Annotated in this window: 47 protein-coding genes and 3 pseudogenes (1 of these 50 running past the window's edge); 32 read left to right on the top strand and 18 right to left on the bottom strand. The window is 71.5% G+C overall.

Annotated features, from left to right (window positions below; genetic code table 11):
- Positions 1 to 174: 174 nt before the first annotated feature.
- From ACQP0U_RS22865 to ACQP0U_RS22850, 4 genes are all read left to right on the top strand, one after another.
- A complete protein-coding gene (locus ACQP0U_RS22865; protein WP_433310520.1) occupies positions 175 to 807 on the top strand; it encodes a LysE family transporter in 633 nt (210 codons plus the stop codon).
- A 134-nt stretch (positions 808 to 941) separates the two neighbouring features.
- Positions 942 to 1,589, top strand: a complete 648-nt coding sequence (locus ACQP0U_RS22860) for an acVLRF1 family peptidyl-tRNA hydrolase (RefSeq protein WP_433310517.1) — start codon at positions 942 to 944, stop codon at positions 1,587 to 1,589.
- Positions 1,590 to 1,680: 91 nt separating this feature from the next.
- Positions 1,681 to 1,980: a muconolactone Delta-isomerase family protein gene (locus ACQP0U_RS22855; RefSeq protein WP_433310515.1), complete on the top strand. Its 300-nt coding sequence runs from the start codon at positions 1,681 to 1,683 to the stop codon at positions 1,978 to 1,980.
- A 78-nt stretch (positions 1,981 to 2,058) separates the two neighbouring features.
- A complete protein-coding gene (locus ACQP0U_RS22850; RefSeq protein ID WP_433310512.1) occupies positions 2,059 to 2,418 on the top strand; it encodes a YybH family protein in 360 nt (119 codons plus the stop codon).
- Between the two features lie 115 nt (positions 2,419 to 2,533).
- Here the strand turns inward: ACQP0U_RS22850 and ypfJ are convergent, their stop codons facing one another.
- Positions 2,534 to 3,457, bottom strand: a complete 924-nt coding sequence (ypfJ, locus tag ACQP0U_RS22845; protein WP_433310509.1) for a KPN_02809 family neutral zinc metallopeptidase — start codon at positions 3,455 to 3,457, stop codon at positions 2,534 to 2,536.
- Between the two features lie 263 nt (positions 3,458 to 3,720).
- On the opposite strand from ypfJ, the gene ACQP0U_RS22840 reads away from it, so the two are divergent.
- Positions 3,721 to 5,325 carry an ABC-F family ATP-binding cassette domain-containing protein gene (locus tag ACQP0U_RS22840; RefSeq protein ID WP_433310507.1) on the top strand — a complete coding sequence of 535 codons (1,605 nt, stop codon included), beginning with the start codon at positions 3,721 to 3,723 and terminating at the stop codon, positions 5,323 to 5,325.
- A 23-nt stretch (positions 5,326 to 5,348) separates the two neighbouring features.
- Here the strand turns inward: ACQP0U_RS22840 and ACQP0U_RS22835 are convergent, their stop codons facing one another.
- Positions 5,349 to 5,948 carry a cadmium resistance transporter gene (locus ACQP0U_RS22835; protein WP_433310504.1) on the bottom strand — a complete coding sequence of 200 codons (600 nt, stop codon included), beginning with the start codon at positions 5,946 to 5,948 and terminating at the stop codon, positions 5,349 to 5,351.
- Between the two features lie 210 nt (positions 5,949 to 6,158).
- Here ACQP0U_RS22835 and ACQP0U_RS22830 point away from each other — a divergent pair, with 210 nt between their 5' ends.
- The 3 genes from ACQP0U_RS22830 (at position 6,159) to ACQP0U_RS22820 (ending at position 9,291) form a co-directional block, all read left to right on the top strand.
- Complete coding sequence (locus tag ACQP0U_RS22830; RefSeq protein ID WP_007462679.1) at positions 6,159 to 6,386, top strand: helix-turn-helix domain-containing protein; 228 nt, start codon at positions 6,159 to 6,161, stop codon at positions 6,384 to 6,386.
- 46 nt (positions 6,387 to 6,432) lie between these two features.
- Positions 6,433 to 7,200, top strand: a complete 768-nt coding sequence (locus ACQP0U_RS22825) for an enoyl-CoA hydratase/isomerase family protein (protein ID WP_433310501.1) — start codon at positions 6,433 to 6,435, stop codon at positions 7,198 to 7,200.
- A gap of 114 nt (positions 7,201 to 7,314) precedes the next feature.
- Positions 7,315 to 9,291: an ABC transporter ATP-binding protein gene (locus ACQP0U_RS22820; RefSeq protein WP_433321056.1), complete on the top strand. Its 1,977-nt coding sequence runs from the start codon at positions 7,315 to 7,317 to the stop codon at positions 9,289 to 9,291.
- A gap of 55 nt (positions 9,292 to 9,346) precedes the next feature.
- On the opposite strand, the gene mug is transcribed toward ACQP0U_RS22820, so the two are convergent.
- The 6 genes and pseudogenes from mug to ACQP0U_RS22790 form a co-directional block, all read right to left on the bottom strand.
- Positions 9,347 to 9,889 (bottom strand): G/U mismatch-specific DNA glycosylase, encoded by a 543-nt coding sequence (gene mug / locus ACQP0U_RS22815; RefSeq protein WP_433321053.1) that lies wholly within the window; start codon positions 9,887 to 9,889, stop codon positions 9,347 to 9,349.
- Positions 9,890 to 10,014: 125 nt separating this feature from the next.
- Positions 10,015 to 10,775 (bottom strand): annotated as a pseudogene (locus ACQP0U_RS22810) (SDR family oxidoreductase).
- Positions 10,760 to 11,303 (bottom strand): annotated as a pseudogene (locus ACQP0U_RS22805) (hypothetical protein). Before ACQP0U_RS22805 ends, ACQP0U_RS22810 begins: the two co-directional pseudogenes overlap by 16 nt.
- Positions 11,300 to 12,118 (bottom strand): DUF692 domain-containing protein, encoded by an 819-nt coding sequence (locus ACQP0U_RS22800; protein ID WP_433310498.1) that lies wholly within the window; start codon positions 12,116 to 12,118, stop codon positions 11,300 to 11,302. Before ACQP0U_RS22800 ends, ACQP0U_RS22805 begins: the two are co-directional and overlap by 4 nt.
- Positions 12,119 to 12,125: 7 nt before the next feature.
- A pseudogene (locus tag ACQP0U_RS22795) lies at positions 12,126 to 13,037 on the bottom strand (TIGR04222 domain-containing membrane protein); the annotation flags it as partial.
- 81 nt (positions 13,038 to 13,118) lie between these two features.
- Entirely contained in the window at positions 13,119 to 13,691 is a 573-nt protein-coding gene (locus tag ACQP0U_RS22790) for a TetR/AcrR family transcriptional regulator (RefSeq protein WP_030337284.1), read from the bottom strand.
- A gap of 77 nt (positions 13,692 to 13,768) precedes the next feature.
- Here ACQP0U_RS22790 and ACQP0U_RS22785 point away from each other — a divergent pair, with 77 nt between their 5' ends.
- The 3 genes from ACQP0U_RS22785 (at position 13,769) to ACQP0U_RS22775 (ending at position 16,518) form a co-directional block, all read left to right on the top strand.
- Positions 13,769 to 14,629 carry a carbon-nitrogen hydrolase family protein gene (locus ACQP0U_RS22785; protein WP_433310494.1) on the top strand — a complete coding sequence of 287 codons (861 nt, stop codon included), beginning with the start codon at positions 13,769 to 13,771 and terminating at the stop codon, positions 14,627 to 14,629.
- A gap of 65 nt (positions 14,630 to 14,694) precedes the next feature.
- Positions 14,695 to 15,339 (top strand): HAD family hydrolase, encoded by a 645-nt coding sequence (locus tag ACQP0U_RS22780; RefSeq protein WP_433310491.1) that lies wholly within the window; start codon positions 14,695 to 14,697, stop codon positions 15,337 to 15,339.
- A gap of 246 nt (positions 15,340 to 15,585) precedes the next feature.
- Positions 15,586 to 16,518 (top strand): serine protein kinase RIO, encoded by a 933-nt coding sequence (locus ACQP0U_RS22775; protein ID WP_433310488.1) that lies wholly within the window; start codon positions 15,586 to 15,588, stop codon positions 16,516 to 16,518.
- A 44-nt stretch (positions 16,519 to 16,562) separates the two neighbouring features.
- Here the strand turns inward: ACQP0U_RS22775 and ACQP0U_RS22770 are convergent, their stop codons facing one another.
- Positions 16,563 to 16,811 carry a DUF2630 family protein gene (locus tag ACQP0U_RS22770; protein ID WP_091403743.1) on the bottom strand — a complete coding sequence of 83 codons (249 nt, stop codon included), beginning with the start codon at positions 16,809 to 16,811 and terminating at the stop codon, positions 16,563 to 16,565.
- 444 nt (positions 16,812 to 17,255) lie between these two features.
- Here ACQP0U_RS22770 and ACQP0U_RS22765 point away from each other — a divergent pair, with 444 nt between their 5' ends.
- The 9 genes from ACQP0U_RS22765 to ACQP0U_RS22725 all read left to right on the top strand — a co-directional run bounded on the left by ACQP0U_RS22765 (position 17,256) and on the right by ACQP0U_RS22725 (position 26,983).
- A complete protein-coding gene (locus ACQP0U_RS22765; RefSeq protein ID WP_433321050.1) occupies positions 17,256 to 18,593 on the top strand; it encodes a cytochrome P450 in 1,338 nt (445 codons plus the stop codon).
- Positions 18,590 to 19,501, top strand: coding sequence for a terpene synthase family protein (locus ACQP0U_RS22760; protein ID WP_433310485.1), 912 nt, complete (start codon positions 18,590 to 18,592; stop codon positions 19,499 to 19,501). Before ACQP0U_RS22765 ends, ACQP0U_RS22760 begins: the two co-directional genes overlap by 4 nt.
- Entirely contained in the window at positions 19,498 to 21,117 is a 1,620-nt protein-coding gene (locus ACQP0U_RS22755) for a prenyltransferase (RefSeq protein ID WP_433310483.1), read from the top strand. Before ACQP0U_RS22760 ends, ACQP0U_RS22755 begins: the two co-directional genes overlap by 4 nt.
- Positions 21,118 to 21,241: 124 nt before the next feature.
- A complete protein-coding gene (locus ACQP0U_RS22750) occupies positions 21,242 to 23,800 on the top strand; it encodes a nitrate- and nitrite sensing domain-containing protein (RefSeq protein ID WP_433310480.1) in 2,559 nt (852 codons plus the stop codon).
- A 90-nt stretch (positions 23,801 to 23,890) separates the two neighbouring features.
- Positions 23,891 to 24,313: a roadblock/LC7 domain-containing protein gene (locus ACQP0U_RS22745; protein WP_091403761.1), complete on the top strand. Its 423-nt coding sequence runs from the start codon at positions 23,891 to 23,893 to the stop codon at positions 24,311 to 24,313.
- 5 nt (positions 24,314 to 24,318) lie between these two features.
- Positions 24,319 to 24,705, top strand: a complete 387-nt coding sequence (locus ACQP0U_RS22740; RefSeq protein WP_030337267.1) for a DUF742 domain-containing protein — start codon at positions 24,319 to 24,321, stop codon at positions 24,703 to 24,705.
- Positions 24,686 to 25,297 (top strand): GTP-binding protein, encoded by a 612-nt coding sequence (locus ACQP0U_RS22735; RefSeq protein WP_238671540.1) that lies wholly within the window; start codon positions 24,686 to 24,688, stop codon positions 25,295 to 25,297. Before ACQP0U_RS22740 ends, ACQP0U_RS22735 begins: the two co-directional genes overlap by 20 nt.
- 85 nt (positions 25,298 to 25,382) lie before the next feature.
- On the top strand, positions 25,383 to 25,718 hold the full coding sequence (locus ACQP0U_RS22730) for a YciI family protein (RefSeq protein ID WP_433310477.1): 336 nt from the start codon (positions 25,383 to 25,385) through the stop codon (positions 25,716 to 25,718).
- Positions 25,719 to 25,747: 29 nt separating this feature from the next.
- Positions 25,748 to 26,983 (top strand): RNA polymerase sigma factor, encoded by a 1,236-nt coding sequence (locus ACQP0U_RS22725; RefSeq protein ID WP_433310475.1) that lies wholly within the window; start codon positions 25,748 to 25,750, stop codon positions 26,981 to 26,983.
- 324 nt (positions 26,984 to 27,307) lie between these two features.
- Here ACQP0U_RS22725 and ACQP0U_RS22720 read toward each other — a convergent pair whose 3' ends face one another.
- Positions 27,308 to 30,160 (bottom strand): aconitate hydratase, encoded by a 2,853-nt coding sequence (locus ACQP0U_RS22720; RefSeq protein WP_433310472.1) that lies wholly within the window; start codon positions 30,158 to 30,160, stop codon positions 27,308 to 27,310.
- A gap of 213 nt (positions 30,161 to 30,373) precedes the next feature.
- Between ACQP0U_RS22720 and ACQP0U_RS22715 the strand changes: the two genes are divergently transcribed.
- A complete protein-coding gene (locus tag ACQP0U_RS22715; protein WP_433310470.1) occupies positions 30,374 to 31,075 on the top strand; it encodes a DedA family protein in 702 nt (233 codons plus the stop codon).
- 69 nt (positions 31,076 to 31,144) lie between these two features.
- Here ACQP0U_RS22715 and ACQP0U_RS22710 read toward each other — a convergent pair whose 3' ends face one another.
- Entirely contained in the window at positions 31,145 to 31,804 is a 660-nt protein-coding gene (locus tag ACQP0U_RS22710) for a C39 family peptidase (protein WP_433310467.1), read from the bottom strand.
- Between the two features lie 872 nt (positions 31,805 to 32,676).
- Between ACQP0U_RS22710 and ACQP0U_RS22705 the strand changes: the two genes are divergently transcribed.
- The 3 genes from ACQP0U_RS22705 to ACQP0U_RS22695 are packed head-to-tail and all read left to right on the top strand — an operon-like array spanning position 32,677 to position 35,327.
- Entirely contained in the window at positions 32,677 to 33,897 is a 1,221-nt protein-coding gene (locus tag ACQP0U_RS22705) for a macrolide family glycosyltransferase (protein WP_433310464.1), read from the top strand.
- Between the two features lie 3 nt (positions 33,898 to 33,900).
- The gene (locus ACQP0U_RS22700; protein WP_433310461.1) at positions 33,901 to 34,386 is read left to right on the top strand and encodes a hypothetical protein; all 486 of its coding nucleotides are present in this window, start codon (positions 33,901 to 33,903) and stop codon (positions 34,384 to 34,386) included.
- Entirely contained in the window at positions 34,383 to 35,327 is a 945-nt protein-coding gene (locus tag ACQP0U_RS22695) for a hypothetical protein (protein ID WP_433310458.1), read from the top strand. The genes ACQP0U_RS22700 and ACQP0U_RS22695 overlap by 4 nt, the downstream gene beginning before the upstream one ends.
- Positions 35,328 to 35,331: 4 nt before the next feature.
- On the opposite strand, the gene ACQP0U_RS22690 is transcribed toward ACQP0U_RS22695, so the two are convergent.
- From ACQP0U_RS22690 to ACQP0U_RS22680, 3 genes are all read right to left on the bottom strand, one after another.
- On the bottom strand, positions 35,332 to 36,447 hold the full coding sequence (locus tag ACQP0U_RS22690; RefSeq protein ID WP_433310455.1) for an FUSC family protein: 1,116 nt from the start codon (positions 36,445 to 36,447) through the stop codon (positions 35,332 to 35,334).
- Between the two features lie 143 nt (positions 36,448 to 36,590).
- Positions 36,591 to 37,313 carry a hypothetical protein gene (locus ACQP0U_RS22685; RefSeq protein WP_433310452.1) on the bottom strand — a complete coding sequence of 241 codons (723 nt, stop codon included), beginning with the start codon at positions 37,311 to 37,313 and terminating at the stop codon, positions 36,591 to 36,593.
- A 44-nt stretch (positions 37,314 to 37,357) separates the two neighbouring features.
- Positions 37,358 to 37,546, bottom strand: coding sequence for a hypothetical protein (locus ACQP0U_RS22680; RefSeq protein WP_433321358.1), 189 nt, complete (start codon positions 37,544 to 37,546; stop codon positions 37,358 to 37,360).
- 19 nt (positions 37,547 to 37,565) lie between these two features.
- On the opposite strand from ACQP0U_RS22680, the gene ACQP0U_RS22675 reads away from it, so the two are divergent.
- The 5 genes from ACQP0U_RS22675 (at position 37,566) to pulA (ending at position 45,844) form a co-directional block, all read left to right on the top strand.
- Positions 37,566 to 38,255: a hypothetical protein gene (locus ACQP0U_RS22675; protein ID WP_433310451.1), complete on the top strand. Its 690-nt coding sequence runs from the start codon at positions 37,566 to 37,568 to the stop codon at positions 38,253 to 38,255.
- 37 nt (positions 38,256 to 38,292) lie between these two features.
- A complete protein-coding gene (locus tag ACQP0U_RS22670; protein WP_433310448.1) occupies positions 38,293 to 38,682 on the top strand; it encodes a hypothetical protein in 390 nt (129 codons plus the stop codon).
- Positions 38,683 to 38,780: 98 nt separating this feature from the next.
- Positions 38,781 to 39,461: a hypothetical protein gene (locus tag ACQP0U_RS22665; RefSeq protein WP_433310445.1), complete on the top strand. Its 681-nt coding sequence runs from the start codon at positions 38,781 to 38,783 to the stop codon at positions 39,459 to 39,461.
- 90 nt (positions 39,462 to 39,551) lie between these two features.
- Positions 39,552 to 40,238: a cellulose binding domain-containing protein gene (locus ACQP0U_RS22660; protein ID WP_433310443.1), complete on the top strand. Its 687-nt coding sequence runs from the start codon at positions 39,552 to 39,554 to the stop codon at positions 40,236 to 40,238.
- A gap of 110 nt (positions 40,239 to 40,348) precedes the next feature.
- Positions 40,349 to 45,844, top strand: a complete 5,496-nt coding sequence (gene pulA / locus ACQP0U_RS22655; protein WP_433310440.1) for a pullulanase-type alpha-1,6-glucosidase — start codon at positions 40,349 to 40,351, stop codon at positions 45,842 to 45,844.
- Between the two features lie 82 nt (positions 45,845 to 45,926).
- On the opposite strand, the gene ACQP0U_RS22650 is transcribed toward pulA, so the two are convergent.
- From ACQP0U_RS22650 to ACQP0U_RS22640, 3 genes are all read right to left on the bottom strand, one after another.
- Entirely contained in the window at positions 45,927 to 47,591 is a 1,665-nt protein-coding gene (locus ACQP0U_RS22650; protein WP_433310437.1) for a hypothetical protein, read from the bottom strand.
- Between the two features lie 293 nt (positions 47,592 to 47,884).
- Entirely contained in the window at positions 47,885 to 49,726 is a 1,842-nt protein-coding gene (locus ACQP0U_RS22645; RefSeq protein ID WP_433310434.1) for a hypothetical protein, read from the bottom strand.
- A 741-nt stretch (positions 49,727 to 50,467) separates the two neighbouring features.
- Entirely contained in the window at positions 50,468 to 51,949 is a 1,482-nt protein-coding gene (locus ACQP0U_RS22640) for an aminopeptidase P family protein (RefSeq protein ID WP_433310431.1), read from the bottom strand.
- Between the two features lie 132 nt (positions 51,950 to 52,081).
- Here ACQP0U_RS22640 and asnB point away from each other — a divergent pair, with 132 nt between their 5' ends.
- The gene (gene asnB / locus ACQP0U_RS22635; protein ID WP_091405235.1) at positions 52,082 to 54,043 is read left to right on the top strand and encodes an asparagine synthase (glutamine-hydrolyzing); all 1,962 of its coding nucleotides are present in this window, start codon (positions 52,082 to 52,084) and stop codon (positions 54,041 to 54,043) included.
- An 85-nt stretch (positions 54,044 to 54,128) separates the two neighbouring features.
- On the opposite strand, the gene ACQP0U_RS22630 is transcribed toward asnB, so the two are convergent.
- Positions 54,129 to 55,229: a lytic polysaccharide monooxygenase auxiliary activity family 9 protein gene (locus tag ACQP0U_RS22630; RefSeq protein ID WP_433310428.1), complete on the bottom strand. Its 1,101-nt coding sequence runs from the start codon at positions 55,227 to 55,229 to the stop codon at positions 54,129 to 54,131.
- A 353-nt stretch (positions 55,230 to 55,582) separates the two neighbouring features.
- On the opposite strand from ACQP0U_RS22630, the gene ACQP0U_RS22625 reads away from it, so the two are divergent.
- Positions 55,583 to 56,851: an XdhC family protein gene (locus ACQP0U_RS22625; protein ID WP_433310425.1), complete on the top strand. Its 1,269-nt coding sequence runs from the start codon at positions 55,583 to 55,585 to the stop codon at positions 56,849 to 56,851.
- 104 nt (positions 56,852 to 56,955) lie between these two features.
- A protein-coding gene (locus ACQP0U_RS22620; RefSeq protein ID WP_433310422.1) for a PfkB family carbohydrate kinase crosses the window boundary here: on the top strand, positions 56,956 to 57,671 show its 5' portion. It continues 220 nt past the right edge of the window; the window shows 716 of its 936 coding nt (coding positions 1-716); its start codon is at positions 56,956 to 56,958; its stop codon lies beyond the right edge, outside the window.

Below are 57,671 nucleotides of genomic sequence, written 5' to 3'. Positions count from 1 at the left end.
GCGCGGGGCGCGGGGCGCGGGGCGCGGGGAAAATCGGTGGCGGGGGCTCGGGTGCGGCGCGGAGGATGCGCGTGTGATTGAGGCGTACCCGATGCAGGTCCCTGTCCGTGCGGCGACTGCCGTGCGTCGACAGCGGCCGTTCCGGGGACGAGCCTCGACCCGCCACCGACGTCCGTGACCGGGGCGTTCCTCGCCGGTCTGGTGGCCGGCTACGGCGTCGCCATCCCCGTCGGCGCGATCGCGATTCTCGTTCTGGGGCTCAGTGCCCGAACCTCGTTCCGGGTTGGTGCGGCCGCGGCGCTCGCCGTGGCGACGGCGGACGGGCTCTACGCGGCGGTGGCCGTGCTCGGCGGCGCCGGCCTGGCCGGCATCATCGCACCGGTCGCCGGACCACTGCGGGTGGTTGCCGCAGTGGTCCTGTTGGGGCTCGCCGGGCACGGCCTCTGGCGGACCTGGTCCGCGCACCGTGCGCCGCGACCACCGTCGGCACCTGCTGGTCGGGGGATGAGCACTCCGGGGCGGGCCTACGCGGCGCTGCTCGGGTTGACCCTGCTGAACCCGATGACGGTGCTCTACTTCACCGCTCTGGTGCTCGGCCGCCGGGACACGGCCGAGGCGGGCATGGTCCCACTGGCGCTCTTCGTGGCCGGGGTGTTCCTGGCGTCGGCGAGCTGGCAGCTGGTCATCGCCGGCGGTGGCACTGTGGTCGGCCGGGCGCTGACCGGGCCGCGTGGCCGGCTGGTCACCGGCCTGGTGTCCAGCGCGCTCATCGCCGCGCTGGCGGTGGCCGCGCTACTGCCGGGCTAGCGGTCACCACCCGAACGCGCCGGCCACGCCCGACCGCACCAGGCCCGCCGGGCCCGCGCCGGGCGGCCGGACCGCGTCGCGCCGCCGAGCCGCCCGGGGGTCCGGTCGGGTTCGTTGTGCCGTACGGTCGGGCGATGACCAGTCGACCCGCAGCCGGCGGAGGCCGGTGGGTCGAGGTCGACCCGGCCCGCGTCGGCCGCTGGGTGGAGGGCTTCGCCGACCGGCACGGCCCGCCCACCTCCAGCACGCGGGAGTACGGCCTGCTGCTCGCCGCCCCGGACGGGGCAACCGCCGAGCTGTACGCCCCACCGGGCGCGCCGGCCGGCGTGGATGTGGCCGGGTTCGTGGCCTCCGCCGTCATGCCCCGCCGGATCGGCCTGCTGCTGGCCCGCAAGGGCGCGGTGGCGCTCGGGGTGGCCGAGGGCGCCGACCTCGTGGTCTCCAAGGTGGACACCCGGTACGTGCAGGGGCGTACCGCTGCGGGGGGTTGGTCGCAGCACCGGTTCGCCCGCCGGCGCGACAACCAGGCGAAGGCGGCGTTGGGCGACGCGGCCGACCTGGCCGTACGGCTGCTGTTGCCGGAGGCGGCGACGCTCGCCGCGCTGGTCTGTGGCGGTGACCGGCGGGCGGTGGACGGGGTGTTGGCCGACCGGCGGTTGGCCCCGCTCGTGCCGTTGCGGGCGGAGCGGTTGCTCGACGTGCCGGAGCCCCGGCACGCGGTGCTGGTCGCGGCGGTGGGCGCGGCCCGTGCGGTACGGATCCTGGTGCGCGACCCCGACTGACCTCGGGGACCCCGGTGTCAGAGGGGAGACGACCGCCACCCGAAACGGGGTTCCCGGCGTGCCGCCCGGCTGGTGGCCGGAGGATGGGCGCGTGGAGTTTCTGGTTGACATGGTGACGACGGTGCCGGGGGGAACGTCGGACGACGGGGTCGCCGACATGCGCGCGCGAGAGGCGGCGCGCTCGGCCGAGCTGACCGCCCAGGGCAGCCTCCTGCGGTTGTGGCGGCCGCCGCTGGCGCCGGGGGAGTGGCGTACCTGGGGGCTGTTCCAGGCCGACGACGCCGACGAGCTGGAAGCCGTGCTCGCGTCGATGCCGCTGCGCGCCTGGCGGCGCGAGACCGTGACGCCGTTGGCGCCGCACCCGAACGACCCGGGTCAGCCGTCCCGCTGAGCCTGGACGGGCTCGCCCTTCCGTGAGGCAGCTCGACACTGACGCAACGGGGCACGTCCGTCAGCAGGGGGGATCATCATGTCCGAGGCTCAAATTCTGCGTACCGTCCTGGACCGGTGGAAGTCGGCGGTCGACGCCCACGAGCCCGATCGGGTCGCGGCGTGCTTCACCGACGACGCCATTTTCCAGGGGTTGCACCCCTACAGCGTCGGTCGTGCCGGCATCGCTGAGTACTACGCCAGCCAGCCGCTCGGCCTGACCGCCGCGTACGACATCCGGGAGATCCGTCGTCTCGCCGACGACGTCGTGCTCGGCTACCTGGAGGTGGAGTTCGGCTTCACCGACCGGCCGGCCCTGACCGTCAACCTCGGCGTGCTCCTGCGGCGGGTCGACGAGGACTGGCTCATCGGCCACTACCAGGTTTCGCGGCTCGCCTGAGAAGGGACCGCCGGAGGCCATCCCGTTCCGCTCGCACGGCGAGAACCGCCAGAACTGCGAAAACGGCGATCGTGGCAGGCCCGCCGAGGGGGCCTGCCACGATCTCGCGACGAGGTCAGAGCTGGTCGGTGCCGAAGGTGTCGCAGGTCTTCGGGTCACCGCGGTCGTAGCCCTGGGTGAACCAGCGCTTGCGCTGCTCGGAGGTGCCGTGGGTGAACTGGTCGGGGTTGACCCGCCCGCCGGAGCGTTCCTGGATGCTGTCGTCGCCGATCGCCTCGGCGGCCTGCACTGCCTCGCTGATGTCGGCCTGGGTGATGGACGTGAACAGCGGTTCCTGGCCGGTCTTGTCCTTGCTCTCGGTGGCGTGCTTGGCCCAGGCACCGGCGTAGCAGTCGGCCTGCAACTCCAGCCGTACCGAGGCGGAGCGGGGGCCGCTCTGGTCGCCCTGGCCGGCCTTCGCGTTGGTGCCGAGCAGGTTCTGGATGTGGTGTCCGTACTCGTGCGCGAGTACGTAGGGCTGGGCGAACTCGCCCTTGGCGCCGAACCGGGAGGCCAGCTCGTCGTAGAAGCTCAGGTCGATGTACACCTGCTTGTCGGCGGGGCAGTAGAACGGGCCGACGCCCGAGTCGGCCTGGCCGCAGCCGGTGTTCACGGCGGCCTGGAAGAAGTTGGTGTCGGTCGGTTCGTACTGTCCCTTGCCCAGCTCCGGGTAGGCCTTCTGCCAGTACCCCTGGATGCTGTTGACGTAGAGCGCGTTGCGGCAGCGCTGGTCTTCGAGCCGCTGGGGGTTGTCGCGTGAGCAGAGCTGCTCCAGGTCGGTGCCGCCGGCCTGACCGCCCTCGTCGCCGTTGGTCATGGCGTTGAGGCCGAAACCGCCGCCGAGCAGCGCGATGAGCACTGCCACCACGATGCCGATGATGCCGCCGCGACCGCCGCCGCCGGGGATCGGGATGCCGAGGCCGCCGCCGCCGGATCCACCGCCACGGCCCACGTCATTGACCTGGGAGGTGTCGATTTCGGCCCGCTCGTTGAGTTCCATGGTGACCCCGATCGCCGTATGCCGGTGAGTGTCTTTTGTGTGTCGTTTCGTCCATCGAGTGCCGGACGGGGTCCGGACAGGCGTTCCCGTACCCGATGATCTTGATCGGTAATCCGGGCGGGGCGTCCGGCGACGCCCGGTACACTTGTCAGGTGCTGCGCTGCGAAGGCTGAACCGCCCCGCGCCGTCGGGCCCCTTGAGCCCGCCGGCCGTTTCGCGTGCCCCGAGTCAGCCTTCCGAACCCCGAGAGCGAGCCCGCAAACATGATCACTGCCACCGGCCTGGAACTGCGTGCCGGTTCCCGGATCCTGCTGTCCGACACCACCCTGCGCGTGCAGCCCGGTGATCGGATCGGCCTGGTCGGTCGCAACGGCGCCGGCAAGACCACCACGCTGAAGGTGCTCGCCGGCGAGGGGCAGCCGTACGGCGGCCAGATCGACCAGCGCAGCGCCATCGGTTACCTCCCGCAGGACCCGCGCACGGGTGACCTGGAGGTCACCGGTCGCGACCGGGTGCTCTCGGCCCGCGGGCTGGATGTGCTGATGTCCCAGATGCAGGAGGTCGAGGCCCGCCTCGCCGAGGACGCCAACGACAAGCTGGTCCGTCGGTACGGCGCGCTGGAGGACCAGTTCGCCGCCCTCGGCGGGTACGCGGCCGAGGCTGAGGCCGCGCGGATCTGCGCCAACCTCGGCCTACCGGACCGGGCGCTCGCGCAGACCATCGGCACCCTCTCCGGTGGTCAGCGCCGGCGCATCGAGCTGGCCCGGATCCTGTTCCGCGACGCGGGTGAGAACGGCGGCGGCATCCTGCTGCTCGACGAGCCCACCAACCACCTCGACGCCGACTCGATCACCTGGTTGCGGGGCTTCCTCGCCAACCACAAGGGCGGCCTCATCGTGATCTCCCACGATGGCGCGCTGCTGGAGTCGGTGGTCAACAAGGTCTGGTTCCTCGACGCCACCCGGTCGGTCGTCGACGTGTACAACCTGGGCTGGAAGGCGTACCTGGAGGCACGCGAGACCGACGAGCGACGCCGCCGTCGGGAGCGGGCCAACGCGGAGAAGAAGGCCGGCGCGCTGATGGCGCAGGCCGACAAGATGCGGGCCAAGGCAACCAAGACCGTGGCTGCGCAGAACATGGCCCGGCGCGCCGAGAAGCTGATCTCCGGCCTGGAGGAGGTGCGGGTCGCCGACCGGGTTGCCAAGGTGCGGTTCCCCAGCCCCGCCCCGTGCGGCAAGACCCCACTCACGGCGACCGGCCTCTCCAAGTCGTACGGCTCGCTGGAGATCTTCACCGACGTCAACGTGGCGGTGGACCGGGGCTCCCGGGTGGCCATCCTCGGGCTCAACGGCGCCGGCAAGACGACTCTGCTGCGGATGCTCGGCGGGTTGCTCAGCCCGGACACCGGCGAGGTGCACGCCGGCCACGGCCTGCGGCTGGGCTACTACGCCCAGGAGCACGAGACGCTGGACGTGGAGCGGACGGTGCTGGAGAACATGCGCGCCGCCGCCGTCGAGCAGTCCGACACCGACCTGCGCAAGATCCTTGGCGCGTTCCTCTTCTCCGGCGACGACGTGAACAAGCCGGCCGGCGTGCTCTCCGGCGGCGAGAAGACCAGGCTCGCCCTGTCCACCCTGGTCTGTTCCGGCGCCAACGTGCTGTTGCTCGACGAGCCGACGAACAACCTCGACCCGGTCAGCCGGGAGCAGGTGCTCGACGCCATCGCCAACTATCCCGGTGCGATCGTCCTGGTCACCCACGACCCGGGTGCGGTGCTGGCGCTCAAGCCGGACCGGGCCATCCTGCTGCCCGACGGCGACGAGGACGCCTGGAGCGACGACCTGCTCGAACTGGTCGAGCTGGCCTGACCGGGAACACTGTCGGCCGGCTCTCAGCCGAGCAGGTCGACAAGTCGGCCGAGCACGCCGGAGCTGACCAGGATCACCAGCCCGATGGCGATGAAGATCGTCGGCACCAGCCAGGCGCCGGCCCGCTCGACCAGCCGGACCACCCTCCGGTGCCCGCCCAGCCAGGCCCCGGCCACGCACCACAGCGCGATCAGCAGCACGAAGACCAGCAGGAACACCGCGCTGTCGGCCACACCGAAGGCCCGGAAGACGGGTACGTAGACCGCGACGTTGTCGGCGCCGTTCGCGATCGTCACCCCGGCCACGCCGAGCGCTCCGGTGACGACCGCCGGCGCCTCGTCGTCGTCCGAGCCGCGCAGCGCGCGTACGCCGAGCGCGATCGGCAGCAGGCCGAGCAGCCCGGTCCACGGGTCGGGCACCACCAGAAGTCCACCCGCGATCACCGCGCTGGCAAGCGCGAGCGCGCCGATGCCGAGGTATTGGCCGGCGACAATCTCCCACGTGCGGGGTTGGCCGGTGGTGCGGGCCGCGACGAAGAACAGCGTCAGGATGACGATGTCGTCGATGTCGGTGGCGGCGAAGACCACGGCTGCCGCGCCTGCGGTGCTCAACAGGTCGATCACGACCGAAGGCTACGGGCCGCCGCCAAGTCCCCAGCGGTGGTACGCCCGGACGCCGCGGCGGGCCTGATCGCCAGGATCACTCTATCGGGAAGCTGACATTGCATAGCGTGTCGGTTGGCGAAGAGTTGATATCTGGCGCATGATCGTTCGAGGCGGTCTAATAGGTGGGACCGTATCCGAACCGCACAGTCTGGGACGTGAGGACACAGTATGGCAGCCACTGGCACAGCCACCAGCACTGAGAAGGGTCGCCGGATCGTCGGAGCCGAGCGTCAGACGCTCGCCAAGGACCTGGTAAAGCGGTACACCTCGGGGGAGAGCATCCGCGCGTTGGCGGCCTCGACCGGCCGTTCCTACGGGTTCATCCACCGAGTGCTCACCGAGTCCGGGGTGCAGCTGCGTCAGCGCGGTGGTGCCCGGCGCCGCAAGAAGGCGTGACCCGCCCCTCAGCGTCGTTCACCAGCGCCGCGCCCCGGGACGTCCGGTGACCGCCGAGGCGACCGGGGTTCGGCTGACTTGCGACGGGCCGGTCGCCACGGTGACGTTGTGCCGGCCCGACGTGCTCAACGCCCAGACGCCCGCGATGTGGCGAGCGATGAGCGACTTCTCCCGCGACCTGCCCGGCGACGTGCGGGTGGTGGTGGTCCGTGGTGAGGGTCGCGCGTTCTCGGCCGGCCTCGACCTCGCGGTGGCGGGTGCCTCCGGGCCGGGGTCGTTCGCCGAGCTGGCCACGCTGCCCGAGCAGGAGTGCGCCGAGCGCATCGCGGAGTTCCAGGCCGGGTTCACCTGGCTGCACCGGCCGGATGTCGTCTCCGTCGCGGCCGTGCAGGGCCACGCGATCGGTGCCGGTTTCCAGCTCGCGCTCGCCTGTGACCTGCGAGTGCTGTCCGCGGACGCGAAGCTGTCGATGGCCGAGGTGACCCTCGGTCTGGTGCCTGACCTGGCCGGCACGAAACGCCTCGTCGAGTTGGTCGGCTACGCGCGGGCGTTGGAGATCTGTGCGACCGGCCGCCGGTTGGACGCCGCCGAGGCGGACCGGATCGGGCTGGCCACCCTTGTCGTTCCCCCGGCCGAACTGGACGACGCGGTGCGGGACCTGACCGCCGGCCTGCTCTCCGGTGCCCGCGACGCGGTGGTGGAGATCAAGGCGTTGCTCGCCGGTGCCGCCGGGCGTTCGCACGCCGACCAGCAGCGCGCCGAGCGGGAGGCGCAGACCCGTCGACTGCGTGACCTTGCCGGCACTGGAGAATAGGTAAGGACCGCTCGGGAAGATCCGGGTTACGACCGAGGTTGTCACACTCGTCGGGAGAATTGACCTGACGGTGCGGTCTGCCCGGCAACCCGGAGGTGAGCGATGTCCAACCCGATGTCCGGCGGTGGCATGGCCGGGTGGAGCATGCTCCGGTCGATGCGCAACCGCGACGAGGTCTCCACCCACCGGCTGAAGCGCGGGGTGGCCCGCCGCATCGTCGCCTTCGCCCACCCCTACCGGCGCGACATCGTCGTCTTCCTGGCCACCGTGGTGTTGGCCGCCATCATCGGCGTGGCGACTCCGGTGCTCGCCGGTGACGTGATCAACGCGATCAACCGGGGCGGCACCGAGGCCGGCCGGCTGGTGGTGCGGCTGGCCCTGTTCATCGCCGCGCTGGCGGTCGCCGACGCGCTGCTGTCGCTGGCCCAACGATGGTATTCCGCCCGCATCGGCGAGGGCATCATCTTCAACCTGCGCACCCGGGTCTACGACCACGTGCAGCGGATGCCGTTGCAGTTCTTCACCCGTACCCAGACCGGCGCACTGGTCAGCAGGCTCAACAACGACGTGCTCGGCGCCCAGCGGGCGTTCACCTCCACCCTGTCCGGTGTGGTCAGCAACGTCATCCAGTTGGTGCTCACCGCGGCGGTGATGTTCACCCTCTCCTGGCAGATCACCGCGCTCTCCCTGGTGCTGCTGCCGATCTTCATCATCCCGGCCCGCCGGGTCGGTCGACGGCTGGCGGACATCACCCGCGAGGCGTACAACCTCGACGCCAAGATGAACGCGACGATGACCGAGCGGTTCGGGGTGGCCGGCGCGCTGCTGGTGAAGCTCTTCGGCCAGCCCGAGATCGAGGCCCGCCGGTTCGGCGACCGGGCCGAGCGGGTCCGCGACATCGGCATCCAGTCCGCGATGTACTCCCGCACGTTCTTCGTGGCGATGCTGCTCGTCGCCTCACTGGCGCAGGCGTTGACCTACGGTCTCGGTGGCTGGCTCGCGGTCACCGGCGGCGTCAGCGCCGGCACCGTGGTGACGCTCGCGCTGCTGCTCACCCGCCTCTACGGGCCGCTCACCGCGCTCTCCAACGTCCGGGTGGACGTGATGAGCGCGCTGGTCTCCTTCGACCGGGTCTTCGAGGTGCTCGACCTCAAGCCGGGCATCGTGGAGAAGCCCGACGCGGTGCCGGTGCCCCGGGGCGCCGGCCGGGTCGACTTCCGGGACGTGCGTTTCCGCTACCCGAGCGCCGCCGAGATCTCCCTCGCCTCCCTGGAGGAGGTCGCCACGCTCGACCGGACCATCAACGAACCGGTCCTCAAGGGGGTCTCGTTCAGCGTCGAGCCGGGGCAGATGGTCGCGCTGGTGGGCCCGTCCGGGGCGGGCAAGTCGACGCTGTCGATGCTCATCTCCCGGATCTACGACGTCAGCGACGGTGAGGTGCTCGTCGGCGGGGTGGACGTGCGCGACGCGACGCTCGCCTCTCTGCGGGACGAGATCGGTGTGGTCACGCAGGATTCGCACCTGTTCCACGAGACGATCGCCGAGAATCTCCGCTACGCCAAGCCGGACGCCACCGACGACGAGATCTGGGCCGCGCTGGCCGGGGCGCAGGTGGCCGATCTGGTTCGGGCGCTGCCCGACGGTCTGGACACCACAGTGGGGGAGCGCGGCTACCGGTTCTCCGGTGGCGAGAAGCAGCGCATCGCGATCGCGCGACTGCTGCTCAAGGCCCCGTCGATCGTGATCCTCGACGAGGCGACCGCACACCTGGATTCGGAGAGCGAGGCGGCGGTGCAGCGGGCGCTGTCGGTGGCGCTGGCCGGGCGTACCGCGCTGGTGATCGCGCACCGGCTCTCCACCGTGCGCGACGCCGACCAGATCCTGGTCCTGGACGGTGGACGGATCGTCGAGCGGGGGCGGCACGACGAGCTGGTGGCGGTCGGTGGGCTCTACGCCGAGCTGTACCGCACCCAGTTCGCGGTCGCCGACTCGCCCACCCCGTTCGTCGACGCGACCGGCCCCGAGCCGGTGGTCATGCCGCTGGGCACGTACCGCGCCGACGAGGTGCTGCCGCCCGCCGCCGCCAACTGACCTCTGCGCCGAGGGTGGCGTCCGGCGCGGTCACTCCGACGAGCGCCGCGCGTTGTCAACCGGTGGCGCGGCGGTCCGGCAGATCGGTCGCCGCCCGCAGTTCGGCGAAGGCCAGGCCCAGGGTGACCGGGGTGAAGTGCGCGTTCAGGCCGCTCGGGTTGGGCAGCACCCAGAGCCGGGCGTCGGCCAGCGCCTCCGGTTGCGGCCCGAAGGTGGCCTTCGGCCGCTGAAAACCGATCCGGTACGCGGTCACCCCCACCACTGCCACCCAGCGCGGCCGGTACCGGGCCACCTTGTCGGTCAGGATCGCCGCGCCGTCGAGGAGTTCCCCGGCGCTCAGCTCGTCCGCGCGGGCGCTGGCCCGGGCGGCCATGTTGGTGATGCCGAGCCCGAGCGCGGGCAGCTCGTCCTGCTCGCCGGGGTGCAGCAGCCGGGGTGTGAACCCGCCCCGGTGCAGGGCGGGCCAGAACCGGTTGCCGGGCCGGGCGAAGTGCCATCCGGTCGCGGCCGACCACAGGCCCGGGTTGATGCCGACGAAGAGCACCGCCAGCCCCGGCGCGAGGACGTCGGGGATGGTCCGGTCCGCGGCCGCCGCCAGATCCGCGCGGGTCGGCCGGACCCGGCCCGCCGTCGCCGCGCGGGTCGTCTCGGGCGTGACCGCGCCCGCGTCCCGGGCAGCTCCGTCCGCCGTTGCCGCGCGGGTGGCTCGGGCCCGGCCGGGTGTCACAGCCCGCGCAGCGCGCCGCCGTCGACCGGCAGGGTGATCCCGGTGAGGTAGCTCGCGGCGGGGAGAGCACGAACGCGGCCACCCGGCCGAACTCGGCGGGGTCGCCGAGGCGGCGCAGCGGGATGGTGGCCTCCGCGTCGGCGCGGGCGCGCTCCGGGTCGCCGGTCGCGGCGAAGAGTTCCCGGTTGCGGTCGGTCATGATCCGGCCGGGCAGCAGCCCGACCACCCGGACGCCACGCGGGCCGTAGTCGTCGGAGATGTCCTTGGCCGCGCCGACCAGGCCGGGTCGTAGACCGTTGGAGATGCCGAGGCCGGGCACCGGGCCGCGGGCCGAGGTGGAGAGCACCAGCCCGATGGCGCCGCCCTCGGGCAGTGCGGCGGCGATCGTACGGACCGCGCGGATGGTGCCCAGGAAGACCGTTTCGAAGGAGAGTCGCCACTGCTCGTCGGTGATCGCCGCCGCGTTGCCCGCCGGTGGGCCGCCGACCGAGATCAGCGCGCCGTCGAGCCGGCCGAAGTGCTCGTGGGCGGCGGCGACGAGCTGCTCCGGGGTCTCCGGGTCGGTCAGGTCCGCGGTCAGCCCGACGGCGTGCTCCGGGCCACCCAGCTGTTGTGCGGCGGCGGCCACCGCGTCCGCGTCCCGGGCCGAGAGCACCACCCGCGCGCCGTCGGCGACCAGGCTCTGCGCGGTCGCGTAACCGAGGCCCCGGGAGGCGCCGGTGAGGACGTACACGCGGTCGGTCAGTCCGAGATCCATAACTCCGATCCTGCCGCATCCGGTACGCCGTCGCCAGCGCGGGTGGCGGCCCGTGGGGCGGGGCGCAGCAGGCGTACCCGGCCGGCGATCTGCACCGCGACGGCGCCGCCGGCGCGGCCCACCGCCGGCATTCGGCGCGGACGCGGCGCCCGGAGCCCGTCGTAGCGCAGGCGTGCCTCCCGGACGGCCAACTCCTCGGCGGCTGCCGGGGAGCGCGTGCCGGTCGTGCAGCGCCCGGGCCAGGTCCCAACCGTCGCGCAGTGATCCGGCGGTGGGTCGTCGGGCCGCCCAGTCGGCGAAGATGGTCGACCACCCGGCACCGAGGCCGGCGGCGAGCAGTGGCCAGTGCCGGGCCACCTCGCCAGCGCGCTTGCGCAGCAGGGCCGTGCGGGTGGCGGCCAGCGGGCCCGGCGCGAACCCCGCCGGTGGGGCGCCACCGGCGACCAGCGCCGCGACCAGCTCGGCCTGCCGTTCGGCGAGCCCTGCGCGGGGCGTGGGCGCGGAGTCGCCGTCGGGTGCGCCCGTCATGTCACGGCCGGGAAGCCCGCGGCGGCGGCCAGGGCGTCCAGTTCGGCGCGGAGTTCGGCGGCCGGCGGGTAGTGGCCGTCGCGCTCCAGCAGCAGCGCCGGTGGTCGCCGCCGGGCGCAGAGCGCGCTGACCAGTTCCAGCACCGCTGCCGGCACCGGGTCGGTGTGGGTGTCGTGGTAGAAACCGCCGTGCTCCGCGCCGCCGGCCACGTGGGCGTACGCGATGCGCTCCAGCGGCAGGCGGCCCAGCAACGCGAGCGGGTCGGTGCCCCGGTTGCGGGCGTTGGCGTGCACGTTGGCCACGTCCAGCAGCAGCAGGGCCCCGGTCCGGTCGAGGATCTCGGTGAGGAAGTCCGCCTCGTCCAGTTCGTCGTCGGGCCAGTCGACCAACGCGGCGATCGGTTCCAACGCGATCGGCACCGGAAGCTCGGCCTGTGCCCGCGCCACGTTGGCGCAGACCGCGTCGACGGCTTCGCGGCTGCGCGGCAGCGGCAGCAGGTGGCCGGCCTCCAGTCCGCCGGCCCTGACGAACGCGATGTGCTCGCTGACCAGTGGGGCGTCCAGGCGCTGTGCCACCGCGGCCAGGTGGGCGACCCGGGCCGGGTCGACCGGCTCGGCGCCGCCGAGGGAGAGCCGCACCCCATGGGGTACGACGGTCACCGCGCGTTCCCGTAGCTGGGTCAGCCCGGGCGGGAGCGGCCCGGTGGCGGGCACCCCCTCGGCCACCACCTCGACGAAGCGCAGGCCGGGCAGCTCGGCCACGAAGCCGGCGATCTCCGGGCGCCAGCCGATGCCGACGCCGGATGGGCCGGTCATCCGCCGCACCCCCGCCTCCGCCGCACCCGCCTCCGCCGCCGCAGGAGCTGCCGCCGTCTCCACCGGAGCTGTCGCCGCCGCCCGAGGACCCGTCGGACCCTCCGGCCCAGCCGCTGCCGGAGGCGGCCTGGCGCTGGATCTCGGCCTGCTCGGCGAAGCCCGGGTCGAGTACCCAGAGCGAGGCGGTGCCGTACAGGGCCACGCTCATCGCCGCGCCGGCCGCTCCGTAGGTGGCGTAGGCCGGCGCGGAGGCGGGGGCGAGGTGGGTGTGCTGGCGGCGGACGGAGCGGAGGGCGGCTCGTCCGGCCCGGGTGAGCGTGGGAGCCCGGCGCAGCACCAGCGTGACGATCAGGAGCGTGGCCAGCGTCAGCAGCAGGTAGCCGACCGGGCGACCGCCGAACAGGCCGGAGACCAGCCGGAGCACACCGAGACCCAGCAGGGCGATCAGGAGGGTGGTCCAGAAGCGGGCACGGGCGCGCTGCGCGTCGGTCGTCAGCAGCCCGCGCTGCTCCAGGCCGTTGCGGATCTGGTGCAGCGCGACGCGTACCCGCTCGTCCTGTGGCAGGTCCCGGACCCGCGCGTGCTGGTGGGCGGCCCAGTGGATGGCCTGGTCCAGTGGGGTGAGCCCGGTCGGGGCGGCGCCGACGGTGGTCAGTCGACGGTCCGGTCGTACGCCGACCGCGCCGCTGCCGCGCAGCCCGCCCAGCGCGGCGTGCACCGCGAGTTGGGGGCCACCGTTGAGGTAGGCGACCTGCTGTGGTCCGAGTGGGTCGGGTGTGGCGTGCGCCGGGACGGTCAGCAGGCGGATCCGGTGGTACGCCGCGACCGCCGCCACGATGATGGCCGCCGCGATGTAGTACCGGAGGAAGGTCGGGCCGGAGATGCCCCAGGTGTCGCCGGACGCGGCGTGGACGATCATCGACTGCTCCTGTCACCGGAGGGATCGGCGGCCCCATTGTGGAGCAGCCCCGCCACGGTCGACAGGCCGGTGTCCGCGTGGTCAGTGGCGGCGGACCGCCTCCTCGACGAGGTCGAGCACCGGGCCCAGGTCGCCCGCCGGTCGGCCCATGGCCAGGTGCAGCACCAGGCCGTCGTAGGCCAGCTCCAGGAACTGGGCCAGCACGTCGATCGGGACGTCCTCGCGCAGCACCCCGGCGTCGCGCTGGCGGGCCAGCCGGTCCCGGGTCGCCTCCGCGATTGCGGCGGACCGCTCGGCCCACCGCTTGGCGAACGCCGGGTCGGTGCGCAGCCGCCGGGAGACCTCCAGTTGGCTGCCCAGCCAGCCGGTGGTGTCCGGGGAGACGGCGCGGGCGAGCAGGTCGCGCATGACCTGGACCAGGCCGTTGCGGGCGACCGTCTCGACCATGGCAGCGGCGTCGTCCTCGGCGACGGCCAGGAACAGCGAGTCCTTGTCGCGGAAGTGGTGGAAGATCGCGCCACGGGACAGGCCGGTGGCCTCCTCGAGGCGGCGTACTGTCGCTCCCTCGTAGCCGAGCCGGGCGAAACACGCCCGGGCTGCGGCGAGGATCTCCTGCCGGCGCGCGTCGAGCTGGTCCTGGCTTACTCTGGGCACACGTCGATCGTTGCAGGTCACCCCGGGGCATGCAAACCGTACGTACGGCTTGGGACGTCTCCGATTACCATCGCCCGGTGACCCAGCCCCGCACGCTGCCCGCCTCCCCGCTGACGGTGGCCGCCGTCCAGGCCACCCCCACGCCCGGCGACGTCGCCGGCAACGCGGTCGTCGCCGCCGACCTGGTCCGCCAAGCCGGCGAGTGGGGCGCTCGCGTGGCGGTCCTGCCGGAGCTGTTCCTCTGCGCGTACCACCCGCCGGCCCTCGCCGCCGACCCGGCCGGCACTGACGTCGCGGCCGACCCGGCCGGGGTGGTCGCGGATCCCCGGCTCGACCCGCTGCGGGTCGCGGCGCGCGAGGCCGGTGTCACCGCGCTTGTCGGCGCGGCCGTCCGGCACCCGGACGGCCGGCGGACCATCGCGGCGCTGGTGGTCGACCGGGCCGGCCAGGTGCGGGTCGGGTACGACAAGCAGCAGTTGTGGGGCGACGAACGAGAGTTGTTCAGCCCCGGCGACCGGGGTGCCACGCTGCTCGTCGACGACTGGCGGCTCGGGCTGGGCATCTGCTACGACGGCTGTTTCCCCGAGCACGGCCGCGCCGCCGCCCTCGACGGCGCGCACGCCTACCTGTGCCCCAGCGGATACCTGGCTGGCTCCGAGCACCGCCGGGATCTCTACTACGCCGCGCGTGCCCTGGACAACACCATGTTCGTGGTCTTCGCCAACGCGGTCGGCGGCGTCGAGCCGTGGCGGTTCAACGGCGGCGCGGCCGTGTACGACCCCGAGGGGCGGGTGCTGGCGCGCGGGGCCGACGACGGCACGGCGGTGCTCGTGGCGACGCTGGATCCCGCCGTGCTCGCGGCCACCCGGGCGGCCCACTCGATGCTCGTCGATCGGCTGTCGGACCAGGGCGGCCCGCGGGTGTCGATGCCTGGCTGAGCACTTCGTCAGGCCGATACCCGCCGCATCTGTTGGCGGACACGTCGGTCCCGTAGGGTGCCCGAGTGCCACTGCTCCTGCTGGACCTGGACAACACCCTGCTGGATCGGGCCGGGCCGTTCCGCCGCTGGGGTGAGCGCTTCCTGGACAGCATCGGCGCGCCCCACACCGACATCGACTGGCTGGTCTCGATCGACGCCGACGGTCTGACCGACCGCTGGGACCTCGCCGACGCCATCCGGGACCGCTACGAGCTGCGCATTCCCTCGATCGACCTGGTCGAGGAGCTGCACGACGGGGTGGTGGCGCAGACCCGGCTCGACCCGCTGACCGCCTGCGCGCTGCGGATCGCCGACGACGCTGGCTGGGTGCCGGTGGTGGTCTGCAACGGCACCGTACGCGTCGAGGACGCCAAGATTCGCCGCACCGGGCTGGACCAGTACGTCGCGGACTGGGTGATCTCCGAGGAGGCTGGCGTCAGCAAGCCCAACCCAAGGATCTTCGCGCTCGCCGCCCAGCGGGTCCGGATGCCGCTGCGGGGGGCGTGGGTGATCGGCGACAGCCCGGAGGCGGACATCGGCGGCGCCGCCGCCGTCGGGCTGCCGAGTGTCTGGCTGCACCGGGGGCGCACCTGGTCGGATGCCCGGTTCGCGCCGAGCCGCACGGTGGACGGGTTGATCGCCGCGGTCGCCACCGTCCTCGCCCGCTGAGTGGCGCCCGCGCTGCCGGTCGCCCCGTGACACGGCGACCATCGCGCCGGCGATCGTGCGCCGGGGCCGCCGTTCGGGTGGTGGCTCGGTAATTCGGTTGACCGCCCGCCGTGGTGGTACGAGCATTGTCCGCGCATCGTGCAACCCGGGCGTGTGCCCGGTTGAGGAGAGGGGGTCGGTCATGGCCGTCTTCGCAGGTCGCTTTCAGCTGCCTATCTCAGCCTCGACCAAGGGAACCTCACCACAGTGCGCGATCATGACCTTCCGGCGCTCGAGCGCCGCAGCCGCGGCAAGAGCCGCTTCGACGACGACGAACCGCAGTTTCTGAAGCGCGGGCGGCCCACCGAGCCGCTCGCGGACCCGGACAGCGAGCCCGACCCGGACACCGGCCAGCGCTGGTCGTCCTGGGACGACGCCGTGCACGGGCCACAACCGCACCCGGTCTGGCTGGTCACCGAGTTGGCCGCCAAGGACACCGAGCTGGGTGTGTTGAAGACCGGCAAGGAGGCGGACGTCCACCTGGTCCGTCGGGCGGTGCCCGACACCGACCGGTCCTGCCTGCTCGCGGTGAAACGCTACCGGGATCCCGAGCATCGGCTGTTCCACCGCGATGCCGGCTACCTGGAGGGCCGTCGGGTGCGCCGGTCCCGGGAGAACCGGGCGATGGCCGGTCGGACGGCGTTCGGCCGGCAGATGATCGCCGGGCAGTGGGCCGCGGCCGAGTTCGCCGCGCTGAGTCGGCTCTGGGAGATCGGCGCCGGGCACGACCGGATCGCCGTGCCGTACCCGGTGCAGCTACGGGGCACCGAGCTGATGCTGGAGTTCGTCGGTGACGCCGAGTCGGGGGAGGCGGCACCCCGACTGGCTCAGCTGCGACCCGGCCCGGCCGAGCTGCGTGACCTGTGGGCCCAACTGGTGGAGGCGCTGCGGGTGCTGGCCCGGGCCGGCTACGCGCACGGCGACCTGTCGCCGTACAACCTGCTCGTGCACCAGGGTCGGCTGGTCGTGATCGACCTGCCGCAGGTGGTCGACGTGGTGGCGAACCCGCAGGGGCCGGAGTTCCTGGCCCGCGATGTGCGGGTGGTGGGCACCTGGTTCGCGGCCCGTGGTCTCCCCACCGAGCAGGTCGATCCCGGCACGTTGACAGCAGAGTTGCTGCGCGAGGCGGGCCTCCGCTGACCGGGGCGGGTCGGGCGGCCACACCGCTCGACCCGCCCCGCCGGCTATTGCAGGTAGCGCTCCACCTCGGGCTTGGGGCGTTCGCCCTGGGCGTCCGGGTCGCCGTGGGTCTCCCGGGCGGCCCGTCGGCGGCGCAGCAGGTCCCAGCACTGGTCGAGGGACTCCTCCAGGGCGCGCAGTCGCTCGCTGGCCTCGCCCTCGGTGCCCGACTCGTGGGCCTGGGCGTCGGCACGCAGCTTGTGTTCCTCGTCGACCAGCTCGGATATCCGGTTCAGGATGGTCTTGTCGTCCATGCCACAGAGCCTGGCACAGGGTGCCGTGCGTCGCCCGGATTCGGGGGTACCGGTGCGTCAGGGGTCACCGACCCGCACCGGCTGGCCCGAGGTTGCCCGGCCGGTGCGGATGCCGCGGTCGCGTTGGCGGCAGGTGGCCGTTGCGCCCGTCGCGCTCGTTTGTCAGCCTGCCCGGCGCGGTGTCGCGCCTGACTATCCATTCAGGATTCGCTCGACACGGGACATCGATGTGCGTGCGTACGCTTAGATGGAAATTGCGCCGTCCGCAAGTCTGGAGGTGCCCCTCGTTTGGTGAGATGCTTCCGTCGGCCCAGAAGGTGAAAGTTTCATCAACCTGCCCGACCGAAGTGGACCGCTGCGGTCGCCGGGACGACGAGGAGACGTGGTTCGATGTCGCAGGTGTCCGAGGCGCGCCCCGCCACCGTCAGCACCGAACCCCGGACAATCCCGTTACGGCGCGTACTGCCCGCACTGGTCCGCGACCCGCTGGGCGCGCTCGTCGACTTCGCGCAGGCCGCCGACGGCGAGGTCATTCGGCTCAACCTCGGCTCGTTCCGCCCCTATCTGGTCAGCCATCCTGAGCACCTGCAACGCGTCCTGCGCGACAACGTTGCCAACTACACCCGGGACGGCGACGGGTTGCTCTGGCGACCCGTGCGTCGAATCGTCGGTGACGCCATCCTGGTCGCCGAGGGTGAGATCTGGGAGTCCAGCCGAGGCGCGCTGCAACCGTTGTTCACCGCCAAGCGCGCCGAGACGCTCGTCGACAGGATGGCCGAGGCGATCAACGAGGCGGTCGACGAGTGGCTCGAACCGGCCCTCGCCGGTCGCCCGATCGACGGTGGCGCCGAGCTGACCCGGATCGTCCTGCGCACCACCATGCGGGTGCTCTTCGCCGACCGGATCTCGGTCCCCGATGCCCTGCGGATCAGCGCCGCGCTGGACACCGTCACCACCGCGATGCTGCCCCGACTGCTGATGCCCGCCGTGCCGTACGCGGTGCCGATGCCCGGCGACCGGCCTTTCCGCGAGGCGGTGCGCACCATCGACGAGGTGGTGCTGCCGATCATCCGGGAGGCCCGGGCCCACCCCACCGACGGCGACGACATCATCTCCACGCTCTGCCGGCCGCGCGCCGATGGCAGCGAACCCGACGAGTACGCGATCCGCGGCGACGTGGTCGCGATGTTCTCCACCGCCACCGAGACCACCATCGCCCTGCTCTCCTGGCTCTGGCCGGTCCTGGCGTCCCGACCCGACGTGGCCGAGCGGATGACCGACGAGATCGAACGGGTGGTCGGCGCCGAACGGGTCGGCCGCGAGCACCTGCCCCAACTGCGGTACGGCCGGATGGTGCTCGACGAGATGCTGCGGCTCTACCCGGCGGGCTGGATGATCCCGCGCACCGCGGTCGGCGACGACGTGCTGGGCGGGGTGCGGATCAAGGCCGGCGGCACCGTGCTGGTCAGCCCGTACGTCACCCAGCGGATGTCGACGTTCTGGACCGACCCGGCGCTCTTCGACCCGGAGCGGTTCGCGCCGGAGCTGCCCCGGCGGCGCTACCGCTACTCCTACTTCCCATTCGGCGGAGGCCCCCACCAGTGCCTCGGGCAGTACCTGTTCCTGCTGGAGGCCCAGCTCATCGTCAGCACCGTGCTGAGCCGCTACCGCTTCCGGCTACGCGAACCGGTCGACCTCACCCCTCGGATGGGCGCCTCGCTGCAACCCAAGCAGCGGGCCGAGGTCATCCTCACCCCGGTCGAGCGTCCGGTCGCATCGTGACGGAGACCCCGCGACCGGCGCGGGCCGGTCAGGACGCGGTCGCCGAGCAGGGCCGGGTGTGCGCGCTCGCCGTACGCGGCGTACGCGACCTCCAGGATGTCACCGCCGCTCACCCGGAGCTGTTCGACGCCGCGCCGTTCGACCCGGCACTGCTCAGCTCGGTGGCCACCGCCATCGCATTCACCGCGCCGTGGCACACAGCCGCGGAACTGCGGATCACCACCCGTACCCTGCTCTGGGTCTTCGCCGCCGACTGGCAGGTCGACTACCTCGCGCGGTCCGTCGACGACGTCCGGGAGGTGGTGACCGACTGCCTCGCGGTGGCCGACGGCGCGGCGCCGCCACCGGGGCGACACCTGGCCCGACTGCTGGCCGACCTGCGCGACGAGCTGAGCGCGGTGCCGGCGTTCGTCCGGCTGCGGCCGATCTGGCGCGACGAACTGGCCCGGATGTTGGCCGCCGTGGCGCGGGAGTGGGACTGGAAGCACCTGCCGACCGACCCGACCACCGGGCGGCGCCTGCCGGACCTGGACCGCTACCTGGACAACGCGGACAACCTCGCCTGCTCCTTCGTCAACGTCACCCACTGGATCGCGACCGGCGACGAGAGGACCCTCGCCCAGCTGACCGACCTGCTGGACGCCGGTCGTGGTGTGCAGCGCGTACTGCGGCTGGTCAACGACCTGGCCACCCACGGTCGGGACGCCGAATGGGGTGACCTGAACGCCCTTTCGCTTGTCGACGACCCGGCGCAGGTGCACGACCGGCTGGCCGAGCTGACCGCCCGGTCCCGGGGGGACCTGGCCGCCCTCGCCGAGCGGTGCCCCCGCCAGGCGGACTACCTCAACCGGCAGATCTCCTTCACCGGGGGCTTCTACCAACTGTCGGACTTCTGGGGCGCGCGGTGAGTAACTGCGCCACCACCCGGGTGTACGCCGACGCGGTCACCGCCGCCGACCCGGTCGCCGCCACCGCCCACGAGTTGGTCGCCGGCCTCGGTCTGCGGCCGTGGGGGCAGGTCGCCGCGTCGGTGTACGAGACCGGGCGGCTGGTCGCCGTCGCACCCTGGCTGACCGGTCACCACCGGCGGATCGCGTTCCTGCTGCGCAGTCAGCGCCCGGACGGGGCGTGGGGCCCACCCGAGGGGTACGCCCTGGTGCCGACGCTGAGCGCAACCGACGCGTTGCTCGCGGCACTCGCCGACGGCAGGGCCGGGACGAAACTGCTCGCCCCGGTGGCCCGGGGGCTCGGGGCGCTCGTCGGCACGCTGCTCCCCACCGACGCGCGGACCCTGCCGGACACCCCCGCGCTGGACCTCATCGTTCCGGCGCTGGTCGACACCATCAACGACCGGCTCGCCCGGCTGGAGCCCGCCACCGCCGCCCGACTGCCCCGCCCGCCGTTGCCGCTGCCCGGCGGGCTGAACCGGGACCGGCTGCGCGCGGTGCGGTCCGCGGTGGCCGCGGGAGCGACGCTGCCACCGAAGCTGGCCCACTTCTACGAGATCCTGGACGCGGTACCCGCCGACGCCGGCCCCACGCTCACCGCGGTCGGCGCCTCACCCGCCGCGACCGCGGCCTGGCTGACCGTGGCCGGCCCGGCCGCCGGCCCCTCCGCACACGCCTTCCTGCGGGTGCTGATCCGCGACGGAGGCGGCCCGGTGCCCTGCCCGGCACCGATCACCGTCTTCGAGCGGGCCTGGGTGCTGAGCGGCCTGTCCCGCGCCGGGTTCACGATCGACCCGCCGGCCGCCGTGCTGGAGAGCCTGACGGCTGCCACCGCCGGCCAGGGCATCGCCACCGGCGACGGCCTCCCGACCGACGCCGACACCACATCGGTGTCCCTCGGCGCGTTGGCCCGGCTCGGCCGTCCGGCGGACCCGGCCAGCCTGTGGGCGTACGAGACGGCTGACGGTTTCTGCACCTGGCCGGGGGAGGACGGCTTCTCGGTCACCACAAATGCCCACGTGCTGGACGCCTTCGGTCAGCACCTGAGCCGGCACCCGGACGCGGATGCCCGCTATCACCGGGCCGTCGACCGGCTGAGCACGGTGCTCACCGGGCGTCAGCGCGCGGACGGCGCGTGGCAGGACCGGTGGCACGCCTCGCCGTACTACGCGACCGCCTGCTGCGTGCTGGCGCTTGCCGAGTTCGGGAGGGGCGCGGCGGCTGCCGAGGCGGTGGATCGGGCGGCCGGCTGGGTGCTGAACAGCCAGCGCGCGGACGGCTCGTGGGGGCGGTGGAACGGCACCGCCGAGGAGACCGCGTACGCCCTCCAGGTGCTGTTGACGGTGCCGACGACGGTGCCGCGGGTCGACGACGCCGTGGCCCGCGGGCACGCCTACCTGCACGAATCCGCCGCCCGGGAGCACCCTCCACTGTGGTACGGCAAGGAGCTGTACTGTCCGACAGTCATCGTTCGCGCCTCGGTGCTCGCCGCCTGCCGGCTGGCCGGCATACGTGCCTCGAGCGTGGACCGATCGGTGGTGGATTGCGGTTACCAGTCAACAAAAACAGCGACTTGAGGGGTTGTGTGGACACTGCTAGCGTACGCAGAGCCTCAGCCCCGGATGCCCCGCTGTGGTGGGACGTCGCCCCCTCTGATCATTCGTTGATGAGCTGAGTCAACGCCCAGCCTGGGACGGTTCAATGCGTTCTCGCGGTACGAGTATCCGCACCAAGGTTGTCGCCCTGCTGCTCTCCCTGGTCGCGCTCTGGATGTTCGCGGCGTGGGTGACCCTGCGTGACGGCTTCAACCTGCTCGGTGTCCAGCTGCTCAACAGCAAGGTCTACGCGCCGAGCGAGCCACTGTTGCAGGAGCTCCAGGTGGAGCGGCGGTTGACCCAGGCGTACCTGAGCAACCCCGAGGCCGCGCAGCGGACGGCGCTCGAGGCCGAGCAGCGCAAGACCAAGGAGTTGGCCGCCGCCTTCGCCGACTCGGTGGGCAACTGGCAGGTCGACATCGCCGGCAGCTCCGCGCTCGACACCCAGCTCGGTCAGACGATCGCCCAGGTCAACACGTTGGAGCAGACCCGCGCGGAGGTGCTGGACCGCAAGATCGACCGGATTGCCGCCGCCGAGGCGTACACCGACGCGATCGAGTCGATCTTCCAGATCTACGACGTGACGGGCAGCCTGGACGACAAGCAGATCGCCGGCGAGGCGGCAGCCCTGATCCAGCTCAACCGGATGAAGGAGCTGATCTCCCAGGAGGACGCGCTGCTCAGCGGCCTCTTCGGCAACGGTCGGATGAGCGGCGCCGAGTACGCCCGCTACGTCGCGCTGGTCGGCTCGGAGCGGTTCGTCGGTGAGGAGACCCGGGTTCGGCTCGCCGACGCCGACCAGCGCCGTTACCAGCAGCTCGTCGAGGGTGAGGCGTTCACCCGGCTGCGCGCCGTGCAGGACAGCATCATCCGCGAGGGCCGGCCGTCGACTCAGCTACCGGTCGGCGCCGAGCAGTGGCGCGGCACCGTGGAACCCGCGCTGGCCGCAGTCAACGACGTCGTGCTCTCCGGTGGTGAGGGCATCGTCGACCGGGCCACCGGCGTCGCCGTGATGGTTGTCGTCCGGCTGGTGCTCGCCACCGGTCTGGGCCTGCTCGCCGTCATCGCCTCCGTCGTCGTCTCCATCACCACCGCACGGAACCTGCTGCGCCAGCTGGAGCGTCTGCGTGAGGCCGCCTGGCAGCTCGCCGACGAGCGGCTGCCCCGGGTGGTGGAGCGGCTCGGGCGCGGCGAGGAGGTCGACGTGGCCACCGAGGCGCCCCCGCTGGAGTTCGGCACCGACGAGATCGGCCAGGTCGGCAAGGCGTTCAACGCCGTTCAGGAGACCGCCCTACGGACCGCCGTCGAGCAGGCCGACCTGCGCCGCAACGTTCGCGAGGTCTTCCTGAGCCTGGCCCGACGCACGCAGGCGCTCGTTCACCGTCAGCTCACCCTGCTCGACGCGATGGAGCGCCGCGAACACGACGCGGAGGAGCTGGAGGACCTGTTCCGGGTCGACCACCTGGCCACCCGGATGCGGCGCAACGCGGAGAACCTGATCGTGCTCTCCGGTTCCACCCCCGGTCGGGCCTGGCGGCGCAACGTCCCGATGGTCGACGTGGTGCGCGGCGCCGTGGCCGAGGTGGAGGACTACACCCGGGTCAACGTGCTGCCGCTCGGGCCGGTCTCGCTCGGCGGCCGCGCGGTCGGCGACATCATCCACCTGCTCGCCGAGCTGATCGAGAACGGCCTGTCGTTCTCGCCGCCACACACGACTGTCGAGGTCCGCGGCCAGTTGGTCTCGAACGGGTTCGCCATCGAGATCGAGGACCGGGGCCTCGGCATGAGCGAGGAGGACCTGGCCGCCGCGAACCACCGGATCGTCGACCAGTCCGAGCTGAACCTCGCCAACGCGGCCCGCCTCGGGCTCTACGTGGTGAGCCGGCTGACCGAACGGCACGGCGTGCGGGTACGGCTCAAGGAGTCCGCGTACGGCGGCACCACGGCTGTCGTGCTGATCCCGCTGGAGCTGGTCACCGAGGCCGACGCCTCCCCGGAGGACTCGGGCTCGTTCCGGGCCGGTACGGCGATCCCGCTGCCGTCGGCGCCCGCCACCGACGCCGGCCGTCAGGCGTCCCTCGCACCTGTCGCGCTCGCCGCACCGACGACCACCACGCCGGACGTGGCGGTGACGTCGGCGGTGCCGATGTCGGCCGACACCAGCACCCCGACGACTGGCGAGGAGGCCGAGTCGGACACCGTTCTCCCCACCCGACAGCGGACCACCCCGGCAACCGGCACACCCGACCTGCCCACCCGCGCCCGGCGCGGCCAGGGCCAGCCGGCCCTGGAAGCCCCGACCGTGCCCACCGGCCTGCCCGCCGTCGACCGCACCCGCCCGGACGGTCCCGACGGAGAGCCGGTCGCGGCCAGCGACGGAGGTCCGATGCCCGCCCGCGCCGAGGCGGAGCGGACCGACTCCGGCCTGCCCGTCCGGGTCCGACAGGCGAACATCGTTCCCGAGTTGCGAGACGACCCGGCGGTGTCCGAGACCGACGACGAGGATGTGGTGCGCCCACCGGAGCAGGTGCGCCGGATGATGAGCTCCTATCAGACCGGCACTCGGCGTGGTCGCACCGACGCGGCTCGGCTGCTCGGCGGCGCCTCCGGCGCCCCGGCGGCGACGCCGTCCGAGCCGACCGACGAGGATCCACAAGCGACCTGACCGAGCACCGATGACGCGGGTTCCCACGCGGTGTGACGGTCAAGCCCCAGACGAACACGGCGCACAGCCGGGCGAGAAGAGGACGACGAAGTGACCCAGAAGACGGCTTCGAGCGCCGACCTGACGTGGTTGCTGGATGACCTGGTGGGCCGGGTGAAGCAGGCCGAACACGCGGTCGCGCTCTCCACCGACGGCCTCTTGATGGCCTCCTCCCAGGGGTTGAGCCGGGACGACGGCGAGCACCTCGCGGCGATGGCGGCCGGCATCCAGAGCCTCGCGCGAGGCGCCGGCAAGCGTTTCGGTGGTGGGCAGGTGCAGCAGACCATCATCGAGATGCAGTCGTCGTTCCTGTTCGTCACGGCGGCCGGCCGCAACGCCTGCCTGGCGGTGCTGGCCAGCGAGGACGCCGACGTCGGCCTGATCGCCTACGAGATGGCGATGCTGGTCACCCGCGTCGGCAAGTACGTCGCATCGCCGTCGCGCGGCACTGATCAGCAGGTCGGCGAGAGGTAGCGGCGATGACGGTCCAGGGGGAGTCCGCAGACCATCAGTGGGTGGACGACCATGCGGGTCCGGTGGTGCGCCCGTACGCGGTGACGCGCGGTCGGGCCCGCCCGGTCACCGGCACATTCGATCTGATCTCCCTGGTCACGGCGACCCGAGCCGAGGTCACGCCCGAGGTCGGTCTCGGTCCCGAGCATTTGGCGATCGTCGGGCTGTGCCAGCGCATACAGTCCGTCGCCGAGATCGCCGCCCATCTCGACCTGCCGGTGGGCACCATCCGGGTGCTTCTCGGTGATCTGGCAGCCCGCAGCCTGGTGCAGGTCCGCGAGCCGCAGACCACGGCCGGTCTTCCCGACAACAGCATCTTCGAGGCGGTAATCAATGGACTACGGGCACTCTGACCGGCCGGCGGGAGCGACGCCACTGCCCACCGCGATCAAGATCCTGGTCGCGGGCGGCTTCGGCGTGGGCAAGACGACCATGGTTGGCGCGGTCAGCGAAACCCGGCCGTTGCGCACCGAGGAGGTCCTGACGGAGTCGGGGGTCGGCATCGACGACCTGTCCGGGGTGGAGGGCAAGACCACCACCACCGTGGCCATGGACTTCGGCCGGATCACCATCAGCGACGACCTGGTGCTGTACCTGTTCGGTACGCCGGGGCAGGACCGGTTCTGGTTCGTCTGGGACGAGCTGGCGTTGGGCGCGATCGGCGCGGTGGTGCTGGCCGACACCCGCCGGCTCGCCGACTGTTTCCCCTCGATCGACTACTTCGAGGGTCGGGGCACGCCCTTCGTGGTGGCGGTGAACTGCTTCCAGGGCGCTCGGTCGTACCGGCTCGACGAGGTGCAGGCCGCACTGAACCTGGACCCGGGTGTGCCGGTGCTGCTCTGCGACGCCCGGCAGCGGGAGTCCAGCAAGGAGGTGCTCGTGACGCTCATGGAGCACGCCATGAAGACCCGCGAGGCCCGCCGCCGCGCCGCCAGCGGAGACTGACAGAAGTTTCTCGGGGGAGGGTGTCCGGAACGCCCCCGGCTGATCGTCATGCTGGTGAAACCCCGAGAAACCAGGGAGCGATCAGATGAAGTACATGATGTTCGTGTGCAGCGACACCGAGCCGGACACCGACCCCACCGAGCTTCCCGACATCCACAAGTGGGTGGCGGAAAACGACTCTCGTGGCCGCCGACTGACCGGCAACGTGTTCGCGTCGACAAGCGCAGCCACCACCGTCCGTGTTCGTGACGGTGAGCTGCTCGTCTCCGAGGGGCCGTTCGCGGAGACCGCCGAGGTGATCGTGGGCTTCGACCTGCTCGACTGCGCCGACCTCGACGAGGCGATCGAGGTGGCCCGTACCCACCCGATGGCCCGGGAAGGGCGACTGGAGTTGCGCCCGTTCGCTGACCTGCCGGACTGACGGACTTGGCCACATCGCAGCGCCGGCCGATGCCCACCCAGGCACCGGCCGGCGCGGTGGCGGCGGAGGCTGTCGCGGCCGCCAGCGTCGAGGCGTACCCCCGGATCGTCGCGACCCTGATCCGGGTGACCGGGGACTGGGCGTTGGCCGAGGACTGCGCCCAGGAGTCGTTGACCGTCGCCCTGGAGCGCTGGCCCGCCGACGGTGTGCCGGCAAACCCCGGCGGCTGGCTGATGACGGTGGCCCGCAACCGGGCGATCGACGTGCTGCGCCGGGCCACGGTCGAGCGGCGCAAGTTGCACGACCTGGCGTTGCTCACGCCGGACGAGGCACAGCCGGAGCCCGAGGTGGGGCAGGACATGGTGGACGACAGGCTGCGACTCATCTTCACCTGCTGCCACCCGGCGCTCGCGATCGAGGCCCGGGTGGCGCTGACGCTGCGCACGGTCTGCGGCGTGCCGACCGCCGACATCGCCCGCCTTCTGCTGGTCAGCGAGTCGACGATGACCCGCCGGCTGACCCGGGCCCGCACCCGCATCGCGCAGGCCGGTATCCCGTACCGGGTGCCGAGCGGGCCGGCGCTGACCGAGCGGCTGCCCGGCGTCCTCGCCGTGCTGTACCTGCTGTTCACCAGGGGCTACGTCGTCGACGGCGAGCCGGCCTTCGCCGACGAGGCGGTTCGGCTGGCCCGGCTGCTCGACCGGCTGATGCCCGAGCAGTCCGAGGTCGCGGCGCTGCTGGCGTTGTTTCTGTTCCAGCACTCCCGTCGGGACGCCCGCCGCGACGCGGCCGGCACCCTGCTCACCCTGGAGCGGCAGGACCGCGCACGGTGGGACAGTGTCGCCATCGCCGAGGGCCTGGCCGCCCTCGATCGGGTACGCCACGACGGGCCGTACGCGTGGCAGGCCCGGATCGCCGCCTGCCACGCCACCGCCGCCTCGGCCCACGACACCGACTGGCCGGCGATCGCGCGGGCCTACGACGCGCTGGCCGACATCCGCCCGTCGCCGGTGATCGCGCTCAACCGGGCGGTCGCGCACGGCTACGCGTACGGGCCGGCCGCCGGGTTGGTCCTGCTCGCCGAGGCGCGTGCCGGAGGCGGTCTGGACGGCTACCCGCTCACCGTCGCGGTGGAGGCAGACATGGTGGCCCGGCAGGGGGAGCGACGTCGGGCCGCCGGACTGTTCCGGGAGGCGGCGGCGATGGTGGGCTCAACCGTGGAGCGCCGCGCGCTGCTCGACCGGGCCGACGAACTCGCCCCGTAGGGGCTCGCGTCGGCTCTGTGCGTCTGGTGGTCCGACCGTGCCGAAGACGCCGGTGGGGATCGGAGAGGGTCAACGAAGTGAATCTTGGACACTTTCCGTCTTCAGCTAACGGAAACTGTCCAAGATCTCAGCTTCGGAAGGTGGCCGCACCGGGAACCTCTCAAGGTTCAGCCGCGCTTGGCCGAGGCCAGGAATCGGGACCAGGCCGCTCTGTTCAATGATGCGCGACAGGCCAAGACGTTAGCCCCGCACGAGGAGCGACCCGGGGAACGACGCAGGCTCCTTCCCGCCGAGGGCGGGAAGGAGCCTGGTGACGTCGGTACGTCAGTTGGCGATCATGCGGCGCAGCACGTACTGCAGGATGCCGCCGTGCCGGTAGTAGTCCGCCTCACCGGGGGTGTCGATCCGCACCACGGCGTCGAACTCGACGCCGGTGTCGGTGCTGACCAGCACGGTCTGCGGGGTCTCACCGTCGTTGAGGGCGGTCACCCCGGTGATGGTGAACGTCTCGGTGCCGGTCAGGCCGAGCGACTCGGCGGTGACGTCCACCGGGAACTGCAGCGGCAGCACGCCCATGCCGATGAGGTTGGAGCGGTGGATCCGCTCGTACGACTCGGCGATGACCGCCCGGACGCCCAGCAGCATGGTGCCCTTGGCCGCCCAGTCCCGCGACGAGCCCGAGCCGTACTCCTTGCCGGCCAGCACGACCAGCGGGATGCCGGCCTCCTGGTAGGCGACGGAGGCGTCGTAGATCGAGGTCTGCTCGCCGGTGAGGTGGTTGACGGTGAAGCCGCCCTCCACCCCGGGCACCAGCTGGTTGCGCAGCCGGATGTTGGCGAAGGTGCCCCGGATCATCACCTCGTGGTTACCCCGGCGGGAACCGTACGAGTTGAACTCGTGGCGCGGCACGCCGTGCTCGGCGAGGTACGTGCCGGCGGGGGAGTCCGCCTTGATCGCGCCGGCCGGCGAGATGTGGTCGGTGGTCACCGAGTCACCGAGCTTGGCCAGCACCCGGGCCGCGGAGATGTCGACGACCGGGCTCGGCTCCTGCTGCATGCCCTCGAAGTACGGGGGCTTGCGCACGTAGGTGGAGTCGCTCTCCCAGGCGAAGGTGTCGCCGGTCGGGGTCGGCAGCGACTGCCACCGCTCGTCGCCGGCGAAGACATCGGCGTACGCGGCGCTGAAGCCGGTGGCGCCGATCGCCTGGGCGATGACGTCCTGGATCTCGGCGCTGTTCGGCCAGATCTCCCGCAGGTAGACCGGGTTGCCCTCGGAGTCCTCACCGATCGGCTCGTTGGCCAGGTCGATGTCCATCGTGCCGGCCAGGGCGTAGGCGACCACCAGCGGCGGCGACGCCAGGTAGTTCATCTTGACGTCCGGGTTGATCCGGCCCTCGAAGTTCCGGTTGCCGGAGAGCACCGAGACCACCGACAGGTCGTGCTCGTTGACCGCGGCGGACACCTCCTCGGGCAGCGGGCCCGAGTTGCCGATGCACGTGGTGCAGCCGTAGCCGACCAGGTTGAAACCGAGCTTGTCCAGGTACGGCGTGAGGCCGGCCCGCTCGTAGTAGTCCATGACGACCTTCGAGCCCGGCGCCAGGGTGGTCTTCACCCACGGCTTGCGGGTCAGGCCCTTCTCCACGGCGTTGCGGGCCAGCAGCGCGGCACCGATCATCACCTGCGGGTTGGACGTGTTGGTGCAGGAGGTGATCGCGGCGATCACCACGGCACCGTGGTCCAGCTCGTACTCGACGCCGTCGGCTCCGGTGACCCGGACCGGGTGGCTGGCCCGGCCACCCGCGCCGACCGCCGCGGTCTCCAGGTCACGCGGCTCGTCGGCCGGGTCGCTGAACTCGTTGGCCGGCGGGTCGCTGGCCGGGAAGGACTCGGCGCTGGCCTCGTCGGCCGGGCCGTTGGCGCCGCGCGGCAGCTCCTCGCGGGGCACGCCCGGCTTGAGGTCACGCTCACCGACGGAGTCGTCGGCCACGTAGTCGGTCAACGCGGAGCGGAACAGCGTCTTCGCAGCACCCAGCGGCACCCGGTCCTGCGGGCGCTTCGGGCCGGCGAGCGACGGCTCGATGGTGCCGAGGTCCAGCTCCAGGCGCTCGGAGTACTCCGGCTCGGCCGCCGGGTCGTGCCAGAGGCCCTGCTCCTTGGCGTACGCCTCGACGAGCGCGACCTGGGCGGCGTCGCGGCCGGTCAGCTCCAGGTAGCGGATCGTCTCCGCGTCGATCGGGAAGATCGCCACGGTGGAGCCGTACTCGGGGGACATGTTGCCGATGGTGGCCCGGTTGGCCAGCGGCACGGCGCTCACGCCGGGGCCGTAGAACTCGACGAACTTGCCGACCACGCCGTGCTTGCGCAGCATCTCGGTGATGGTCAGCACCAGGTCGGTGGCGGTGGTGCCGGCCGGCATCTCGCCGGAGAGCTTGAAGCCCACCACCCGGGGGATCAGCATGCTGACCGGCTGGCCGAGCATCGCGGCCTCGGCCTCGATGCCGCCGACGCCCCAGCCCAGCACGCCCAGGCCGTTGACCATGGTGGTGTGCGAGTCGGTGCCGACCACCGTGTCCGGGTACGCCTGGCCGTTGCGCTCCATGATGGTGCGGGCCAGGTACTCGATGTTGACCTGGTGCACGATGCCGGTGCCCGGCGGGACGACCTTGAACTCGTTGAACGCGGTCTGACCCCAGCGCAGGAACTGGTAGCGCTCCTTGTTGCGCTCGTACTCCAGCTCGACGTTGCGAGCGAACGCGTCCTCGCGGCCGAACAGGTCGGCGATGACCGAGTGGTCGATGACCAGCTCGGCCGGGGCGAGGGGGTTGACCTTGCTGGCGTCGCCGCCCAGGTCGCGTACGGCCTCGCGCATGGTCGCCAGGTCGACCACGCAGGGCACGCCGGTGAAGTCCTGCATCAGGACCCGCGCCGGGGTGAACTGGATCTCCACGCTCGGGGCGGCGGTGGAGTCCCACCCGCCGAGCTGGCGGATGTGGTCGGCGGTGATGTTCGCGCCGTCCTCGGTCCGCAGCAGGTTCTCCAGCAGGATCTTCAGGCTGTACGGCAACCGGGCGTGGCCGTCCACCTTGTCGATCTTGAAAATCTCGTAGCTCGCGTCTCCGACGCGTAGCTGGGTCTTCGCACCGAAGGTGTCGAGGCTCGCCACGTCGTACTCCTTCACACCAGCGACCGTGAGTAGTCCTGAGCAGTCTGTCGCACCGGCCGGGGTGCCGCCGAGGTTAGGTGACACTTACCGTCCGATTCCGCTTCCAACAAAACCGTACGTCCGTCTTGCTATCTGCGCAACCTGGTGTCACTGGTTGGGCCGGCCCGCGACCGCGCCGCGTCGTCAGGTAGCGGGGTAGGGTCGGGGCCGATTCGGAAGGGGTGCCGGGTGATCGACGTTCAGCACTGGCTCTCGGCGCTGCCTCCGGGCGTGGTCTACCTGATCGTCGCCGGGGTGATCGGCGTGGAGAGCATGGGCGTCCCGCTGCCCGGCGAGATCGTCCTGGTCAGCTCCGCCCTGCTCGCCGCCACCGGCGTGGTGGAGCCGGAGTGGGTGGCCAGCGCGGCGGCGTTCGGCGCCATCGTCGGCGACTCCGTCGGGTACGCCATCGGCCGACGCGGCGGTCGTCCGCTGCTCGCCCGGCTGGGCAGGCGGTTCCCCAAACACCTGGGCCCGGCGCAACTCGCCCGTGCCGAACAGAGCTTCGCGCGGCACGGCGTCTGGGCGGTCTTCTTCGGGCGGTTCGTGGCACTGCTGCGCATCCTGGCCGGGCCGCTCGCCGGGGCTCTGCACGTGCCGTACCGCCGCTTCCTGCTGGCCAACGCGGCCGGCGGGTTGGTCTGGGCCTTCGGCACGACGTACCTGCTCTACTCGGTTGGCCGAGCGGCCGAACACTGGCTGAAGGACATCTCCTGGGCCGGGTTGGTCCTCGCGGTGCTCGCCGGGCTCGGCAGCACCTGGTGGCTGCGCCGACGCGCGCACCGCATCGAGTCGGCCGAGGTCACCCCTGACGTGGAGGCGGCCTCCAGCGGTCAGTCGGCTGCGGTGACCCCCGACGTCGACCCGGTCCGCGCGGGCAACGAGCACTGACCTCTGGGCATGCCGAAGGGCCGGGCCCCGTGGTGGGGTCCGGCCCTTCGGTGTGTGCTTGCGTGTGGCTTAGCTGGTGGCGTAGCCGCGGGTGGCGATCCAGTCGGCGAGGTGCTCGACGGTGATCCAGTAGGAGGCGGTGTTGGGGTCGGCGGAGTCGGCGATCTTGACGGTGTTGCCGTTGTCGCGGTAGCCGACGACGCTGATGTAGTGCCCGCCCTCGTAGGAGTGGCTCGCACCGTCGGTGTCGGTGCTGGTGCCGGCGATGTTGGCGACGACGGCCCGGCCGTCGTCGACGGTCGTGACGACGTCGGCGCGTAGCGTGTCGGTCTGCTTGGTGTCGGCGTCGGGGGTGCTGATTTCCACGGACCGGTAGGCGTTCTTGCCGGTTTCCTTGTTGAGGACGGGGGTGATGTCGTTGATGGAGTTGGTGCCGGCCTCGGTGGTGCCCATCTCCTTGGCCATGTCGTCGACGTTGATGTTCTTGCCCTGCACGCTCAGGGCGTTTCGGGTCGCGGCGGGCCCGCAGTAGTAGAAGTTCGGCTGGGCTTCGTAGCGCACGCCGAGTTCGCGCTCATCGTGGCCGCCCTTGCGGTCGGTCTGGGTTTGCGTGGCCGGCTTGGCGTCGGACGCCGCGTAGGCGGTGGTGACGGGGCCGGCGATGGCGCCGCCGGTGAAGGCGAGGCCGGCAGCGGTCAGGGCGGTCTTACGGATCAGATCGGTACGCATGATGGCGTGCTCCTCTGCATCGGGGGTGCCCACACCACACCCGGGTGGTGTGGTCGTGCGGGGTGGTGTGGTCGTGCGGGGAAAGCTCGAGGGGGGTCTGCCCGGCGACCCGCGAGTGGGGGTCGGCGTCGGGACAGGGTGTAACGGATGCCGGTGGCGAATCATTCCGCCTACCCGGAGGCCGGTGGTACTCGGCCGTGCGGGGGATGTAACCGGGGCGGCCTACCGGATGTTCCCGGCGGCTGCCGCGCCCCACGACTCTGACAGTCGCGGTGGTCTGCCAGGTATAACGACCCGGCCCGGCCCCCGATTCCAGGCTAAGGGTGGCCCCGACCACCCGACACCCGAGGTCAAACCCGACAATCCACCTGCCTGACGGGGCTGGCGAAACAGACACGGCGGCCACGGCGGCGTGATCCACTCGGGTTTCTGAACGTCGCGGTGTCCGGGCGCCGGGGATACCCCGATTTCATGAAAGCCGAGTGGATCACGCCGGTCTGCGCCGTTCGGCGCGGCTGGACCCGCGGTTGACCCGGGACAGGACCAGCGTGCGGGCTGGCCCCGCCGAGAACTTCACGGCACGGGTCAACGTTCCCACCGGCGCCCACCTACGCCGAACCCGGCCCAGGGCGGCACGCCGTGTGAACCCGGCCCAAGATCGTGCTCGATCCAGGAAACAGGCCCCTCCCCACGCCACGAGGCCACTACATCCTGGATCGAGCACGATCATGCGGAGGTGGGCCGCTGACGGGTCGAGTACCTGGTCCGCGACGCGCCGCCACCAGGCAACATCTAGGCTCTGACCGAGAGGGGTGGATCATGGACGCTGCAATGTTCGGGGCGCTGGCTCCTTTCCCGCCCGGGGTCGGCCGATGAGCGCTGTGGCATTCCTGAACATCGCCATGCACGGGCACATCAACCCGACATTGCCCGTCGTGGGGGAGCTTGTTCGTCGTGGCCACTCCGTCACGTACCACACGACGCCGGCCTACGCCGAGCAGATCGCGGCCACCGGGGCACGGGTGTTCCTCTACCCAGGGGACGACCCACCACTGTCCGGCCCGCCGACGCCCGTCACGGTCATGGAGCAGCTTGCGCGTTCCGCCGTACGCGTGCTGCCCGCCGTCCTCACCGACCTGCGGGGCACCCGGCCCGATCTGATCGTGCACGACTCGCTCTGCCCGTGGGGGCCGGTGGTGGCCCGGGAACTCGGCGTGCCGCCGGCATCGTCGTTCACCACGTTCGCCTTCAACCGGCACGTGCCCAGCCCGACCCGCGGCTCCTGGAAGCTGTTCAGCGCTGCGGCGGCCCTTCCCCGCTCCACCGTCGGGTACCTGAGATCCCGCTGGGAGCTGCGCCGCCGGTACGACACAGGCGCCCTGCCCCTGATCGACCTGGCCAACATCCGTCAGCCGCTCAACCTGGTCTACACCTCGCGGGCGTTCCACCCCGAGGCGGACAGTTTCGACACGTCCTACCAGTTCGTCGGACCGAGCATCGGCGCCCGCCGACCAGACTCGTCGTTCCCGGTCGACCGACTGCGGGACCCGGTGATCTACGCCTCGATGGGCACGGTGTTCGACGCCCCGCAGTTGCTGCGCACCTTCGCCGACGCGCTGGCCCCGCTGGGTGGCACCGTGATCATCTCCACCGGGCACACCGATCCCGCCGTGCTCGGCCCACTGCCGGGCAACGTGCTCGCCCACCGTTCCGTACCGCAGTTGGAGGTGCTGCCCCGCGCGGCGCTGTTCATCACCCACGGCGGGGTGAACAGCGTCAACGAGGCCCTGTACGCCGGCACCCCGATGCTTGTGGTTCCGCAGGGCGCCGACCAACTGCTGGTGGCCTCCCGCATCGTCGAGCTCGGTGCCGGCCTGTCGATCAGCACGGGGGACGTCACGGCGCAGGTCGTGCGGGCTCTCGCGCGGCGCCTGCTCGACGAGCCTGGGTTCCGGGCCGCCGCGAGCACGCTGCGGGTGGCCCAGCGTGAGGCGGGCGGTTACGCGCGTGCCGCCGACGTGCTTGAGCACTTCGTGCAGCAGACCGGCTCGGTCACCCAGCCGCGCTCTGCCGATCTGCCACCACAGGGCTGACCGATGTCGACAGTTGTCGCCATCCTGCTGCTGGTCGCCGGGCTGTCCGAGGCCGCCGGGCGCCTCCTGCCGGTGGTGGCACGCCTGTCCGGCGTGTCGCCCGCGAGGGTGGTCGGGTTGTTGCTGGCGGGCGCGATCGTCGACGGCGCGGTGTTCGCGCTCTGGCCGCTGTCCGCGTGGGCCGTCGCCGGCCTGGTGCTGCCCACCGCACCGTCCGACGCACTGGTCTGGACGCCAGGCCTGGCCGTTCCGCTGGTGCTCGCGGGAGTCCTCGCGTTCCCGCTGCTCGGGCCGCTGCTGCACCTGCTGCTCATGGTGGGGGTGGGGGCCGGTCTCGCCGGTGCTCTCGCCACGCTGGCCGGAGTCGGCTGGTGGGAGGCCGCCGGCTGTGTGGCGATCGCGGGAGTCGGGCTCGGCGTCTCCGTCGAGGGTGTCCGCCGCCTTGTCGTGAAGCTCAACAGCACCCGAGCAGTGGAGCCCGTCGCGTGATCGAACTGGCGCTCCTGCTGCTGCTCGTCGGGCTCGGACTGGTGCTGATCGCCGAGGCCCTGCTCGCCCGCTACGAGGTGCTGGTCTACGCCGCCGGCTGGCGCACACCCACCATCTCCCGCCCTGAGGGCATGTCCTACGCCCGAGGGGCGGATCCGGACCGCCCTCCGGACGCCTACCTGGTCTATCTGGACGGCATCGGGAAACGCCGTTTCCACGACACCCGCGACGGTGGCCGACTGGTCAAGGCCCTGATCAACCGCGCGCCGGAGCTCCGGGTGCTGGGCCAGGTGCAGCCCTACTCCCCGCTCGCCGTGCCGCTCTCCGACCGGCCGGTCTGGACCTGGGTGCGCCGCCGCATCGGGCTGCTGCTGTTCCTGCACAACGTGATGCAGATCTTCGTCGCCGCCGACCGCCGCTACCGTCCCCTGTACAACCGCGCCGTCGGTGCGCAGATCGCCACCGAACTCCAGGTCGCCGGTTACCGGCCGGACAGCGGCATACCCGTGGTCCTGCTCAGCTACAGCGGCGGCGCCCAGGTCGCCAGCGGCGCGGTGAACGAACTGTGGTCCCAACTGCGCACCCCGCTCTGGCTGATCACTCTCGGCGGGTTCCACAACGGCGCCAACGACATCACCCATGCCCAGCACCTCTACCAGCTCACCAGCGCCGGTGACTGGATCGAGCGGGTCGGTACCTGGATCTTCCCGCAGCGGTGGCGGCTGTTCCGCTGGAGCGGATGGAACCGGGCCGACCGCGACGGCAAGATCACCGTGCACCGGCTCGACCCCGCCACGCACATCGGCCCGCGCAGCTACATCGCCCCGGAGGCCCGCTTACCGGACGGCCGCAGCCACCTCGACCGGACCACCGACACAGTGCTCGCGCTGATCCGGGACCGCCTCAGCGTGACAGCGGAGACCGACGGCCCGCTGCCCTGACCGCTCACACCTCGGCGTGCAGACCGGCCTGCTGATTCGCCTCCGTCTCAGGGAGCCCGGAGATCTGGAGCAGTTGACTGACGACAGCCCGCAGTTGCGAGACGACGACAGCCCCGGAGGACCCGACACCCTCAGCGCACGCCTCGTCGATGTCACTGATCACCTGTAGCGCTCGCTCCCGCGCGCGGTCCGGCTCCCGTCCGGCCAGGAAGTCACGGTGCAGGAGCCTGAACGCCTGGCCGAAGTGCTCGATCGCTGTGGAGAGGCCGGCCGGCGGCGTTTCCCGGGCGTGTAGTGCCGACACCGCCCACTGCACCATCTCGCGGCTGCTGGTGTAGGCGAGTTCAAGGTGCTCGGCAGCCCGCGCGTACCGACGCATGATGCCCAGCCGTCTTCTCCGCCACGGTGAGAGAATCGCGACTTCGCATGCCGCGGCGACCACGTCGGCCGTGTTCCGTCGTTGCGCCTCTGCCGCACGCAGCCGCTGCAGGGCATCCTCGGCCTGCCGCACGTCGCGGTGGGTCAGCGCACTGGCGATGGCTGTCATCTCCCGGGCGATGGCATCGACTGTCGGACCAGCGGCGCGGTGCACGATCCGCACCGGGTTGAGTGGCAGGATCAGCAGGGCCACCACGATGGCCACCACCACACCGACAAGCGCGTTCGCCGTCCGCGGGACGGCCAGGTCCGGCCGGTCCGGAGACACTGTGCCGAGCAGGACGGCGGTGCTTCCCGCCTGCACCATGACCGCTCCGGTGCCTCGGAAGACGGCTGCCGCCGAAATGGCGAGCGCCACGACAACACCTGTCTGTATCGGTCCCGCCCCGATGAACCGTACGATCCCGTTTCCGACAAGCACCCCCAGGAACACCCCGGCGAGAAGCTCCAGAGTTCGACGGGCCCGGTTACCGACAGCCGCCGCGATGGTGCCGACCGCGGCGGCGGGTGCGAACAGCGGCTGCGGATTGTGCAGCACGTCGCTGGCAACGAACCAGGCCAACCCGGCGGCCACACCCGCCTGCACCGCGAGGATGAGGTAGGTGCGCAGCCGTTCGTAGGCCTCCCGGCCCTCGCGCAGCGCACTCTGCGCCGGTCGGGCACCCCGGCGTCTGCCGCGCACCTCATCACCCCCCCACCACCGATCGGCTCTCTGACGATCGTCGTACGACGGCGAACGTCGGGTGCGAGAGATCGCCAATCTGGTGCGCCGCCGACGGAAGCCTGCGCACCGGTGTGCCGGGGGTATTAGGCCGGCGGGGTGGGTCAGCCGGCGGCGAGCAGCTCCAAAACCGCGTCGCGGGCGGCCAGAACGGCCGTCTCCGACTGCGGGCCGTGGTTGAGGATCTCGAAGGAGTGCTGCCCGTCCGGCACCTCGATCACCCGCATCGGCCACCCCTGGGCGGTCGCCGCGGGCAGGAACGCGTCGATGCCGGCCAGCACCGGTGGGATGTCCTGACCGGCGCGGGTCAGAACCAGCGGCACGCCCGTGCCGGCGCTGAGGGCTTCGACGGGCAGGAACCGGGCGTCGACCTCCCAGCCGGGGAACGGGACGAGCAGCGGGTACGTCAGCGCGATCCCGCGTAGCCACGGCGGCGGGACGCGGAGCCAGTCGGCCGCGAAGAGACCGCCGCCGGAGAAGAACCACAGCACCACCCGCTCGGAGTCGACCCGCGGATCGGCGCGGACCTGCTCGACCATCGCGGCGATGTCGTCGGCTGCCGCGGGCAGCGCCGCCAGGTCGGACACCTGGTAGCTGACCAGCGCGGTGACCACGCCGCTCGCGGCGAGCAGCGCCCCGTAGCCGCGGTAGAGCAGCCAGTCGCGGGGATCGGGCGCGTCGGGTGGCAGAGGAGCGCCGTGCACCACCACGACGGCGGGAGCGGGACCGGTGTGGGTGGGCAGGTGCAGGTCGACGTCGCCGTGTCGTTCGACAGGGGCGGCCGGGGTGGACAGGACGAAGGGCCGTTGCGCGACGGGCGTCGTCATGGCCCCATCGTATCGATCATCGACGCTCTACAGGGGACGGTTGGTCAGGCCGGGTCGACGGGTTTCGCAGCGTCGCCGGCCTGGGCGTGCCGCTCCAGCAACCGCTGCCGGATCTCCTCCGGGGTGTACGCGCGCCGACGCCGTTCGGCCCGGGCGATCACCACGCCGGAGGCCGCAACGCCGGCGAGCCCGGCCAGCCCGAGAACCTTCCACCACCGCATTCGTTGCCGCATCGGCCTAGGCTAGACCCTCATGAGCATCAGCCTGGATGAGGCCGTCGAGTTGACCCGCACCGGTGACGTGTGGGTGTTCCGGGGTCGCAGCGTGCCGGACCGGGCGATCCAGTTCACCACCAACAGCCCGGTGAACCACGTCGGGATGGCGGTCGTGCTTGACGACATGCCGCCGCTGATGTGGCACGCGGAGTTGGGCAGGTCGTTGCCGGACCTGTGGTCGGGCACCCACCAGCGTGGCGTCCAGCTGCACGACCTGCGGGACGCGGTCTGTGTCTGGGCCAACAGGTACGGCCAACGGGCCTGGCTGCGTCAGCTCGACCCGCCTGCCGACGGGGAGATGGAGCGGGCGGTGTTGCGGACGATCGCGCGGTTGGACGGCACGCCGTTCCCGTCGACCGCACAGTTGGCGTGGCGTTGGGTGCGCGGTCGGGTGCCGGCGCTGCCGCGCCCCGGCCGACCGGCACCTCGGCCCACCCGGGCCATCTCCGCGGGCCCGGCCGGGTCGGCGGGCGAACGGGACCGGGCGCTGGAGACGGCGTACTGCGCCGAGGTGGTGGCAGTTACCTACGAGGCCATGGGGTTGCTGCCGGCGGGCCGGCGTCCGAACTGGTATGACCCGGGGCGGTTCTGGAGTGGGGACGACCTCGGTCTGGCCGCCGACGCCCGGTTGGGTTCGGAGATCGAGGTGCTGGTGCCGCCGCGCTGAGGTTTGACCTGGGCGGTGACCGGCAATTGCTGTGACCGTGAACGCCTCGACGGATCTTGACACGTTGGCCGACTTCTTCGACAGGTACGGCGTGGCGTTGACCTCCGGTGACCTGCCGGCCATCGCCGGCTGTTACGCCCTGCCGGGGTTGGTGGTGGCGGACACCTACAGCTTCTCGTTCACGTCCGCGGCGGCGGTGGCGCTGTCCTTCGTGGGCGCGGCACCCGACTACCAGGACCGGGAGTTGGTCGCAGCGCATGCCCGGATCGAGGACGTGCAGCCGGTGTCCGCGTTGTTGACGATGGTGGCGGTGGAGTGGGAGTTCCTGGACAGTCGGGGGCAGGCGGTGCCGGGGGAGCGGTACCGCTACCTGTTGCGTACCTCGGATGATGGTCCACTCATCTGCACTGTCGTCCGGACGGGCTGACCGACCGGGGCCGACCGGCCCGAACCGTACCCGCCCGGTTTCCGGCCCGCGCGGCGCTGGCTACGCTGTCGCGTCGGTGGGGGACGAGGGGAGACCTGATGGCGGTGCGGCCGGACGGTGCGGCAGATTCGCGGTCGGCGCGGGTGTTGGCGTCGGTGCCGTGGATCGTGGTGCTGGTCGGTGTGTGCGCGCTGGTGGTGCTCCTGGTGGTCGCGCTGTTGTCGTTCCGGACCAGAGAACGGGAGGCCCCGCCGCAGGCCGCGCCTCCGGCGTTCCTGCCGACCGTGCCGGCCGCCGCGTCGGCCACCGGCGGGCCGACCCCGGCGGGTGTGGAACGGCGCTCGGTGTCGCCGCGCCCGTCGCGCAGCAGTCGGACGCCGTCGCCGCGGGCCACCGTGACCGGCTCACCGAGTCCGGGGCGGACGAACGCCCTGGCGGCGCCGACGACACCGGCTGATGACACGACCAGCGCCCGGTACCAGGTCGGTACGAACGGCTGGGACGGGGACGCGGCGGTGCTGTCGATCGACAACAAGTCGAGTCGGTCGGTGGACTGGCAGGTCGAGCTGACGTTTGACGACGACACGTGGGCTCTGCGAGTTGGTGATGACTCGGGCATCTCGGTGCGAGGGCGCGGGCACGGGGAGTTCGTGTTGCGCGGCACCCGTTCGCTGAAGCCGGGTGACTCTCGGACGCTGCGACTGCGCGTCGGCTGGGGCGAGTCGGCGCAGCGACCGCTCAAGTGCACGATCAACGGGGTCGACTGCCGGATCGGCTGAGCCGAAGCTCGGGCGGTGGCCACGCGGTGAGGCTTTCCGGCCCGGCCCGCCGATCGCTACGCTGCGCGGACAGTCCACTGAAGGAGGTACATGTCCGGCATGCGCCGTGTTCCGCGCTCGCCGCACGGTCCGGTCGCGATCGCGACGTCGCCCTGGATCGTGGTGGGCGCCGGTGTCGTCGTGATGGTGGTCCTGCTCATCGTGGCCCTGGGCGCGTACCGGGGACGTAGCCCCGCACCGGACGGCGCGCAGCCGCCGGCGCTGCCGGTGCCGTCCGCGGTGGTGGCGCCGAGCCTGCCCACGTCGGTGCCGTCTCCGGTGCCGGCGTTGCCGGGGATATCCGGACGGGCGAGCGGGCTGCCGCCGAGCGCCGCGACCGGGTCACCGTCCGCCCACCCGACTGTCGGTCCGACCGGGAGGCCCACGGCGACGCGGTCGCCGAGCCGGGCGGCGTCGGGGCAGCCGGCGATGACCGGGCGGTACCGGGTGGCGCAGAGCTTCGACGGGGGTTTCATCGGCGAGGTGTCGATGGTCAACACGTCCGCCCGGAGCCGCGGTTGGACGGTGCGGTTGGAGTTCTCCGGTGGACGGCTGGTGACCGCCTGGGTGGAAGGCGTCCCACAGGGGACGATCCGGCAGAGCGACGACGGCTTCACCTACGTCAGCGGGGTCGATGTGTCGCCCGGAGGTTCGGTGTCGTTGCGGTTCCACATGGAGCGGGCGTCGCACACACCACGGGAGTGCACTGTGGACGGGCTGCGCTGCGACGGGCTCTGAGCGGCGCTTGTGCAAGCTTGCTGCTTTGTTGCGACCATGTTTGCAAGGTATTGCAGAATGTTTCGGCAAGGGTTAGCGTGCGGCCAATCAGCGACCAGAGGAAGGCGTCGATGAAACCCCCGCCGATACCGCGCACCGCCCTGCTGGCCCTTGCCTCCCTGCTCACCGTCACGCTCGTCGGCGCTCCGGTCGCCGTGCACCCTGCCGCCGCGAGCCCCCGGCCGTCCGACCGCGCCCCACTCGCGACCGGTGGCGCGACCCAGTGGCGTGACGAACCCACCGCCGACGCGTTGCTCAAGGCCGGGGCCAACTCCGCCCGAGCCGAACAGTTCTACTTCGTCCTGCCGGACCGGTTCGCCAACGGAGACCCCCGCAACGACCGGGGCGGCCTCACCGGCGACCGGCTGCGGACCGGCCTCGACCCGACCGACAAGGGCTTCTACCACGGCGGCGACCTCAAGGGCGTCATCGACAGGTTGGACTACATCCAGGGGATGGGCACCACTGCCATCTGGCTCGCCCCGATCTTCAAGAACCGGCCGGTGCAGGGTGCCGGCACCGACATCTCGGCCGGCTACCACGGCTACTGGATCACCGACTTCACCCAGGTGGACCCGCACTTCGGCACCATGGAGGAGATGAAGCGCCTGGTCAAGCTCGCCCACCAGCGCGGCATGAAGATCTACCTCGATGTGATCGTCAACCACACCGCCGACGTCATCAAGTACGCCGAAGGCACGTACGCGTACGTGGACAAGGCGACCTCGCCGTACACCGACGCGCAGGGCCGGGCCTTCGAGGACCGCAACTACGCCGACGGTAGCCGCGCGTTCCCGCCTGTCGACAAGGAGTCCTTCCCGTACACGCCGACGTTCATCGAGCCGAAGGACGCGAGCGTCAAGGTCCCGGCCTGGCTGAACGACGTCACCATGTACCACAACCGGGGTGACTCCACCTTCGCCGGAGAGAACAGCGAGTACGGCGACTTCTTCGGTCTCGACGACCTGTGGACCGAGCGTCCCGAGGTGGTCCGGGGCATGACCAAGGCGTACGGGGACTGGATCGGCGCGACAGGCGTCGACGGTTTCCGGCTGGACACCGTGAAGCACGTGAACATGGACTTCTGGCCGCAGTTCAGCCAGGGCATCGAGCGGGCCGCCGAGAAGGCCGGCAAGAAGGACTTCTTCATGTTCGGCGAGGTGTACAGCGCCGACCCGGAGATCAGCTCCAGCTACGTCCGGCAGGGTGGCCTGCCGGCCACCCTCGACTTCGCCTTCCAGGAGGCCGCGCGCGGCTTCACCGCCGGCGCCGGCTCCGCGAAGGCACTCGCCGACGTGTACGCCCGCGACGACCTCTACGCGGCCCGCGACACCGACGCGGGCCGGTTGCCCACCTTCCTCGGCAACCACGACATGGGCCGGATCGGTTCGTTCATCGCCGGTGGCGGCAGCGACCCGGCCAGCCACCTGCGCCGCGACCAGCTCGCGCACCAGTTGATGTTCCTGACCCGCGGCCAGCCGGTGGTCTACTCCGGCGACGAACAGGGCTTCACCGGCCCGGGCGGGGACAAGGACGCCCGCCAGGACATGTTCGCGTCGAAGGTCCCCGACTACCTCGACGACGACCTGCTCGGCACCGACCGCACCCACGCCAGCGACCAGTTCGACAGAGCCCACCCGCTGTACCGGACCATCGCCGACCTGGGCCGGCTGCGCCAGGCGCACCCGGCGCTGCGCGACGGTGTGCAGGTCACCCGGTACGCGGCCGACGGGCCTGGGGTCTTCGCCGCCTCCCGGATCGCCCCCGCCGACCGCACCGAGTACGTGGTGGCAGTGAACAACGCCGACACCGCGCAGACTGTCACCGTGGACACCTGGTCGGCCGGCGCCACCTTCACCGGCATCTACGGCGGCTCGGGAGATGTCCGGGCCGGCGCCGAGGGCGAACTGACTCTCACCGTGCCGCCGCTGTCGGCGGTCGTGTACCGGGCCGGCACCCCCATCGCACCGGCGGCCGACAAGCCGACCATCACCATCACCGGCCCGGCTCCGGACGCGCCGGTCGCCACCCGGGCGGCGGTCACCGCCCGGGTGACCGGCGACCCCCTGGCCACCGTCACCGTCGCGGCCCGGGTGGCCGGCGGTCGGTGGACACTGCTGGGCAGCGCCGACCACGCCCCGTACACCGTGCAGCACGACCTGACCGGCCTGGCCGGCGGCACCCGTGTCGAGTACAAGGCCGTGGTCCGCGACGGCCGGGGCCGTACCGCCACCGCCAGGTCCACCGCCGTCGTGGGGACCCCGCCGCAGGGCAGCTCCCGGGAGTGGGCGGTCGTGCACTACCAGCGCCCCGCCGGCGGGTACGACGACTGGGGGCTGTACGCCTGGGGGGACATCGACCCGGCGTACGTCACCGAGTGGCCCAAGGGGCAGCCGTTCACCGGGGAGGATTCCTACGGCCGGTTCGCCTGGGTGAAACTCAAGCCCGGCGCGACGTCGGTGAGCTTCCTGGTTGTCGACAAGGCCGGTACGAAGGACGTCGCCCAGGACCGCAGCATCGACGTCACGCGGACCGGCGAGGTCTGGCTCAAGCAGGGCGACCCGGCGATCTACCCGACCCGGCAGGCGGCCACCGGTGAGCCGGCCCCGCCGGTCGAGGAGGGCACCGCCGTGCTGCACTACCGACGGGCCGACGGCAACTACGACGGGTGGGGCCTGCACCTGTGGGACGGCGCGGCCAACCCGACCGAGTGGTCCGCCCCGCTGCGGCCGACCTCCGTCGACGCGTTCGGGGCGGTGTTCCGGGTGCCGCTGGCGGCCGGTGCCACCGGCCTGAACTACATCATCCATAAGGGCGACACCAAGGACCTGCCCGACGACCAGCGGCTCGACTTCGCCAGCGCTGGCCGGGAGGTGTGGCTGCTCGCCGCCACACCGGGCCGCCTGCTGCCGTCGACGGCCACCACCGCCAGCGGGGACACCGACATCAGCAGGCAGAAGGCGCACTGGATCGACAGATCCACCGTGGCGTGGCAGACACCGCCGACCGACGGCAGGACGTACGCGCTTGTCGCCGCGCCCACCGGCGGGGTCAGCGTGGTCGACGGCGAGCTGACCGGCACGTACACCACGTTGCCGCTGCGGGCGCAGCGCAACGGGCTCACCGAGGCCCAACGCGACAGGTTCCCGCACCTGTGGTCGTACCGTAGCTTCGCCCTGGACCGGGCGGACCTGGCCAAGGTCCCGGCGGCGCTGCGGGGGCAGCTGCTGGTCACCGAGCGCGACGCCGAGGGTGCGCTGCTCGCCGCGACCGGCGTGCAGATCCCCGGTGTGCTCGACGACGTGTACTCCCGGGCGACCGACGCGACCCTCGGGCCCACGTTCGCGGGCCGGACGCCGAGCCTCGCGCTGTGGGCGCCGACCGCCCGGAGCGTGGCGCTGCACCTGTTCGACTCGCCCACCGCCGAGCCGAAGACGGTGCCGATGCGCCGCGACGACCGCACCGGCGTCTGGTCGGTGCGCGGCGACCACACCTGGACCGGCAGGTACTACCGGTATGAGGTGCGGGCGTGGCAGCCGGCGGCACAGCGGATGGTCACCGCGTCGGTCACCGACCCGTACTCGGTGGCCCTCGCCGCGGACTCCACACACAGCCTGCTCGTCGACCTGAACGACGCGGCGCTGGCCCCTCCCGGGTGGCGCACGCTGCGCAAACCGGCGCCGGTGCCGCCCGCGAAGGCGCAGATCACCGAGCTGTCCGTGCGGGACTTCTCCATCGCCGACGAGACCGTGCCGGCCGAGCGGCGGGGGACGTTCCTCGCCCTCACCGACCCGAAGACCGCCGGCATGACCCACCTGCGGGCGCTCGGCGACGCCGGGGTCACCCACCTGCACCTGCTGCCGGCGTTCGACTTCGCGACGATCCCCGAGAGGCGGGCCGACCAGCGCCAACCGGCCTGCGACCTGGCGGCGCTCCCGCCAGACTCGGCCGAGCAGCAGAAATGCGTGGCGGCGGTCGCCGAAACCGACGGTTACAACTGGGGGTACGACCCGCTGCACTACACAGTGCCGGAGGGCGGTTACGCCGTCGACCCGGTCGGCGCGGCGCGCACCACCGAGTTCCGGCGGATGGTCGCCGGGGCGAACGACGCCGGGCTACGGGTGGTCATGGACGTGGTCTACAACCACACGTCCGCAGCCGGCACCGACCCGAAGTCGGTGCTCGACCAGATCGTGCCCGGCTACTACCACCGGCTGCTGGAGGACGGCACGGTGGCCAACTCCACCTGCTGCGCCAACACCGCACCCGAGCACGCCATGATGGGCAAGCTGGTGGTCGATTCGCTGGTCACCTGGGCCAGGCAGTACAAGGTCGACGGCTTCCGCTTCGACCTGATGGGTCACCACCCGAAGGCGAACATCCTGGCCGTCCGTACGGCCCTGGACCGGTTGACCGTCGCCCGGGACGGCGTGGACGGTCGGTCCATCCTGCTCTACGGCGAGGGCTGGAACTTCGGCGAGGTCGCCAACGACGCCCGTTTCGTGCAGGCCACCCAGGCCAACATGGCCGGCACCGGCATCGGCACCTTCAACGACCGGCTGCGCGACGCGGTGCGCGGCGGCGGACCGTTCGACGCCAACCCACGGGTGCAGGGATTCGCCTCCGGGCTCTACACCGACCCGAACGGGGACGCGGTCAACGGGTCACCGGCCGAGCAGAAGGCCCGGCTGCTGCACGCCCACGACCTGATCAAGGTGGGGCTCGCCGGCAACCTGCGCGGCTACCGGTTCACCGACACCGCCGGGCGTCAGGTCACCGGGGCGCAGGTGGACTACAACGGCTCCCCGGCCGGCTACACCGCCGCGCCGGGGGAGGCCGTCACCTACGCCGACGCGCACGACAACGAGATCCTGTACGACGCGTTGGCGTACAAGCTGCCGCAGGCCACCACGGCGGCGGACCGCTCCCGGATGCAGGTGCTGGCGCTGGGCACCGTGGTGCTGGGGCAGGGCACCGGGTTCGTCACCGCCGGCACCGAACGGCTGCGGTCGAAGTCGTTGGACCGCAACTCGTACAACTCCGGTGACTGGTTCAACCAGATCCGCTGGGGCTGCGCACGGGGCAACGGGTTCGGCGCCGGTCTGCCGCCCGCGCCCGACAACGAGGACAAGTGGTCGTACGCGAAGCCGCTGCTGGCCGACCCGGCGCTGGTGCCGGACTGCGCGGCGATCAACACCACCGACGCCCGGTACGCCGAGTTGCTGCGCATCCGGGCGTCGTCGCCGGTGTTCGGGCTGGCCACCGCCGAGCAGGTGCAGCAGCGGGTCGCGTTCCCGCTGTCCGGCGCGCAGGAGACGCCGGGTGTGCTGACCATGACGCTGGATGCCCGTGGGCTGGGCGGGCCGTGGAAGTCGCTGACCGTCGTCTTCAACGGCACCCCGTCGGCGGCCACCCAGACGGTGACCGGACTGCGCGGAGCGGACGTGGCACTGCACCCGGTGCTTGTCGACTCGGCCGACCCGGTGCTGCGCACCGCCTCGTTCGACCGGGCGGCTGGCACGTTCACCGTACCGGCGCGCAGCGTGGCGGTCTTCGTTCAGAAGTGACGTGAACCGGCCCCCTTCCGCGTCTCGCGGAAGGGGGCCGGCTCGTTGTGTTGGTGCTACGCCGTCCTCACCCGAGGGGTGATCAGGCGAAGCAGTTCTCGATGGTGCCGCCCGGGATGGCCAGGCAGTTGGTCGGACGGTTCGCGGTGATGGCGGACTTGTCGTCCACGTTCACGTCTCCGAAGAAGCTGAAGACACCGCCCGGCTCGAAGGTGGAGAAGTTGTGGGCGACCTTCGTCTTCTGCAGGTTGACCTCGCCGAAGATGTTGAAGATGCCGCCGCCGACCCCGATCGGGCCGATGGCCCGGTTGCCGACGACCTCGCTGTCGCGCAGCGTGGTGACGCTGTCGGCGTTGAAGAGCCCGCCGCCGAAGAAGCCAGCGGTGTTGTCCTTGATGCTGCTCTTCTCGAACGTGGCCACGCTGTCGAAGGCGATGGCCGCACCGCCACCGACACCGGCGGTGCTGTTCTTCTCGACCGTGACGTTGTGCAGGTTGAGCTGGCTGTCTGCCGCAGCCAGACCACCACCGGCGAGGACTGCGGTGTTCGAGACGAACTTGGTCTCGTACGCCGTGGTGTTGCCCTCGATGTCGAGGTAGCCACCGCCGAAGCCGAGCGTCTCGTTGTCGGTGATCTCGGCCTTCTTGAGCTCGACAGTCCCGCCGTCGACGTCGTCGCGGAAGATCTCGGCGGCGCCGTTGGAGATACCGCCACCACCGATGATGGCGGTGTTGTCCTTGATCTTCGACTCCTCGACCTTGAGCAGGCCGGCGTTGAACACACCGCCACCGAAGAAGAAGGCGGTGTTACGGGTGACGGTGCTGTGCCAGATCTTCGTGGTGCCGAAGTTGGCCACACCACCGCCGTTGCCGCCCGACTGGTTGAGAACGACCTCGGACTCCAGGATCTCGGCAGTGCCACCCGGCTGCACCAGGATGCCGGCACCGTCGGTGGGCTCCGGGTACTCCACGAGCGGCGTGACGACACCCGCCTTCGCGGCCGGCGCGGCCTTGGGCGTCACCTTCGGCGTCGCCGTCAGGCCCGCCTTCGGGTTGGCCTGACGGGCGGTGAGCGCCTGGTTCAGCGGGACGCCCGCCTTCACCTGCGCCGCGATCGCCTCGGAGTCCGAGTACGACGCCCAGACGGCCGCCGGCTCGACGCTGTTGAACAGTTCGAGGGTCTGGCCACCCTTGATGGTCAGGCCCTTGATGGTGAGGTGACCGCCGGCGCCGACGTTGAGGATGCGGAAGTAGTCCGCAGTGGCTTCCCGAGAGATCGTGGTGTGCTCACCCTTGAGCGTGATCCGCTCGGTGATCACCGGCAGGCCGTTGCCCTGGTAGTCGTTGCGGGTCAGGTTGTAGGTGCAGCCCTTGGCCAGCTCCAGCACACCGCCGTGCTTGTTGTTGGCGTACACGATCGCCTGAATCAGCTTGTCGGTGTCGCAGGGCACCTCCTTCCCGCGCTCGTGGTCCTTGTCCTTGTCCCGGTCCTTGTCCTTGTCCCGGTCCTTGTTCCGGTCCTCGTCCTTGTCCCAGTCGCGCGCCTCGTCACCCCGCTGGTCGCCATCCTTGCTGACCTGCGCGGTGTTCCAGTTGAGGCCGACCGCACCGGCGCTGCCCGCGACGCCCACCGCCGCGAGACTGATCACGCCCGTCAAACCGGCCACGCCACTGGCGAGCCAGAGCTTGCGGCGGCGCTTGGCCGTCGCCCGCCCGGAGGCTTCGTTGTTCGTTAGGTAGTTGGACATCGGAGCTCTCTGCCCTCTCCTCGTACCAGACAGGGTCGCCGCCGTCAGACGGGCGTCCCCTGCTACAAATCGGTTGTAGCTCCCAAAACGACCGTATGAGAAGGTTCCTCGCCTCGCAGGCTTATCCGAGATAAGCCCACATTCGGTTCATGTTGCTCCCAGCGAGGCCGGACTGACGCACCACCACCCAAGCCGGCCGGCAGGCCCGTGACCTGCCCAAATGGGTACGCCCCTCCGAGCCGTTCACGGCTCGGAGGGGCGCGCCCTCTATGTGGATCAGCCACCCGTTCCGGTCAGAAGCAGTCAGGAACGTTCAGGCAGTTGGTGGGGCGGTTGGCGGACACCACTGACTCGTCGTCCAGCCGCACGACGCTGAAGAGGCCGTTGGAGATCCCGCCGGGCGGCAGGGTGGCGAAGTTGTGCGTCACCTTCGTCCGGTGGAGGCTGACCTCGCCGCCGTCGGTGTTGTAGATGCCGCCGCCGCTGCCGAGCGGGCCGAGGGCCCGGTTGCCCGACACCTCGCTGTCGCGCAGCGTGGTGACGCTGTCGTCGTTGTAGAGGCCGGCGCCGAAGAACCCGGCGGTGTTGTCCTTGATCCTGCTGTTCTCGATCGTCGCGACGCTGTCGAAGGCCACGGCCACGCCGCCACCCACGCCGGCGGTGCTGTTCTTGACCACCGTGGCGTCCTTGAGGGTGAGCTGGCTGTCGGCCACCGCGACGCCACCACCGGCGAGGACCGCGGTGTTGTCACTGACCGTCGTCTGGTGCAAGGTCGTGGTGCCCTCGACATCCAGGACGCCGCCGCCGAAGCCGAGGGTCTCGTTGTCGGTGATCTCGCTCTTGTGGACCCAGACCGAGCCGCCGTCGACGTCGTCGGTGAAGATCTCCGGTGCGCCATTCGAGATGCCACCGCCGCCGATGATCCCGGTGTTGTCCTTGATCTTCGACTCGTCGACCTGGAGTACGCCGGCGTTGAAGATGCCGCCGCCGAAGAAGAAGGCGGTGTTGTGCGCGACCGTCGCCTTGCTGAGCCTGGTGCTGCCGAAGTTGGCCAGCCCACCGCCGTTGCCGCCGGACTGGTTGTAGAGCAACTCGCTGTCCAGGATCTCCGCGCGGCCACCGGGCTGCACCAGCACCCCGGCACCGTCGGTGAACCCGGGCTGCTCGACCAGCGGCACCGCGGCCGGTCCGGCACCCGCTGCGGCTACCGGCTTGGCTGCGGTGGCCTTGGTGGCCGTCGGTGCGGCCTTGGTGGCTGCCGCCGGGGCCTTGGCTGGCGCTGCTTTCGCGGTGGCCTTGGCGGGTGCCGCCGTGGCGGGTGCCGCCTGTGCGGGCGCTGCCTTGGCGGTGGCCTCGACCGGCTTGGCGGTGGTTGCTGCGGGCTTCGCCGCTGTTGCCGCCGCCGGCTTGGCGCCGGCCACCGGCTTGGCCACTGTGTTGCGAACCAGGGCCGAGTACGGGGCCCAGACCGTCGCCGGGTCGGCGGTTATCGGGGACCGAAGGGTCTGGCCACCCCTGATGCTCAGGCCCTTGAGCGTGAGGTGCCCACCGGCGCCGACGTTGAGGATGCGGAAGTAGTCGGCAGTGGCCTCGCGGCCGATGGTGGTGTGCTCGCCCTTGAGGGTGATGTGCTCGGTGATCACCGGGAGGCCGTTGCCGTCCTGGTTGCGGGTCAGCGTGTAGGTGCAGCCCTTGGCCAGCTCCAGCACACCGCCGTCCTTGTTGTTGGCGAACGTGATCGCCTGGATCAGCTTGTCGGTGTCGCACGGGACCTGTTGTGTGCGGTCCTTCTCGTCGTGCTTGCCGTCCTTGCGGTCCTTGCCATCCTTGCCGGACTGGTCGTCGAAGCCGCTCCAGTCGTCGCCGCTCCAGTCATCGTCCTGACCGCCGTCGTCCTTGGCGCCGTTCTTGTCCGCACCGCCGTCGTCGCTGACGTTCTGCCGGTTGGCCCCCGGCTGCGCGTCGGACACCTGGTCGGACTTTGGCTTGTCGTTCCGAGCGGCGACGCCGCCGAGGGCCGCGAGGCCGACCACGCCGGTCAGCCCGGCCACACCGGCGACCCAGAGCGCCCGCCTTCGCCGTGTCGGCGGAGCCGTCGAGGCCCCGCCGTCGGTACTCGTTACGTCGTTGGACATCAGAGCCTTCCGCCCTTTCCTGCTACCAGACGGGATCGCACCGCCCGAGGCGCCACGACCAGCTACAAATGGGTTGCAGCTACTGATCCCCACCGTATGAGAACCATCTTCGCGATGCCGGACTTATCCGAGTTAACCACGCATTTGGCGCGGATCAGGTGACGGCGGGCAACCTGTCCGGGCCGGGGAGAAACGGTCCTGAGCAGCACAAACACCGACGGACGGCGCCGCGAGGCAAGCGGACGTCGCCCGCCGGTCGGCGATGCGGGCCTGTGGATGGGCCGGCCGGTCCGTCGGGTGGGGCGGGCCGGTCCGGCCGGAAGGGCTGGGCCGGGGGCGGCCGGGCCGGAAGGGCTGGGCGGGGGTGGCCGGGCCGGGAGGGCTGGGTTCCGGGAGGGCTGGGCCCGAGGGCCGGGCCGGAGGTGGCTGGGCCGGACGCTTTGACGTCGCGGCGAGACCGCAGCCCGGCAAGGGCAATCTGCGGCAAGGTCGACCGGTGGCATTGCGCCCGAAAGGGACGTCGAGGACGGCGTCCGTCAGCGTTGTCGTGGACGTTCCCGTTGAGGTGTGCGGATACCGCACACCGCTCGCCCCCGCGGCGTGATCCACTCGGTTTTGTTGAAGGCGCGGTATCCGAGCGACGCGGATAACACGACTTCAGGTAAACCGAGTGGATCACGGGCAGGGCTTGACCCGCCTGCCCGGCCGAGACAGACGGCCAAGGGCAGGCGGGCAGGCGGGTCAGCTGGGCAGGCGGGGGCCGGCTTCGCGCTGTTCGGCCAGCCAGGTCTCCACCTCGTCGGAGGTGCGTGGCAGCCCGGCCGACAGGTTCACCGCGCCGGTCGCGGTGACCAGCACGTCGTCCTCGATCCGGATGCCCACGCCGCGCAGCTCGGCGGGGACCAGCTCGTCCTCCGGCTGGAAGTACAGACCGGGCTCGACGGTGAGCACGTAGCCCTCGCCCAGCGCGCCGTCGCGGTAGGTCTCCTTGCGGGCGTTGGAGCAGTCGTGCACGTCGATGCCGAGCATGTGGCCGAAGCCGTGCAGCGTCCACCGCCGGTAGACAGTCGACTTCTCGTCCATCGCCTCGTCCACGCTCACCGGCAGCAGGCCCAGCTCGGCCAGACCCTCGGCGAGCACCCGCATGCAGGTCAGGTGGACGTCCTTGAACTTCACTCCGGGGCGGATGGCCTCGATGCCGGCTTGCTGCGAGGCGTACACGATGTCGTAGACCTGGCGCTGCAGCGCGGTGAACCGGCCGCTCACCGGCAGGACCCGGGTCACGTCGGCGGTGTAGAGGTTGTGGCCCTCGACGCCCATGTCCATCAGCAGCAGGTCACCCGGTCGGGTGGCGCCGTGGTTGTGCACCCAGTGCAGGATCGTGGCGTGCTCGCCGGCACCGACGATCGAGCTGTACCCGACGTCGTTGCCGTCGTGGCGGGCCCGCAGCGCGAAGACGCCCTCCAGGAGCCGCTCGGAGACCGCGCGGTCGGCCGGCAGGATCCGGGCCACGTCCTCGAAGCCACGAACGGTGGCGTCGATCGCGTCCTGGAGTTGGCCGATCTCCCACTCGTCCTTGACCAGCTTCATCTCCGAGATGGCGATCGCCAGCTCCCGGTCCCGGGCCGGCTGACCCTCGGCGCGGGGCCCGTCGTAGGCGCGGACGGCCGCGTCCACCTGGGCGTCGAAACCGCGCAACACCCGGGTACGCCCCGGAGCCAGGTCGGCGAGCGTCGCCTCCAGGCCGGTCAGGTCGGCGGTGGGCAGGCCCAGCTCGGTCGACTTCTCGCTGAGGGTGTGCCGCCGGCCCACCCACAGCTCGCCGTTGCGGCTGCGGAAGAACTCGTCTGTCTCCCGGGAGGACCGGGGCCGCATGTACAGCATCGCGTCGTGCCCAGAGCCGTTCGGGCGCAGCACCAGCACGCTGTCGGCGTCGTGGTCGCCGGTCAGGTAGGCGAAGTCGCTGCCCGGCCGGAACGGGTAGTCGGTGTCGTTGGCCCGGACCTTCTCGGTGCCGGTGGGGATCACCAGCGTCTCGCCGGGGAAGGCCGCCGAGAGGGCCGCCCGCCGCTTGGCGTAGTTGGGCGTCTCTGGGCGTGGCGTCACGGGGAGCGCCGTGTCGCGCCAGCCCTGCCGCATGAAGGACAGGAACGCCTCCGGGAAGTCCGGATCGTGCGATTCCGTACCGTCCGTCGGCGTACCGTCGGTCTGTCCCTCGGTCATTGCGCCGCTCCCTCCGCTACGTTGCTGGTCCCGACCGTACCGCGCGCCCGGTTGGCGGTAACGCCCCCTGGGAGGCGGGCGGATCGACGGACGGCTGCAAGGCCCGACAGCGCGCGTGGAAAGATGGCCACCATGTGCGGACTTCTGGCCTTCTTCAGCGCGAACGGCAACGCCGCAGCGCATCGCGACCACATCGCCGGAGCGTTGGAATGCCTGCACCACCGCGGCCCCGACGAGACCGGGGTCGAGGTGGTCGGCGACGCCTCCGGCCGGTACGCGGACGGCGTGTTCGCCCACAAGCGGCTGGCCATCATCGACGTCGCGTCGAGCCACGAGCCACTGCCCTACGCGAACGGCCGTTACCTGCTGACGTTCAACGGCGAGATCTACAACTACATCGAGCTGCGCGAGGAGTTGATCAGGAACTTCGGGGCCCAGTTCGCCACCGCCGGTGACGGCGAGGTGATCGTTGCCGGCTACCACTTCTGGGGTGAGCAGGTGCTCACCCGGCTGCGGGGCATGTTCGCCTTCGTCATCTGGGACCGGCAGGAGCGCCGGGCGTTCGGTGCGCGCGACTACTTCGGCATCAAGCCGATGCACTACCTGGAGACCGCCGACGGCCTCTACCTGGCCTCGGAGAAGAAGGCGCTGTTGCCGTTCGCGCACAGCAACTACCAGGGCGACGCGGGCGTCGACACTGCCAACCTGAGCCACTACCTGACCCTGCAGTACGTCCCGGAGCCCGGCACCCTGCACAAGGGCATCAGCCGGATCGGCTCCGGGGAGTACCTGAACTGGACCCCGGGCGGCCGGATCGACGTACGCCGGTGGTACCGGCCGGTGTTCCGGCCGGCGCCGGTCGACGACGAGCAGAAGCTCTACCACGAGATCCGCGAGACGCTGCGGGAGAGCGTGCGCATGCACATGCGCTCCGACGTGCCGGTCGGCTCGTTCCTGTCCAGCGGTATCGACTCCACAGCGGTGGTGGCGCTGGCGCGGGAGTTCAACCCGAACATCCTCACCTTCACCGTCGGCTACGACGTGCCGGGTTACTCGGAGATCGACGTCGCACAGGACTCGGCCCGGCACCTCGACGTCACCACCATCCCCACCAAGATCGGTCCGCAGGACATGATCGACGCGTTGCCGAAGATCGTCTGGCACCTGGACGACCCGGTGGCCGACCCGGCGCTGGTGCCGCTCTACTTCGTGGCCAAGAAGGCCGCCGAGCACGTCACTGTGGTGCTCTCCGGTGAGGGCGCGGACGAGTTCTTCGGCGGCTACACGATCTACCGGGAGCCGCTGTCGCTGGGCACCGTGAACGGCCTGCCCGGCGGTGTGCAGAAGGGGCTGCGCGCGGTCTCCAAGGCGATCCCGCAGGGGGTCAAGGGCAAGAGCTTCCTGGAGCGCGGCACCACCCCGATCGAGGAGCGTTACTACGGCAACGCCCGGATGTTCACCGAGGAGGAGAAGCAGCACCTGATGCGCCGCTACGACCCCTCGGTGCGCTACACGGACGTCACCGCCCCGATCTACGCCGAGTGCACAGAGCTCGACGACGTCACCAAGATGCAGTACGTCGATCTCTACACCTGGCTGCGCGGCGACATTCTGGTCAAGGCCGACCGGATCTCGATGTCGCACTCGCTGGAGGTGCGGGTGCCGTTCCTCGACCGTGAGGTCTTCGACGTCGCGGCGAAGATCCCGGTCGACCTGAAGCTGCCACCGCGCTCCGACGCCACCAAGTACGCGATGCGTCAGGCGTTGCAGGGTGTCGTGCCGCCGGCCATCGTCAACCGCAAGAAGCTTGGCTTCCCGACCCCCACCCGGGTCTGGCTGCGCGGCGAGATGTACGAGTGGGCCCGGCACGTGCTCAGCACCTCGGGTGCGGGCGATCTGCTCGACCTGTCGTACGCGCTGCGGCTGCTCGACGAGCACAAGCGGGAGGAGGCCGACCACTCCCGCAAGGTGTGGACGGTGCTGATCTTCTGCATCTGGCACGCGATCTTCGTGGCCAAGACGCTCGACCCGGGCATCCAGCGCAACCAGTCCGCACTGCTCACGAAGCCAGTGGTGGGCTCGATGGTCCGCTGACCCTGCCCCACCCTGTTGATCAAGAGGTTTGCGTCACCGGAACCGCTCCGGATGACGCAAACCTCTTGATCATTTCAGGTGGTTGTCAGCGGCGGGCGCAGGTGACCGTGGGGAGCCCGTTGGTTCCTGACGCGCTTGCCAGGAAGCCGAACGTTGTGGTGCCTTCCGGTGCGACAGTGCCGTTGTAGGCGACGTTCGTCGCCGTCACCGACGAGCCGGAGGACGTCTGGGTGGCGCCCCAGATCTGACTGATCGACTGCCCGTTGGGCCAGGACCAGCTCGCGGTCCAGCCGGCGAACGGCGTACTGCCGTGATTCATGATCGTGACCTCGCCCTGGAAGCCGCCCTGCCAGGCGCTGGTCACCTTGTACGCGGCCATGCAGTCACCGCCGCTCGGCGGCGGGGTGGTCGGCGGCGGGGTGGTCGGCGGTGGCGTGGTCGGCGGCGGGGTCGTCGGCGGCGGGGTGGTCGGGGTACCACCCGAGCCCACGCCGGTGACCTCGCCGTTGCCGCCGTCGAAGGTCACGTCGGAGCAGCCGAAGAAGTTCTCCTGCGAATCCGAGCGGACCCAGCGGGAGTAGATGATGTGCTGGCCACTCTTGCCCGACGGCAGGTTGCCGCTGAAGTAGTAGTGGCCGTCGTTGCTGCCGACCGACCCGCGCTGCGGCGGGTTGGTCACCGTGAGGAACGGCTCCTCCAGGTCACTCCAGGCCAGCGCCCGGCTCGGGCTCCAGCTGTTCTTCGTCACGTAGAAGTAGAACGTGCCCGGGTGGTGCGCCCAGTTGCTGTACTTGAAGTCCAACCGGGCTCCGGCGGTCAGGTGGGTCAGCGGCCAGTCGGTGCGCGGCAGGTCGTAGCCGCGGAAACCGGTGTTGCCGCCGCTGCACAGTTGCCCGTCAGGAATGAAGCCGGTGGTGCGGCCGCCAGCGTCGGAGCGCAGCACACTGAACCAGTTGTAGAGCGAGTTCGCCCCGCTCTGCGCCACCGCGGCGGAGCACGCGGGGTTGATCGGCTTGATCTCACCGGTCTGGCTGCGGCCGTCCTGCCAGCACAGGTAGGTGCGGCTGCCCGGCGTCATCGCCGCGCCGTGCGCGGCGGCCGGCTGCGGATTGGACGCCACGGCGACAGCGCCCAGCGCGAGGGTTACGGCCGCAGTGAGCAACGCGGCCGTACGGGAACGATTCACGGGTTCTCCTGACTCGCGAGGCGCGCTGCCTGAGCCGCCCCGCCGCAATCGGGTGGGATGTGGGCCTGATCGCTCCGCTGTGTGAGCGGTGCGACGATCACGGCGACGTGTCCCGGCGGAAAACAGCCAGTGGACGTGCGCCATCGACGGTCCTGTCCTGGACCGGTGCCCTCGCGTCTGACCAACCCGGCAACCGGCGGCGCCGCAGCCCTCGCACCGCCCGGTACGCGTCATCCCACCACGCCGCACTGCCGTTGCGCAATAGGCATCGCTCGATGCATGAGAAGACCCGCCGGTCGCTGTTGAACGCCATATCCTGCGTACGGGGAGCGGGGACGGAGAGGCGGCAGCCGGTGCCGGACGTGTTCGACGAGGTGCACCGCCGGTGCCGCGACGGCGAGCCGGTCGCGCTGGCCACCGTCGTGGCCACCTGGCGCTCCGCCCCGCAGCCACCCGGCGCCGCCATGGTGGTCGCGACCGACGGCACGGTCATCGGCAGCGTCTCCGGCGGCTGCGTCGAGGCTGATCTCTACCAACGGGCCCGCCGCGTGCTCGACACCGGCCAACCCGAGCTGTGCCGCTACGGGATCAGCGACGACGACGCGTACACAGTGGGCCTGACCTGCGGCGGCATCCTCGACGTGTTCGTGGAGCGCGTCGACGCGGGCGACCTGCCGGCGCTGGACGCGGTCGCCGCCGCCCGCCGCGACGGCCGCCCGGCGGCAATGGTCACCTGCGTGGCCGCCGACGCGGGATCCCGACCAGCCCGCACCGGCGACACCCCGGCCACCACCAACGCCGACCCACCGGCCTCCGCCAGCGCCGGCCCACCGGCCTCCGCCAGCGCCGGCCCACCGGCCTCCGCCGCTGAGCCGCCGGGAGCTGGGCCGAGCGATCCCGCCCGGCGGCTTGGTCGGCGGCTGGTGGTGCTGACCGGCCAGCGGTCCATCGGCTCGCTCGGCGGCGACCGGCTCGACGACGCCGCCAGCGCCGACGCCCTCGGGCTGCTCGCCGCCGGGCGCAGCGGGATGCTCCGGTACGGCTACCACGGGCAGCGCCGGGGCCGCGGCGTCAGCCTTTTCGTGACCTCGTACGCCACCCCACCCCGGATGATCGTCTTCGGGGCGATCGACTTCGCCGCCGCGGTGGCCCGGATCGGCGCGTTCCTCGGCTACCGGGTCACCGTCTGCGACGCCAGGCCGGTCTTCGCCACCGCGCGGCGCTTTCCCGAGGCGGACGAGGTGGTGGTGCAGTGGCCGCACCGCTACCTGCGTACGGAGTTGGCGGCCGACCGGCTCGACGAGCGGACGGTGGTGTGCGTGCTCACCCACGACCCGAAGTTCGACGTGCCGTTGCTGGAGCTGGCACTGCGCCACCCGCTGGCGTACGTCGGGGCGATGGGCTCACGGCGCACCCACGACGAACGGCACAAGCTGCTGAGCGAGGCGGGGCTCAGCCCGGCGCAGCTCGCCCGGCTCGCCTCCCCGATCGGGTTGGACCTCGGTGGTCGTACCCCGGAGGAGACCGCCGTGAGTGTGGCCGCGCAGATCGTCGCGGCCCGGTGGGGCGGCACCGGCCGACCCCTCGCGGCGCTCGACGGGCCGATCCACCAGCCGGGGTAGCGGGCGCGGCCTTCGGCGCCCATCGGGCCGCGCGCTGTGCCAGCCTGGTGCCAGGGCGATCGGCTCGGCGAGCCGCGGTCGGTGGCGACGACGAGAGGAGCGGCATGGGATACGCGGTGGTGCTCGGCGAAGCGCTCGTCGACCTGCTCGACGGTGAGGTCGACGGGGAGCGGGTCTACCGGCAGGCCATCGGCGGCGGGCCGCTCAACGTCGCCGTCGGGGTGGCCCGACTCGGCGGTGCGGCACAGTTCGTCGGTTCGCTCGGTGATGACGCGCTGGGCGGCCGGATCCGCGCCTTCCTCACCGCAGCCGACGTCGGGGTGGCCGGTGCGGTCACGGTGCCGGCGCCGACCACGCTCGCGGTGGTGACGTACGCCGGGCCGGAGCCGGACTTCCGTTTCTACGGTGAGCCGGCCTCCTACGGGCTACTCGGCCCGGACGATCTGGATCTGGCGCTGCTGGAGGGCGCCGACGTGCTCTACTGCGGCTCGATCGTGCTGCTCCAACCCGGCACGCTGGCCGCCGCCCGACGCGCCTGGTCGCTCGCCGCCGGTCTGCGGGTCCTCGACCCGAACGTACGTCCCCGGCTGCTGAACGGGCCAGCCGCGCTGGACGGGCTGCGCGAGGTGGTTGCCGAGTTCGCCGCCGGCGCGCACCTGGTCAAGCTGAGCGCCGCTGACGCGGTGCTGCTCTATCCCGGTGAGCCGGTCGAGGGGGTGGCCGCGTACCTGCGTGAGCTGGGGGCGGCCACGGTGGTGGTGACGCTCGGCGCGGCCGGAGCGGTGCTGGCCGCCGCCGACGCCGACCCGGTCCGGGTGCC

The organism is Micromonospora sp. CA-269861 (genome assembly GCF_050948505.1).
GTDB lineage: Bacteria > Actinomycetota > Actinomycetes > Mycobacteriales > Micromonosporaceae > Micromonospora.
The sequence above is the reverse complement of the archived record's forward strand: the minus strand, read 5'-3'. Positions and strand labels throughout refer to the sequence as shown.

Bases quoted from the DNA above. Each gene is read 5' to 3' on its own strand.
- ACQP0U_RS22860 (WP_433310517.1), top strand. From the start codon at position 942: ATGACCAGTCGACCCGCAGCCGGCGGAGGCCGGTGGGTCGAGGTCGAC.
- ACQP0U_RS22850 (WP_433310512.1), top strand. From the start codon at position 2,059: ATGTCCGAGGCTCAAATTCTGCGTACCGTCCTGGACCGGTGGAAGTCG.
- ypfJ (WP_433310509.1), bottom strand. From the start codon at position 3,457: ATGGAACTCAACGAGCGGGCCGAAATCGACACCTCCCAGGTCAATGAC.
- ACQP0U_RS22840 (WP_433310507.1), top strand. From the start codon at position 3,721: ATGATCACTGCCACCGGCCTGGAACTGCGTGCCGGTTCCCGGATCCTG.
- ACQP0U_RS22830 (WP_007462679.1), top strand. From the start codon at position 6,159: ATGGCAGCCACTGGCACAGCCACCAGCACTGAGAAGGGTCGCCGGATC.
- ACQP0U_RS22820 (WP_433321056.1), top strand. From the start codon at position 7,315: ATGTCCGGCGGTGGCATGGCCGGGTGGAGCATGCTCCGGTCGATGCGC.
- ACQP0U_RS22800 (WP_433310498.1), bottom strand. From the start codon at position 12,118: ATGACCGGCCCATCCGGCGTCGGCATCGGCTGGCGCCCGGAGATCGCC.
- ACQP0U_RS22770 (WP_091403743.1), bottom strand. From the start codon at position 16,811: ATGGACGACAAGACCATCCTGAACCGGATATCCGAGCTGGTCGACGAG.
- ACQP0U_RS22750 (WP_433310480.1), top strand. From the start codon at position 21,242: ATGCGTTCTCGCGGTACGAGTATCCGCACCAAGGTTGTCGCCCTGCTG.
- ACQP0U_RS22740 (WP_030337267.1), top strand. From the start codon at position 24,319: ATGACGGTCCAGGGGGAGTCCGCAGACCATCAGTGGGTGGACGACCAT.
- ACQP0U_RS22735 (WP_238671540.1), top strand. From the start codon at position 24,686: ATGGACTACGGGCACTCTGACCGGCCGGCGGGAGCGACGCCACTGCCC.
- ACQP0U_RS22730 (WP_433310477.1), top strand. From the start codon at position 25,383: ATGAAGTACATGATGTTCGTGTGCAGCGACACCGAGCCGGACACCGAC.
- ACQP0U_RS22725 (WP_433310475.1), top strand. From the start codon at position 25,748: ATGCCCACCCAGGCACCGGCCGGCGCGGTGGCGGCGGAGGCTGTCGCG.
- ACQP0U_RS22710 (WP_433310467.1), bottom strand. From the start codon at position 31,804: ATGCGTACCGATCTGATCCGTAAGACCGCCCTGACCGCTGCCGGCCTC.
- ACQP0U_RS22705 (WP_433310464.1), top strand. From the start codon at position 32,677: ATGAGCGCTGTGGCATTCCTGAACATCGCCATGCACGGGCACATCAAC.
- ACQP0U_RS22700 (WP_433310461.1), top strand. From the start codon at position 33,901: ATGTCGACAGTTGTCGCCATCCTGCTGCTGGTCGCCGGGCTGTCCGAG.
- ACQP0U_RS22685 (WP_433310452.1), bottom strand. From the start codon at position 37,313: ATGACGACGCCCGTCGCGCAACGGCCCTTCGTCCTGTCCACCCCGGCC.
- ACQP0U_RS22680 (WP_433321358.1), bottom strand. From the start codon at position 37,546: ATGCGGCAACGAATGCGGTGGTGGAAGGTTCTCGGGCTGGCCGGGCTC.
- ACQP0U_RS22675 (WP_433310451.1), top strand. From the start codon at position 37,566: ATGAGCATCAGCCTGGATGAGGCCGTCGAGTTGACCCGCACCGGTGAC.
- ACQP0U_RS22665 (WP_433310445.1), top strand. From the start codon at position 38,781: ATGGCGGTGCGGCCGGACGGTGCGGCAGATTCGCGGTCGGCGCGGGTG.
- ACQP0U_RS22660 (WP_433310443.1), top strand. From the start codon at position 39,552: ATGTCCGGCATGCGCCGTGTTCCGCGCTCGCCGCACGGTCCGGTCGCG.
- pulA (WP_433310440.1), top strand. From the start codon at position 40,349: ATGAAACCCCCGCCGATACCGCGCACCGCCCTGCTGGCCCTTGCCTCC.
- ACQP0U_RS22650 (WP_433310437.1), bottom strand. From the start codon at position 47,591: ATGTCCAACTACCTAACGAACAACGAAGCCTCCGGGCGGGCGACGGCC.
- ACQP0U_RS22645 (WP_433310434.1), bottom strand. From the start codon at position 49,726: ATGTCCAACGACGTAACGAGTACCGACGGCGGGGCCTCGACGGCTCCG.
- ACQP0U_RS22640 (WP_433310431.1), bottom strand. From the start codon at position 51,949: ATGACCGAGGGACAGACCGACGGTACGCCGACGGACGGTACGGAATCG.
- asnB (WP_091405235.1), top strand. From the start codon at position 52,082: ATGTGCGGACTTCTGGCCTTCTTCAGCGCGAACGGCAACGCCGCAGCG.